Annotated in this window: 60 protein-coding genes and 3 tRNA genes (2 of these 63 only partly in view); 38 read left to right on the plus strand and 25 right to left on the minus strand. The window is 70.4% G+C overall.

The window, feature by feature from the left end; all coding sequences use genetic code 11:
- From ABD785_RS26835 to ABD785_RS26845, 3 genes are all read right to left on the minus strand, one after another.
- A protein-coding gene (locus ABD785_RS26835) for an ROK family transcriptional regulator (protein ID WP_344833530.1) crosses the window boundary here: on the minus strand, positions 1-842 show its 5' portion. The gene continues 280 nt to the left of window position 1, outside the view; 842 of the gene's 1,122 nt are visible here — the first part of the coding sequence; the start codon lies at positions 840-842; the stop codon falls past the left edge of the window.
- 91 nt (positions 843-933) lie between these two features.
- Positions 934-1,482: a pyridoxamine 5'-phosphate oxidase family protein gene (locus ABD785_RS26840; protein ID WP_344833532.1), complete on the minus strand. Its 549-nt coding sequence runs from the start codon at positions 1,480-1,482 to the stop codon at positions 934-936.
- A gap of 243 nt (positions 1,483-1,725) precedes the next feature.
- Positions 1,726-2,421 carry an HAD family hydrolase gene (locus ABD785_RS26845; RefSeq protein ID WP_344833535.1) on the minus strand — a complete coding sequence of 232 codons (696 nt, stop codon included), beginning with the start codon at positions 2,419-2,421 and terminating at the stop codon, positions 1,726-1,728.
- Positions 2,422-2,506: 85 nt separating this feature from the next.
- On the opposite strand from ABD785_RS26845, the gene ABD785_RS26850 reads away from it, so the two are divergent.
- Positions 2,507-3,565, plus strand: a complete 1,059-nt coding sequence (locus ABD785_RS26850; RefSeq protein ID WP_344833537.1) for a YihY/virulence factor BrkB family protein — start codon at positions 2,507-2,509, stop codon at positions 3,563-3,565.
- Positions 3,566-3,664: 99 nt separating this feature from the next.
- Positions 3,665-4,849: an MFS transporter gene (locus ABD785_RS26855; protein ID WP_344833539.1), complete on the plus strand. Its 1,185-nt coding sequence runs from the start codon at positions 3,665-3,667 to the stop codon at positions 4,847-4,849.
- On the opposite strand, the gene ABD785_RS26860 is transcribed toward ABD785_RS26855, so the two are convergent.
- Together ABD785_RS26860 and ABD785_RS26865 are read right to left on the minus strand one after the other, a co-directional pair.
- A complete protein-coding gene (locus tag ABD785_RS26860; RefSeq protein ID WP_344833542.1) occupies positions 4,846-6,405 on the minus strand; it encodes a glycoside hydrolase family 13 protein in 1,560 nt (519 codons plus the stop codon). The two genes, ABD785_RS26855 and ABD785_RS26860, sit on opposite strands and share 4 nt — an antisense overlap.
- Before the next feature lie 28 nt (positions 6,406-6,433).
- Complete coding sequence (locus ABD785_RS26865) at positions 6,434-6,913, minus strand: MarR family winged helix-turn-helix transcriptional regulator (protein WP_344833544.1); 480 nt, start codon at positions 6,911-6,913, stop codon at positions 6,434-6,436.
- Between the two features lie 66 nt (positions 6,914-6,979).
- Between ABD785_RS26865 and ABD785_RS26870 the strand changes: the two genes are divergently transcribed.
- Positions 6,980-8,203, plus strand: a complete 1,224-nt coding sequence (locus ABD785_RS26870) for an MFS transporter (RefSeq protein ID WP_344833546.1) — start codon at positions 6,980-6,982, stop codon at positions 8,201-8,203.
- A 33-nt stretch (positions 8,204-8,236) separates the two neighbouring features.
- Here the strand turns inward: ABD785_RS26870 and ABD785_RS26875 are convergent, their stop codons facing one another.
- Positions 8,237-8,440 (minus strand): cold-shock protein, encoded by a 204-nt coding sequence (locus ABD785_RS26875; RefSeq protein WP_344833548.1) that lies wholly within the window; start codon positions 8,438-8,440, stop codon positions 8,237-8,239.
- Between the two features lie 269 nt (positions 8,441-8,709).
- Positions 8,710-9,807, minus strand: coding sequence for a hypothetical protein (locus tag ABD785_RS26880; protein WP_344833550.1), 1,098 nt, complete (start codon positions 9,805-9,807; stop codon positions 8,710-8,712).
- A 174-nt stretch (positions 9,808-9,981) separates the two neighbouring features.
- Here ABD785_RS26880 and ABD785_RS26885 point away from each other — a divergent pair, with 174 nt between their 5' ends.
- The 5 genes from ABD785_RS26885 to ABD785_RS26905 all read left to right on the plus strand — a co-directional run bounded on the left by ABD785_RS26885 (position 9,982) and on the right by ABD785_RS26905 (position 13,302).
- A complete protein-coding gene (locus ABD785_RS26885) occupies positions 9,982-10,980 on the plus strand; it encodes a Gfo/Idh/MocA family protein (RefSeq protein ID WP_344833551.1) in 999 nt (332 codons plus the stop codon).
- Positions 10,981-11,217: 237 nt separating this feature from the next.
- A complete protein-coding gene (locus ABD785_RS26890) occupies positions 11,218-11,586 on the plus strand; it encodes a hypothetical protein (RefSeq protein WP_344833553.1) in 369 nt (122 codons plus the stop codon).
- Positions 11,587-11,608: 22 nt separating this feature from the next.
- Positions 11,609-11,974 (plus strand): roadblock/LC7 domain-containing protein, encoded by a 366-nt coding sequence (locus ABD785_RS26895; RefSeq protein WP_344833556.1) that lies wholly within the window; start codon positions 11,609-11,611, stop codon positions 11,972-11,974.
- Between the two features lie 11 nt (positions 11,975-11,985).
- On the plus strand, positions 11,986-12,768 hold the full coding sequence (locus ABD785_RS26900) for a hypothetical protein (RefSeq protein ID WP_344833558.1): 783 nt from the start codon (positions 11,986-11,988) through the stop codon (positions 12,766-12,768).
- Between the two features lie 165 nt (positions 12,769-12,933).
- Positions 12,934-13,302 carry a nuclear transport factor 2 family protein gene (locus ABD785_RS26905; protein WP_344833560.1) on the plus strand — a complete coding sequence of 123 codons (369 nt, stop codon included), beginning with the start codon at positions 12,934-12,936 and terminating at the stop codon, positions 13,300-13,302.
- 12 nt (positions 13,303-13,314) lie between these two features.
- Here ABD785_RS26905 and ABD785_RS26910 read toward each other — a convergent pair whose 3' ends face one another.
- The gene (locus ABD785_RS26910) at positions 13,315-13,827 is read right to left on the minus strand and encodes a hypothetical protein (RefSeq protein WP_344833563.1); all 513 of its coding nucleotides are present in this window, start codon (positions 13,825-13,827) and stop codon (positions 13,315-13,317) included.
- Between the two features lie 178 nt (positions 13,828-14,005).
- On the opposite strand from ABD785_RS26910, the gene ABD785_RS26915 reads away from it, so the two are divergent.
- Together ABD785_RS26915 and ABD785_RS26920 are read left to right on the plus strand one after the other, a co-directional pair.
- Positions 14,006-14,659: a hypothetical protein gene (locus ABD785_RS26915; RefSeq protein ID WP_344833566.1), complete on the plus strand. Its 654-nt coding sequence runs from the start codon at positions 14,006-14,008 to the stop codon at positions 14,657-14,659.
- Entirely contained in the window at positions 14,656-15,909 is a 1,254-nt protein-coding gene (locus ABD785_RS26920) for a DUF6357 family protein (protein ID WP_344833568.1), read from the plus strand. Before ABD785_RS26915 ends, ABD785_RS26920 begins: the two co-directional genes overlap by 4 nt.
- A gap of 256 nt (positions 15,910-16,165) precedes the next feature.
- Here ABD785_RS26920 and ABD785_RS26925 read toward each other — a convergent pair whose 3' ends face one another.
- A complete protein-coding gene (locus ABD785_RS26925; protein ID WP_344833570.1) occupies positions 16,166-16,579 on the minus strand; it encodes a P-loop nucleotide/nucleoside kinase family protein in 414 nt (137 codons plus the stop codon).
- 134 nt (positions 16,580-16,713) lie between these two features.
- Entirely contained in the window at positions 16,714-17,568 is an 855-nt protein-coding gene (locus tag ABD785_RS26930) for an AAA family ATPase (RefSeq protein WP_344833573.1), read from the minus strand.
- 196 nt (positions 17,569-17,764) lie between these two features.
- Here ABD785_RS26930 and ABD785_RS26935 point away from each other — a divergent pair, with 196 nt between their 5' ends.
- The 11 genes from ABD785_RS26935 (at position 17,765) to ABD785_RS26985 (ending at position 26,159) form a co-directional block, all read left to right on the plus strand.
- Positions 17,765-17,908, plus strand: a complete 144-nt coding sequence (locus ABD785_RS26935) for a hypothetical protein (RefSeq protein ID WP_344833575.1) — start codon at positions 17,765-17,767, stop codon at positions 17,906-17,908.
- The gene (locus ABD785_RS26940) at positions 17,908-18,222 is read left to right on the plus strand and encodes a WhiB family transcriptional regulator (RefSeq protein WP_344833577.1); all 315 of its coding nucleotides are present in this window, start codon (positions 17,908-17,910) and stop codon (positions 18,220-18,222) included. Before ABD785_RS26935 ends, ABD785_RS26940 begins: the two co-directional genes overlap by 1 nt.
- On the plus strand, positions 18,222-18,374 hold the full coding sequence (locus ABD785_RS26945; RefSeq protein ID WP_344833578.1) for a hypothetical protein: 153 nt from the start codon (positions 18,222-18,224) through the stop codon (positions 18,372-18,374). Before ABD785_RS26940 ends, ABD785_RS26945 begins: the two co-directional genes overlap by 1 nt.
- A 72-nt stretch (positions 18,375-18,446) precedes the next feature.
- Positions 18,447-19,568, plus strand: coding sequence for a hypothetical protein (locus tag ABD785_RS26950; RefSeq protein WP_344833581.1), 1,122 nt, complete (start codon positions 18,447-18,449; stop codon positions 19,566-19,568).
- An 80-nt stretch (positions 19,569-19,648) separates the two neighbouring features.
- The gene (locus tag ABD785_RS26955; RefSeq protein WP_344833583.1) at positions 19,649-21,625 is read left to right on the plus strand and encodes an FtsK/SpoIIIE domain-containing protein; all 1,977 of its coding nucleotides are present in this window, start codon (positions 19,649-19,651) and stop codon (positions 21,623-21,625) included.
- 189 nt (positions 21,626-21,814) lie between these two features.
- Positions 21,815-22,225 carry an RRQRL motif-containing zinc-binding protein gene (locus ABD785_RS26960; RefSeq protein WP_344833585.1) on the plus strand — a complete coding sequence of 137 codons (411 nt, stop codon included), beginning with the start codon at positions 21,815-21,817 and terminating at the stop codon, positions 22,223-22,225.
- 36 nt (positions 22,226-22,261) lie between these two features.
- Positions 22,262-22,537 carry a hypothetical protein gene (locus ABD785_RS26965; RefSeq protein ID WP_344833588.1) on the plus strand — a complete coding sequence of 92 codons (276 nt, stop codon included), beginning with the start codon at positions 22,262-22,264 and terminating at the stop codon, positions 22,535-22,537.
- A complete protein-coding gene (locus ABD785_RS26970) occupies positions 22,534-23,463 on the plus strand; it encodes a bifunctional DNA primase/polymerase (protein ID WP_344833591.1) in 930 nt (309 codons plus the stop codon). The genes ABD785_RS26965 and ABD785_RS26970 overlap by 4 nt, the downstream gene beginning before the upstream one ends.
- Positions 23,460-24,626 carry a DUF3631 domain-containing protein gene (locus ABD785_RS26975; protein WP_344833594.1) on the plus strand — a complete coding sequence of 389 codons (1,167 nt, stop codon included), beginning with the start codon at positions 23,460-23,462 and terminating at the stop codon, positions 24,624-24,626. Before ABD785_RS26970 ends, ABD785_RS26975 begins: the two co-directional genes overlap by 4 nt.
- A 106-nt stretch (positions 24,627-24,732) precedes the next feature.
- Positions 24,733-24,966, plus strand: coding sequence for a helix-turn-helix domain-containing protein (locus ABD785_RS26980; protein ID WP_344833597.1), 234 nt, complete (start codon positions 24,733-24,735; stop codon positions 24,964-24,966).
- A complete protein-coding gene (locus ABD785_RS26985) occupies positions 24,966-26,159 on the plus strand; it encodes a tyrosine-type recombinase/integrase (protein WP_344833599.1) in 1,194 nt (397 codons plus the stop codon). Before ABD785_RS26980 ends, ABD785_RS26985 begins: the two co-directional genes overlap by 1 nt.
- A 76-nt stretch (positions 26,160-26,235) precedes the next feature.
- Here ABD785_RS26985 and ABD785_RS26990 read toward each other — a convergent pair.
- Positions 26,236-26,312, minus strand: a tRNA-Phe gene (locus ABD785_RS26990).
- An 11-nt stretch (positions 26,313-26,323) separates the two neighbouring features.
- A tRNA-Asp gene (locus ABD785_RS26995) sits at positions 26,324-26,397 on the minus strand.
- Positions 26,398-26,557: 160 nt separating this feature from the next.
- On the opposite strand from ABD785_RS26995, the gene ABD785_RS27000 reads away from it, so the two are divergent.
- Positions 26,558-27,304 (plus strand): class I SAM-dependent methyltransferase, encoded by a 747-nt coding sequence (locus ABD785_RS27000; RefSeq protein ID WP_344833600.1) that lies wholly within the window; start codon positions 26,558-26,560, stop codon positions 27,302-27,304.
- Positions 27,305-27,320: 16 nt separating this feature from the next.
- Here ABD785_RS27000 and ABD785_RS27005 read toward each other — a convergent pair whose 3' ends face one another.
- On the minus strand, positions 27,321-27,818 hold the full coding sequence (locus ABD785_RS27005) for a DinB family protein (RefSeq protein ID WP_344833601.1): 498 nt from the start codon (positions 27,816-27,818) through the stop codon (positions 27,321-27,323).
- Positions 27,819-27,902: 84 nt separating this feature from the next.
- Between ABD785_RS27005 and ABD785_RS27010 the strand changes: the two genes are divergently transcribed.
- Positions 27,903-27,976 (plus strand) — tRNA-Asp (locus ABD785_RS27010).
- A 26-nt stretch (positions 27,977-28,002) separates the two neighbouring features.
- Complete coding sequence (locus tag ABD785_RS27015; protein WP_344833602.1) at positions 28,003-28,668, plus strand: hypothetical protein; 666 nt, start codon at positions 28,003-28,005, stop codon at positions 28,666-28,668.
- A gap of 29 nt (positions 28,669-28,697) precedes the next feature.
- Here the strand turns inward: ABD785_RS27015 and ABD785_RS27020 are convergent, their stop codons facing one another.
- Complete coding sequence (locus ABD785_RS27020; RefSeq protein WP_344833605.1) at positions 28,698-29,201, minus strand: O-acetyl-ADP-ribose deacetylase; 504 nt, start codon at positions 29,199-29,201, stop codon at positions 28,698-28,700.
- A gap of 135 nt (positions 29,202-29,336) precedes the next feature.
- Between ABD785_RS27020 and ABD785_RS27025 the strand changes: the two genes are divergently transcribed.
- The 4 genes from ABD785_RS27025 (at position 29,337) to ABD785_RS27040 (ending at position 33,004) form a co-directional block, all read left to right on the plus strand.
- Positions 29,337-30,323, plus strand: a complete 987-nt coding sequence (locus ABD785_RS27025; protein WP_344833607.1) for a hypothetical protein — start codon at positions 29,337-29,339, stop codon at positions 30,321-30,323.
- Between the two features lie 71 nt (positions 30,324-30,394).
- Complete coding sequence (locus ABD785_RS27030) at positions 30,395-32,251, plus strand: N-6 DNA methylase (protein ID WP_344833609.1); 1,857 nt, start codon at positions 30,395-30,397, stop codon at positions 32,249-32,251.
- A 148-nt stretch (positions 32,252-32,399) separates the two neighbouring features.
- Positions 32,400-32,747: a cadmium resistance transporter gene (locus ABD785_RS27035; protein ID WP_344833611.1), complete on the plus strand. Its 348-nt coding sequence runs from the start codon at positions 32,400-32,402 to the stop codon at positions 32,745-32,747.
- The gene (locus ABD785_RS27040) at positions 32,744-33,004 is read left to right on the plus strand and encodes a cadmium resistance transporter (protein WP_344833613.1); all 261 of its coding nucleotides are present in this window, start codon (positions 32,744-32,746) and stop codon (positions 33,002-33,004) included. Before ABD785_RS27035 ends, ABD785_RS27040 begins: the two co-directional genes overlap by 4 nt.
- Positions 33,005-33,276: 272 nt before the next feature.
- Here the strand turns inward: ABD785_RS27040 and ABD785_RS27045 are convergent, their stop codons facing one another.
- Entirely contained in the window at positions 33,277-34,764 is a 1,488-nt protein-coding gene (locus ABD785_RS27045) for a ribonuclease HI (protein WP_344833616.1), read from the minus strand.
- A gap of 308 nt (positions 34,765-35,072) precedes the next feature.
- Here ABD785_RS27045 and ABD785_RS27050 point away from each other — a divergent pair, with 308 nt between their 5' ends.
- Complete coding sequence (locus tag ABD785_RS27050; RefSeq protein ID WP_344833619.1) at positions 35,073-35,954, plus strand: hypothetical protein; 882 nt, start codon at positions 35,073-35,075, stop codon at positions 35,952-35,954.
- A gap of 691 nt (positions 35,955-36,645) precedes the next feature.
- The gene (locus ABD785_RS27055; RefSeq protein WP_344833621.1) at positions 36,646-37,086 is read left to right on the plus strand and encodes a hypothetical protein; all 441 of its coding nucleotides are present in this window, start codon (positions 36,646-36,648) and stop codon (positions 37,084-37,086) included.
- A 426-nt stretch (positions 37,087-37,512) separates the two neighbouring features.
- Here ABD785_RS27055 and ABD785_RS27060 read toward each other — a convergent pair whose 3' ends face one another.
- From ABD785_RS27060 to ABD785_RS27070, 3 genes are all read right to left on the minus strand, one after another.
- Complete coding sequence (locus tag ABD785_RS27060) at positions 37,513-37,713, minus strand: hypothetical protein (protein WP_344833624.1); 201 nt, start codon at positions 37,711-37,713, stop codon at positions 37,513-37,515.
- 160 nt (positions 37,714-37,873) lie between these two features.
- Positions 37,874-38,425, minus strand: a complete 552-nt coding sequence (lepB, locus tag ABD785_RS27065) for a signal peptidase I (RefSeq protein ID WP_344833626.1) — start codon at positions 38,423-38,425, stop codon at positions 37,874-37,876.
- A gap of 44 nt (positions 38,426-38,469) precedes the next feature.
- Positions 38,470-39,567 (minus strand): DUF2786 domain-containing protein, encoded by a 1,098-nt coding sequence (locus ABD785_RS27070; protein WP_344833629.1) that lies wholly within the window; start codon positions 39,565-39,567, stop codon positions 38,470-38,472.
- Between the two features lie 89 nt (positions 39,568-39,656).
- On the opposite strand from ABD785_RS27070, the gene ABD785_RS27075 reads away from it, so the two are divergent.
- Entirely contained in the window at positions 39,657-40,229 is a 573-nt protein-coding gene (locus ABD785_RS27075; protein WP_344833630.1) for a hypothetical protein, read from the plus strand.
- A 54-nt stretch (positions 40,230-40,283) separates the two neighbouring features.
- On the opposite strand, the gene ABD785_RS27080 is transcribed toward ABD785_RS27075, so the two are convergent.
- The 4 genes from ABD785_RS27080 to ABD785_RS27095 form a co-directional block, all read right to left on the minus strand.
- A complete protein-coding gene (locus tag ABD785_RS27080) occupies positions 40,284-40,598 on the minus strand; it encodes a hypothetical protein (protein ID WP_344833632.1) in 315 nt (104 codons plus the stop codon).
- A gap of 10 nt (positions 40,599-40,608) precedes the next feature.
- A complete protein-coding gene (locus ABD785_RS27085; RefSeq protein ID WP_344833634.1) occupies positions 40,609-41,697 on the minus strand; it encodes a L,D-transpeptidase in 1,089 nt (362 codons plus the stop codon).
- A 121-nt stretch (positions 41,698-41,818) separates the two neighbouring features.
- Entirely contained in the window at positions 41,819-42,496 is a 678-nt protein-coding gene (locus tag ABD785_RS27090; protein ID WP_344833636.1) for a DUF2786 domain-containing protein, read from the minus strand.
- A gap of 64 nt (positions 42,497-42,560) precedes the next feature.
- Complete coding sequence (locus ABD785_RS27095) at positions 42,561-43,340, minus strand: SDR family NAD(P)-dependent oxidoreductase (RefSeq protein ID WP_344833638.1); 780 nt, start codon at positions 43,338-43,340, stop codon at positions 42,561-42,563.
- Between the two features lie 120 nt (positions 43,341-43,460).
- Here ABD785_RS27095 and ABD785_RS27100 point away from each other — a divergent pair, with 120 nt between their 5' ends.
- The 7 genes from ABD785_RS27100 (at position 43,461) to ABD785_RS41390 (ending at position 52,756) form a co-directional block, all read left to right on the plus strand.
- Positions 43,461-44,066: a TetR/AcrR family transcriptional regulator gene (locus tag ABD785_RS27100; protein ID WP_344833640.1), complete on the plus strand. Its 606-nt coding sequence runs from the start codon at positions 43,461-43,463 to the stop codon at positions 44,064-44,066.
- Positions 44,067-44,139: 73 nt separating this feature from the next.
- Positions 44,140-45,657 (plus strand): TIGR02677 family protein, encoded by a 1,518-nt coding sequence (locus ABD785_RS27105; RefSeq protein ID WP_344833643.1) that lies wholly within the window; start codon positions 44,140-44,142, stop codon positions 45,655-45,657.
- Positions 45,657-46,943 (plus strand): DUF2398 family protein, encoded by a 1,287-nt coding sequence (locus ABD785_RS27110; protein ID WP_344833646.1) that lies wholly within the window; start codon positions 45,657-45,659, stop codon positions 46,941-46,943. The genes ABD785_RS27105 and ABD785_RS27110 overlap by 1 nt, the downstream gene beginning before the upstream one ends.
- Positions 46,940-51,355, plus strand: a complete 4,416-nt coding sequence (locus ABD785_RS27115) for a TIGR02680 family protein (RefSeq protein ID WP_344833649.1) — start codon at positions 46,940-46,942, stop codon at positions 51,353-51,355. The genes ABD785_RS27110 and ABD785_RS27115 overlap by 4 nt, the downstream gene beginning before the upstream one ends.
- Before the next feature lie 205 nt (positions 51,356-51,560).
- Positions 51,561-52,220, plus strand: coding sequence for a class I SAM-dependent methyltransferase (locus tag ABD785_RS27120; protein WP_344833651.1), 660 nt, complete (start codon positions 51,561-51,563; stop codon positions 52,218-52,220).
- Positions 52,221-52,413: 193 nt separating this feature from the next.
- Positions 52,414-52,635 carry a pentapeptide repeat-containing protein gene (locus ABD785_RS41385; RefSeq protein WP_425547824.1) on the plus strand — a complete coding sequence of 74 codons (222 nt, stop codon included), beginning with the start codon at positions 52,414-52,416 and terminating at the stop codon, positions 52,633-52,635.
- A 43-nt stretch (positions 52,636-52,678) separates the two neighbouring features.
- Positions 52,679-52,756 (plus strand): pentapeptide repeat-containing protein, encoded by a 78-nt coding sequence (locus ABD785_RS41390; RefSeq protein WP_425547825.1) that lies wholly within the window; start codon positions 52,679-52,681, stop codon positions 52,754-52,756.
- Positions 52,757-53,036: 280 nt separating this feature from the next.
- Here the strand turns inward: ABD785_RS41390 and ABD785_RS27125 are convergent, their stop codons facing one another.
- The 3 genes from ABD785_RS27125 to ABD785_RS27135 all read right to left on the minus strand — a co-directional run.
- Entirely contained in the window at positions 53,037-53,741 is a 705-nt protein-coding gene (locus ABD785_RS27125; protein WP_344833653.1) for a helix-turn-helix domain-containing protein, read from the minus strand.
- Between the two features lie 335 nt (positions 53,742-54,076).
- Complete coding sequence (locus tag ABD785_RS27130; RefSeq protein WP_344833655.1) at positions 54,077-54,364, minus strand: hypothetical protein; 288 nt, start codon at positions 54,362-54,364, stop codon at positions 54,077-54,079.
- Positions 54,361-54,662 carry the 3' portion of a hypothetical protein gene (locus ABD785_RS27135; RefSeq protein WP_344833658.1) on the minus strand. 64 nt of this gene lie beyond the right edge of the window, so 302 of the gene's 366 nt are visible here — the last part of the coding sequence; its start codon lies beyond the right edge, outside the window; the stop codon is at positions 54,361-54,363. The genes ABD785_RS27130 and ABD785_RS27135 overlap by 4 nt, the downstream gene beginning before the upstream one ends.

Raw genomic sequence — 54,662 nt, forward strand, 5'->3', positions numbered from 1 at the left:
TCCAGGACGAGCCCGACGACCTCGCGGGTGTCGGCGACGCCCAGCCGCGCGGCGAGGGCCGCCCCGCCCGCGACGGACTCCAGGCAGCCGATCTTTCCGCAGGCGCAGGGGAGCCCTTGCGCCGCGGCCACCGGAATGTGGCCGACGTCTCCCGCGGCGGCCCGCGCCCCCCGGTGCAGCCGGCGGCCGGTGATGATCCCGCTGCCGATGCCCGTGCCGAGCTTCACCAGGATCAGATGCTCGACCTGCGGATCCGTCGAGTGCTCCCCGACGGCCATGATGTTGACGTCGTTGTCGACCAGGACGGGCACGTTCAGCCGCTCACCGAGCAGGCCGGGCACGTCGAACCCCTCCCAGCCGGGCATCTTGGCCTCGGGTCCCGGCCGTCCGGATCCGTGGTCGACCTGGCCGGGCAGCCCGAGGCCGAGACCGCACACCTCGTCCAGGCGGCGTCCGGCCGGTCCGAGCAGGTTCGGGAACTCGCCCGACAGCCAGCCCAGCACCTTCTCCGGGCCGTCCCCGATCCGCAGGTCGTCGGTGCGCTCGGCGAGGATCCGGCCGTCCAGGTCGGTGACGGCCAGCCGCGCGTGGGTGGCCCCCAGGTCGGCCGCCAGCACCACCCGCGCCGCCGGGTTGAACACGAACGCCGTGGCCGGACGCCCCCCGGACGAGACGGCGCCGTCCGCGGGCATGATCCAGCCGGCCCCGGCCAGCGCGTCCAGCCGAAGCGAGATCGTCGACCGGGCCAGGCCCGTGACGGTGGCCAGCTCGGCCCGTGTCAGCGCCCCCTCCTCGCGCAGCAGCGCCAGCAGCGCGCCCGCTCCCGGAGTCTCCGTGGCCATCCCCACCTCCCACCCGCGTCCAAGGCCCCCCATCATGACGAAACCCCCGCCGGGACGCATCCCGGAGGGGCTTTCAGGCCGATCCGCGGGATCAGGGTTCGAGGGCGGGGAGGCCGTCGATGCTCACGCGGTTCTTCTGGGCGCGGTACTTCGCGAGTTCCTCGGGACTCTTGCGGGCGCCCCAGTCCTTGAGCAGGTCGCGGGTGCCGACGACCTCCATGAACGGGACGGCGTAGCCGCACGAGTCGGAGATCCGCTCGATCGAGGCGACGATGATGGAGCGGACGCTGGGATTGCCCGGGGGGAACAGGCCCGCGAGGCCGTCCCACTCGGGGTCTCCGGGCAGCACGGTGCGGCCGGTCCCGTACAGGCGGAGGATCTTCGGGGTCCGCTCGAACGAGCAGAACATGAAGGTGATCCGCCCGTTGTCCTGGAGGTGGGCGATCGTCTCCGCGCCGGACCCGTTCATGTCCAGGTAGGCCACCGTGTGCTCGTCGATGATCGCGAACGTCTCGGCGTACCCCTTCGGCGAGAGGTTGACATGGCCGCCCTCGCCCGGCGCCGTGGCCACGAAGTACATCGGCTGCTGACCGATGAACCGCTGCAGGGCGTCGTCGAGACGCTCATAAGTCTTCCCCATGCCCCAAAGCATAGCCAAACGGCGGAAAACCCCCATGAACAACGAAACCCCCACCGGAGTGGACCCCGGTGGGGGCTTTCGTTCGTAGGGCCGATGCGCGGGTCGCCTCTCGGCGGTATGCGCAACGTGGCTCCAGCCGGACGGTATTCCACGAAGGCGGAAGGTGAGGCCCGGGGACACCGGACACACCGGCCTACGGTGGGTGTAACGGGCGGGGGGCGGGATCCATTCCCGGGCGGCGGATCAGTTTCGGGACAGGGCGGCCAGGACGGCGGGGGTGTCGCTGAGATCGGGGAGGACGACGTCGGCCCCGGCCGCGTGGAGGGCGGCGGGGGAGTCGGTGCCGGTGGCGACGGCCACCGCCCAGGCGCCCGCGCCCTTCGCGGTGGTGACGTCGCGGAGGGTGTCGCCGACGATCACCGTGTCGTGGCCGCCGTAGGGGTGGCCCAGATGGGTCTCGGCGCGGAGGAAGGCGTGCCGGGGCAGGTCGTGACGCTCGAAGGCGTCCCCGCCGTAGGCGCCGATCCGGAAGTCGACATGCCCGGCCAGGCCGAAGGCGTTCATCTTCAGGACCGCCAGCGGATACAGGTTGCCGGTCAGGACGGTCTGGCTGACCCCGGGCAGCTCGCCGACGGCCGTCAGGGCCTCGGCCGCGCCGGGGAGGACCCGGCCCCCGGCGGCCAGCTCGTCCGCCCTCGCCTCCAGCTCCTCGACGATCAGCTCGAGGAAGCGGTCGAGCATCCCGTCGCCGGTGGAGACGCCGTGGACCTCCAGGACCTCGGACGCGGCGGCGAGCTCGGTGCGTCCGTCGAAGCGCCAGTCGTGCTCGAGGCGGCGTCCCGTGGCGCGCAGGAACGCGGCGTCGTAGGCGGCCCTGGCCGTGGTCCCCCCGTCGATCAGCGTGTGGTCGATGTCCCAAAGCACCAGAAGCCGTCTCATGGCCTCATCATCCCAGCAGGTGATTGCGCCGTTTTTCCGGGCACTCGGAGGTCGTTCGAGGACCCGACCCCCTGAGGATCCGCTCATGTCCGTGGAACCCCGCCCCGACCCCGAGCCCAAGGCCGACGGCGACCACCGGGCGGAGCAGCCCTCTCCCAAGGCGACGAAGCGCCTGCGCCGCAAGAGACTGGAGCGCGACCAGGACAGGCTGGCCCACCGCCTGCGCAGCGACGGTCCCGACCATCCCCTCCGGATGCCGTTCCGCGCCTGGATGGGCGCGGTCAAGCGGACCGTCCTCGAATTCCAGGAGGACGGCCTGGGCGACTGGGCGGCAGCCCTCACCTACTACTCGGTGCTGTCGATCTTCCCTGCGCTGCTGGTGGTGACCTCGATGGTCGGGCTCGCCGGCGGCGAGGTCTCGCAGAAGCTGATCGACAATCTCGCCGCCCCGGCGCCCGGCGCGGTGCGCGAGGTCCTCACCCAGGCCCTGTTCGAGCTGGAGAACAGCAAGCGGAGCGCCGGGCTGGTCGCGCTGATCGCGATCCTGGGCGGGCTGTGGTCGGCGTCGAAGTACGTGGCCGCGTTCATGCGGGCCTCCAACGCCGTCTACGACATCCACGAGGGGCGTCCGCTGTGGAAGACGTTCCCGATCCGGGTGGCGATCACGCTGGCGACGCTGGTGCTGATGGCCGTCAGCGCCGTCGCCGTGGTGGTCTCCGGGCCGCTCGCGCACCGGATCGGCGATCTTCTGGGGCTCGGCGACCTCTCGGTGATGGTGTGGAACGTCCTGAAATGGCCGGTCCTGCTGATCGTGATCAACGTGCTGTTCGCGCTGCTCTACTGGGCGGCGCCGAACGCCCGGCAGGGCATCCGCTGGATCACGCCGGGCGGGCTGCTGGCCCTGCTGGTGTGGCTGCTGGCGTCTCTCGGTTTCGCCGTCTACGTGTCGGGCTTCGCCGCCTACAACAAGACCTACGGCAGCCTCGCCGCATTGATCATCTTCCTGGTCTGGCTGTGGATCGCGAACGCCGCCCTCCTGCTGGGCGCGGAGTTCAACGCCGAGCTGGAGCGCGCCCGCGCCATCGAGTCGGGCAACCCGCCCGGCAAGGAGCCCTACGTGCGTCTTCGCGATCTCCCCGACTAGCCGGTCGCGTGAGCCAATAATAGGCGTTTGCAACTAAACTCCATTGCAAGTATTGTCGCCGGAGGTAATCGGCTGTAGCAATGTGATGGGGGAACGGCCATGCCGTTGGCGCTTCTGGCCCTGGCGATCGGGGCCTTCGGGATCGGGACCACGGAATTCGTGATCATGGGACTGCTCCCGGACGTCGGGGAGACCTTCGGGGTCTCCGTCCCGACGGCGGGCCTGCTCGTCACCGGATACGCGCTGGGCGTCGTGATCGGCGCACCGATCATGACCCTGCTCGGCACGAGGATCTCCCGCAAGCGGATGCTCATGCTGCTCATGGGCCTGTTCGTGATCGGCAACGGCGTCTCGGCGATCGCCCCCGCCTACGGGGTCATGCTCACCGGACGGATCATCGCCTCGTTCGCGCACGGCGCCTTCTTCGGGATCGGGTCCGTGGTCGCGGCCGGGCTGGTCGCCCCGCACAAGAAGGCAGGGGCCATCGCGATGATGTTCACCGGGCTGACCGTCGCCAACATCGTGGGAGTGCCGCTCGGGACGCTCGTCGGGCAGAACCTCGGCTGGCGGGCGACCTTCGGGATCGTCGCCGCGCTCGGGCTCGTGGCCGTCGCCGGGATCGCCCGGCTGGTGCCCGAGCAGCCCCGGCAGGAGGGGGTGCGGGTCCGGCACGAGCTGGCGGCGTTCCGGAACGTCCAGGTGCTGCTGGCGCTGGGCATGACCGTCCTGGGGTTCGGCGGGGTCTTCGCCGCGATCACCTACATCGCGCCGATGATGACGGACGTCACGGGGTTCGCGGCGTCGTCGGTGCCCTGGCTGCTGGTCCTGCTCGGGCTGGGCATGTTCGCCGGGAACCTGGTCGGAGGCCGCTTCGCCGACAGGGCGCTGATGCCCATGCTGTTCTCCTCACTCGGCTCGCTCGCGGTCGTGCTCGCCCTGTTCACGGCCACCGCCCACAGCAAGCCCGCCGCGGTCGTCACCGTGTTCCTCATCGGCGCGCTCGGCTTCGCCGGCGTCCCCTCGCTGCAGAAGCGGGTCCTCGACCAGGCGCAGGAGGCGCCGACCCTCGCCTCGGCCATGAACATCGGCGCCTTCAACCTCGGCAACGCCCTCGCGGCCTGGCTGGGCGGTCTCACCCTCACCGCGGGCCTGTCCTACACCGCCCCGAACTGGGTCGGCGCCGTCATGGCCGCCGCCGCCCTGGCCCTGGCCCTGCTCTCGGCCGCCCTCGAGCGCCGCTCCGCACCCGTCCCGCTGCCCGGAAGCGTCGCCCAGCCCGTTTAGGCGCCGGTGCGGAACCAGGTCGTCGAGCCGCCCGCCACCGCTCCGGGCAGCGGGTCGGCCGAGGTCAGGAGGACGTCGGTCCAGGGGACGGGGCAGGGGGCGTCGCCGAAGACCGTCACGTTGACCAGGTCGCCGCGGGAGAAGACGAGGACGTCGTCGCGGCCCGCGGACAGCCAGGTGAGGGGGCCGTCGATGGAGCGGCGCAGGGCGAGGGCCTTGCGGTGCAGCTCCAGGGTGGGATTGTCGCCGGTGTAGGAGGCGAAACCGGCCGGCTGCGGAAGCCAGGAGCGGCCCGTGGGGGAGAAGCCGAAGGCCGTCGCCGGGTCCGGGGTCCAGGGCAGGGGGACGCGGCAACCGTCGCGGCCGTAGTCGGCGGGGCCGGAACGCCGGAAGGTCGGGTCCTGGCGGACCTCGTCGGGCAGCTCGATGACCTCGGGCAGGCCCAGCTCCTCGCCCTGGTAGAGGTAGACCGAGCCGGGCAGGGCCAGCAGCAGCATCATGGCGGCGCGGGCGCGGCGCGTGCCGAGAGCGAGATCGACGGGACCCCGCGGACGGGAGTCGGGGCCGCCGTCCCGGCGCAGCAGCCCGTACCGGCTGACGGTCCGGTGGACGTCGTGGTTGGCGAGCGTCCAGGTGATCGTCGCTCCGGTCGCGGCGATCTGCTCCAGACCCCTCTCGATGGACGTCCTGAACCGGTCCGGGTCCCACGGGGTGAGCAGGAGATCGAAGTAGAACGCCTGCGGGAGCTCGTCCTCGCGCAGGTAGAGGGCGAGGTCCCCGACGGTCGGCACCCAGATCTCGCCGACGAGCGTCAGATCGCGGTCGTAGGAGTCGGCGAGGCTCCGCCAGCGGCGCAGCACGTCGTGGACCTCGGGCTGGTTCTGGCCGTGCGGGTTGTAGTCGGGATAGTGGTCCCAGTCGGGCAGATCGGCGTTCTTGAACAGCATGTGGGCGACGTCGATCCGCATCCCGTGGACGCCGCGGTCGAACCAGAACCGCAGGACGTCGTCGAAGAAGGCGGCGACCTCCTCGTTCCGCCAGTCGAAGTCGGGCTGGGCCGGGTCGAAGGAGTGCAGGTACCACTGGCCGTCGGGGACCCGGGTCCAGGCGGGGCCGCCGAAGGCCGAAAGCCAGTTGTTCGGCGGGCCCTCGGTGCCGTCGGGCGCGATCCGGCCGTCGCGGAAGATGAAGCGCTCCCGGTGCTCACCGCGCAGCGCCGCCTGGAACCACGGATGCTCGGCGGAGCAGTGGTTGGGGACGAGGTCCATCAGGAGCTTCATGCCCCGGCCCTCGACGTCCGCCAGCAGCCGGTCGAAGGCGGGCAGCCCGCCGTAGGCGGCGTCGATGCCGGTGTAGTCGGCCACGTCGTAGCCGTGGTCGGCGCCGGGCGACGGATAGCAGGGGTTGAGCCACAACCCGTCGACGCCGAGGTCCTGGAGATGGTCGAGCCTGCCGCGCAGGCCCTCCAGGTCGCCGACGCCGTCGCCGTCGGAGTCGAGGAACGAACGGAGGTACACCTGATAGATCACGGCGTCACGCCACCACGCATCGGTCATGGTGCCCGTCTTCCCGTCCGGCGGCCGGTCACTCCTCGACGGCCAGCAACATCCGTTTCAGCAGGGCGTTCAGCGCGTCCCGCTCCTCGACGCCGAGCGCGCCGACCATCCCGTCCTCGACCTCGCCGCGGATGCGCTGCGCCCCGGTCCACAGCTCGCGGCCGAGATCGCTGATCTCGACGTCCACCCGCCGCCGGTCGCGTTCGCCGCGGGTCCGCCGGAGCAGCCCGGCCTTCTCGAGCGTGTCGAGCCTGCCGGTGATCCCCGCGGGGGAGATCTTCAGCTCCCCGGCGAGCTGGGACGGTGTCGCCCGGCCGCCGTGGGCGACCAGCCAGTGCAGGGTCTCGAACTCGAACTGCTGCAGCCCGACCTCGACGAGCGCCCGGTCCTTGGCCTGGTGAAGCTGCCTGACCAGGAACTGCATCCGGGTGACGATCCCCTCGGTCCGCTCGTCGAAGGGCGCGTAGCCCTTCCAGCGGGCCAGGTGCCGGTCCACGGAGTCGTCCATGGGGTCATTATGCCGCCGGCGAATAATTTGTTGACGAATGATTCGCTAGCGAAGTACTTTCGGCGGATGCTCCGTCTCATCGCGGGCCGTTCCCTCGCGGCCCTGGCCACGGCCCTGATTCCGACGACCCTCACGCTGGCGATCCTCGGCGGTACCGGGTCGGCCGGAGATCTGGGGCTCGTGCTGGCCTGTGAACTGATCCCGCTGGTGCTGCTGCTGCCCGTCAGCGGGGTGGTCGCCGACCGGTTCAGGCCCGAGCGCGTCGCCCGCGCCGCCGACCTGGTCAGGGCGCTGGCCCAGGCCGCCATCGCGGTCCTGCTGCTCACCGGGAACGGGCGGATCCCGCCGCTCGCCGGCTGCGCCCTCGTGACGGGCGTCGGGGTGGCGTTCGGGGTGCCGGCGGTGCCGCGGCTCGTCCGGGCGGCGGTCGCGGCCGAGGACCGGCTGCGGGTGAACACCCGGCTGAGCGGGGCCAGGAGCCTCGCCGAGCTGGCCGCCCCGGCGCTGGCGGGCGGGCTGATCCTGGCGGCGGGGCCCGGCTGGTCCTCGGCGCTGACCTCCGTGCTGTTCCTGGCCTCGGCGCTGACCCTCGGAGGCGTCCGGACGCCGGGGACCGCGGGGGGCGTCCGGGCCTCGTTCCCGGCCGAGATCGGGGACGGCTGGCGTGAGGCGCGCCGCCACCCGTGGTTCCTGGCGAGCGTGCTCAGCCATTCCTGCTGGCATCTCGCGGCGGGCTTCCTGCTGACCCTGGGCCCGCTGATCGCTCTCCGGGAACTGGGCGGTGAGGGGGCGTGGGTGCTCGTCGCGCAGGTCGGGGCGGCCGGAATGCTCGCAGGGATCTTCGCCGCGTCCCGGCTGACGATCCGGCGGCCCCTGCCCGTCGTGACGCTCGCGGGCGCGACCTACGTGCTGCCGCTGATCGCGTTCGCGGCGACCGCGCCCACCTGGGTCTGCGCGGCGGCCTACGGCACGGCGATGACGGGTCTCGGCCTGCTGCTCCCGCTCTGGGACACCGAGATGCAGCGTCGCATCCCCGAACGCTCCCTCGGCCGGGTCTCCTCGCTGGACGCGCTGATCTCCTTCGTCTCCCGGCCGGTCGGGCTGGCCGCGGCGGCTCCGCTGGCCGCGCTCACCGCGACCGCGGTCCCGCTCCTGGCGGCGGCCGCCCTGATCGCGGTCTCGCACGCGCTGGTCCTGGTGACGCTCCGGCGGGGCCCGGACCAGCGGGACGCGCCCGCGGCGGACGGCCGGATCGCGGGGACGCGAAAAGCCCCGGCCATCCGAGGATGACCGGGGCTTCAGCCGCGTGAGCGGCGGAGTTCCTTAGGCGGGAACGATGTTCGCGGCCTGCGGGCCCTTCTGGCCCTGGGTGATGTCGAACGACACCTTCTGGCCCTCCTGGAGCTCGCGGAAGCCCTGGGCGGCGATGTTCGAGTAGTGGGCGAAGACGTCGGCGCCGCCGCCGTCCTGCTCGATGAAGCCGAAGCCCTTTTCCGCGTTGAACCACTTCACGGTACCGGTAGCCATAAGAATCTCCCTCTGAGGCGAAACCTGAAAACCCGCAGAATTGCGGATCTTTCGCGCTGCGAAATGAGGGCCCTGAAAACAGAAAAGCGCCTGTAGAAATCAGCAGGCGCACAAGAAAGTTTTGGGAACCACAACTGCAACTCCACCCACTGTAGCACGGTCCTCACGTGCTCCTCGCGGGCCAAGGGTAAAGTTCTCTCGACTAGGCAGATTTCGCCGCATTTTCACTGGTTTCGCCGGGAAAATACGGGTTGTATTCATGAGATCGATCACTCGCTGGACATCACGACCGGGTCTGTTTTGGGCAGCGCGACCCACTCATAGCCCTCTCCGACGACCCACTTGACCAGGGTTCCCGGCACCCGGGCGACCTTGTTCGGCTTGTATCCGGCGGGGAAGTTCGACGGCACCTCGGCGGGGACGGGCGTCCAGGCTGATCCGTCGAAGGCCCATCGCTCGGCCCAGCCCCGGTAGGCCAGGGGACGGCCGGTGTCGTCGGTGGTGAAGCGGATGTCGTCCTGCGGGCTGCGCGACGGGGTGGCCGTCACGGAGGTGCCGTCCCAGTGCGTCCAGTCGAGTCCGCCCCAGCCGGTGCTCGTGACGGGCTTCAGATGGGCGAACCAGACGTCGTCCCCGCCGAGCGGGGAGATCCCGGCGAAGGCGTGGCCGGGCTCGGTCGCGATCGTCGCCGCGTCGGACCAGACGGTGCCCGTCCAGCGGGTGAGGGCCTGGACCGAGCCGGAGACCGTCCGGACCGCCCAGAGGCCGCCAGGGCCGATCCCGAAGGACCGGGAGGTGAAGGAACCGCCCGGATCGGGCGGAGAGACCCTGTTCCAGGCGGCGCCGTCGAACCGGCAGAGCGCCGCGGTCCCGATCGCCCAGACCGCGGTGGCGTCCCGCTCGTAGGTGCCGGACGCGCAGTCCGGCGGCACGTCGGGGAGGGTCTGGAAGGCCCGGCCGTCCCACCGGACGACGGTCGCCCCCCTGCTCTGGGAGCGTCCGGCCAGGTAGACGTCGCCGGGGCCGAAGGCGAAGACCCTGCCGACCTCGCCGGTGCCGCTCGCCCACGGGCCGGGTCCGTACCTGGTCCAGGTGGTGCCGTTCCAGCGCTGGATCGCCGGCTTGCGCTCCAGGAGGCAGTTCTTCACCGGAACGGGGACGCCCCCGGTCGTGGAGATCGTCCAGGTGCAGACCTCGCCCTGGAATCCCACGGCCCAGACATCGTTCGTCGCGGTCGCGGCCACGTCGAGGAATCCACCGCGCGGCCAGGACCAGGCCGGAGTCGCCATCTTCCAGACCCCGTCGGCGTGCGCGGGGGCACCCGTCGCCGCCACCATCACGATCGCCGCCACCGCGAGACGTCTCATTTTCGCTCCTCTTCTCGGAAAAAGAGCATCCGATACCGTCCGGATCCTTTCTTGTGCCAGTGGTGACAAACGGCGGGAACGGTCAGTGGCGGGCGCTTTACAGCCCTTGGTTTACGTCAATTGCCGAAAACGGGTACGGTTCGGGTGATCAACGACTGAGCAGGGGGAAATCACGTGATCCGGTGGGGGATTCTGGGAGCGGGCGGCATCGCCGGTTCCGTGTGCGACGACATCGCGCTGAGTGAGGGCAGCACGGTCACGGCCGTCGCCGCCCGCGACGCCGGCCGGGCGTCCGCGTTCGCCGAGCGGTACGGCGCCGCCCGCGGTTACGGCGCCTACGCCGACCTGGTGGCCGACGACGAGGTGGACGTCGTCTATGTCGCCACGACCCATCCGCACCACCGCGAGCACGCGCTCCTGGCGATCGAGGCGGGCAAGGCCGTCCTGATCGAGAAGCCGGTCTGCCTGAACGCCGCCGACGCCCGCGAGGTCCTCGACGCGGCCAGGGCGGCGGGCGTCTTCGCGATGGAGGCCATGTGGATGCGGCTGAACCCGCTCGTCCGCAAGGCCGCCGAGCTGGTCGCGGAGGGTGCGATCGGCGAGCTGCGCGGAGTCCGCGCCGAGTTCGGCCTCGGCCTGCCCTACGACCCGTCGCACCGCCTCTACGACCTCGGCAACGGCGGCGGCGCCCTGCTCGACCTGGGCATCTACCCGGCGACCCTCGCCTACCTGCTCCTGGGCCGCCCCGACTCCGTGCACACCTCGGGCGAACTCGCCCCGACCGGCGCCGACGACACCGCCGCCATGGAATGGATCTACGACGGCGTCCCCCGCGCCCACCTGTGGTCCTCGGTCTCCACCGCCGCCCCCAACCAGGCGGCGATCCTCGGCACGACCGCCTCGATCACCCTCGAGAACGTCTGCCGCCCGTCCGCGATGACCCTCCACTCCACCGACGGAACCCGCACCGACTTCCCCGACCCCCTGGCCGGCCGGGGCCACGGCTACGGCCCCGAGATCGCCGAAGTGGAACGGTGCCTCACCGAGAGCCTCCTCGAAAGCCCCCTGGTCCCCCACGCCGAAACCCTCGAAATCCTCGAACTCCTGGACGCCGCGAGAGCGTCCCTGGGCGTCGTCTACCCCTCCGAAAACGGTGGAACCAAGGCGTCATAGCCCAGGCGCACCCGACGGGAGAAATAAACAGAATTTCATTCGTTGTGGAATTATATGTCATCACTCCTGGTCTGGGGCTCGAATCCGTTTTGAGAATCTCTAGATAACAACAGTGCAAAGTTGTTTTTGTGGAATTGTTTGAATGTCATGCTCGGGGGAGTTTGGCCTGAAAGGTCGGACTTGGGGTGGGGGCAGTGGACGGCTCTCGCCTCGGCTCATCACAACCGAGGGACACGTATGACCATCGAGACCACGCTCAAGGAGACGATGACGATCGAGGGCGCGCTGGGGGCGGCGCTCGTCGACTACGACAGCGGAATGTCGCTGGGCACCGTCGGGGGAGGCCGCGAGCTGGACCTGGACGTCGCCGCCGCGACCAACACCGAGGTCGTGCGCGCCAAGGTCCGGGCCCTGGAGGCCCTGAAGATCGACGACAAGATCGAAGACATCCTCATCTCGCTGAGCAGGCAGTACCACATCATCCGGCTGATCAACGCGGCCGACGGAAGCCGGCTCTTCCTCTACCTCGCGCTGGACCGGGAGCGTTCGAACCTGGCGCTCGCCCGCCACACGCTCCGCAGAATCGAGAGCGAGCTGAGCGTCTGAGGAACGGGCCGGGCGAGCGTTCATGAACAAGGAAGAAGTACTGGCCGAGCTGACGGCTCTGCGCAAGGAGGTCCCGGGCATCGCCGAGGCCGCCACGGCGTCGATCGACGGCATGCTCATCGCGGCGGACACCGACGAGGTCCGTCCCGAGGTGCTGGCGGCGCTCGCGTCCGCGGCGCTCGGGCTCGGGAAGAGCGCGGCCCACGAGGTCGGCATGGGGGAGCTCCGCGAAGTGATCACTCGCTGTCAGAGCGGGCACATCGTCATCTATCCGGTGGGGCGGAAGGCCCTGCTGGTCCTGCTGGGGGACGAGGGCCTCGACGTGGGCCGGCTCCATGTCCGATCGCGTCCGGCCGTCCAGCGTCTGGCCGACATTCTCGGGTTGTGAACCGGTGACCGATGTCTGAACCCACTGAAGACCAGCCGCACGGCGTCTTCCTGGGAAGCCTCCTGCGTCGCGGACGCGACGGCTTCACGGGCACGCTGCGCGCCGACGGCGCCGTCTCCGGCACCGTCACCCTCGCCGAGGGCCGCGTCATCGCGGCCTCCACGGCCGTGGCCCCCGGCCCCGAATCCCTCCTTCTGCGCTCCGGCCGTCTCGCAGAGGCCGACTGGACCGCCGCCTACACCGACGCCGCTCCCGAGGGCCGCCTCGCCGAGGAGCTCCTCAAGAGGGGCCTCCTCGGCGAGGTGTCCCTCCAGGTCCTGACCCTGAAGGCCCTGACGGACGCCGTCTTCGCGATGGCGATCTGCGGCGTCCAGACCTGCGTGGCCACCCCACCGTCCCCCGACGAGCTCCCGCCCCTCCTCCCGGCGGCCCCGGGCCTGACGACCCGGGCCCTGGCCGACGAGACGACCCGCCGCCTGGCGTCCGCGTCCCGCTGGGCGGCGAAGGGCCTGACCGTCGACACCTACCTCTTCCGCACCACCGACTCCCCGGCCCCCGCGACGATCAACGGCCGTCGCACCCCCCGGGACCTGGCCTTCCTCTGGGGCCAGGGCCTCTACGCCACCCTCTACACCCTCGCCGACCTCCTCGCCTCCACCCACATCACCACCTCCGACTCCCCCCGTCTGACCCCGCCCCCCACCCCGATCCCCCTCACCCCCGAGACCCTTCCCCAACGCCAGAAGGGCACCAGCCCCGTCAACACCTTCCTCCCGTTCCGCCCCCCTTCCTGACGCCCCGTCCCGGCCGCAGAACCCGGAAGACCCCGCATCCACGCCCATGGATGCGGGGTCTTCCGCGTCTCTCCCGAATTCTCGTGACGCCCGATGTAGAGATCGCTCCGCCCGCTCCGACCTCCGCCCGTAACAGCCGAGCCCGGACACCCGCAGGGAGCCCTCATGTCACGGAACACCGAAACCGTCACCGCCTACCTGGACGGATTCCGCAGGAACGATCACGGCCGGATCCTGTCCTGCCTGACCGACGACATCGAGTTCACCGTCTACGGTGCCTTCCACCTCGCCGGCAAGGACGCCTACGACAAGGCCATCGACGGCCCGCCCGAACTCCTCGACCCGCCCCACCTGGAGGTCGTCCGCATGGTCGAACAGGACGACGTGATCATGGCCGAGCTCACCGCCACCATCGAACGGGCCGAGGGCGGTCACCTCCGCCTCTCCATGGCCGAGCTCTTCCTCATGCGCGACGGCAAGATCGCCGAGCGCCGGGCCTGGGTCATCGAACTGAAGGAGAACGACTTCCGCTGACCCGCCCCGGCGCTAGATCACCCGCTGGAGGTTCCACCGCTTCTCGGGGTCGGGGCCGCAGGCGGTGAATCTCACCTCGGGGCCTTGCGGGCCGCTGTAGCGCCCCAGGCAGCGGCGGGTGAAGGTGCTCCAGATGTACCAGCCGTCCGTGGTGAGGGAGAGGGACCACTTCTGTTCGGGTGCGGAGGCCGAACAGGTCGCGAACCTGGGATGGAGGCCTTCGAAGACGTCCTGCAGACAGCGTCCGCTGGCCAGGTTCGCGAGTTTGACGACGTTGCAGGGGTCGGCGTCGCACTGCGGCTGCCACAGATGGGACGGCGTGTCCTGGCAGGGCTGGAGCTGAGCGTATTTGCCCTGGCCTCCGTAGGGGTCGACCATGCAGGAGCCGCTGCTGAGGTTGTAGATGAACAATCCGTCCGCGGCGCGGGCGGGGGAGGCCGCTGCCAGCCCGCACAGGGTGAGGACGATCGTCATCAGCATCGTGCACAGGCCGCGCTGCGGCCGCCCGCGTCTCTTCTCGGTCATCGATCCGCACGTTCCTTTCCGATCACGTTCGGCGGGGAACACCAGGAGGCTAGCCACGGCATCGGCACCCCAATAAGGGACGGCGGTCCCTCCGCCCCGGGACACATGTCCCGCCCGAGGCGTCGGTTCGGCGGGCTTTAGGCTGGTCGAGGTACCGCAGGTGAAACGAAGGACGCATATGGCCCGCCCCTATGACCCAGGACCGAAACGGTTCGTCTTCATCGCCGGTGACGGCGACGACCAGAAGATCTCCGTGGGCGACGCCCAGGAGGCATATGTGGCGTTCTCCGCCTTCTTCCGGGAGCGGGACTCCGGCACCTTCACCATCGAAGACACAGCGGCGGACCAGCGGCTGGTGCTCATGCCCGGTCAAGGGGTGATCGCCCGGATCGAAGGGGCGGACCGGCACCGGTCGGCATACCTCAGGGTCGACCGGCCCAACCGCTACATGCCTGCCGCGATGCTGTTCTTCGAGAACGGATACACCGGCCTCGACCACTTCGGCCAGTGGTTCCCGGACGTCGCCGACCTCGACGCGTCACCGGAGGCCCGCGGTGCCCTCCGCGCCGCGACGATCACGACCGAAGCCGCGGCCATCGAGGAGGTCGCCCGCATCTGGAGCGCTTCGGGCACCGTGGACCCGAGCGACCGGTTCTACGTCTTCTTCGACTCGCACGGGGCCGACGACGACCGGGCCGAACGGGCCGAACTGCTCAAACTGGTCGAGTTCCTCGGCCTCGAACGGCTCGACGCTCCCGCCGGCGCGGCCGACGGCGAGGTCCGGGTGCGCACCGACGGGCGCCTCGAGACCGAGATCGAACGGTGGTCATGAGAGACATCGTCTTCACGCGCGGAAGCGGCTGGATCCCGAACGTGATCCGCGAGGACGGCGAGCTGAAACTGATGCTCGGCGCCGGGGCCGACGCCAACCACGAGCCTCGCACCTTCACGTTCCCGGTCGGGGAGGCCCATCTCGCGGTGCTCCGGGAGGACCTCGCCAGGCACCTGCTGCTGTGGAGCGCGGTCCTCCCGCTGTGCGACGCCGCCGGAACCCGGGGCCGCCTCGACGAGGCCGCCGCCGTCGCACTCCTGGATCCGATCCTCCTGTCCCCGCCCGCGGACGTCGACGCGCTCTTCCGGCACATCCCGTGGGACGGGGCCCGGCTCATCGCCCACGGCGCCGACATCCGCCTGCTCGAACGCGGCCGTCTCCACGCGGCGATGCGGACGGCGACGGAGACGTCCGATGCGAAGAGAGCCCAGGAGTACCGCGCGAACCGCGCCCGCGCCGAGCGCGGAACGGTGCTCTCCCCCCTCGACACCGCGATCCTCACATACACGGGCCAGTACCTGCACGGCGCGACGGTTCCGAAGCGGATCACCGACGCCGTCGACCCCGCACTCCTGCCGCAGGTCCTCCGCGTGATCTCCACCGCCGAACAGGCGTGCGCCGGGATGCGGATCGCCCGCGACCCACGACGGGGCAAGCGCGCCACCGACAAGCGCGACTGGAACCGGATGGCGACGACGGCCGAGAAGGCCGTGCGCCGAGCACACCCCGACCTCGCCGACGACGCGGTCCGCACCGTGAGCTTCCTGATCTGTTCGGAGGCCGCGGACCGCTCCAGAAACGCCCCCTTCGACGACGAGCGGCCCCCCGCCGCCTCCGGCGACAGCGCGACGAAGACGACGCTGTCCTTCACCGACGACAAGGACGTCGAGAAGAAGTGGCACCTCGGCGGCCCCCGCACCGCCACCGCGGAATTCTGGGAGTTCGTCAGTGACCGCTCCGCCTCCGGCAACGAGGTCTTCACCATCGAGGACGAGCAGCTGGGCGAGGGCATCCAGCTCCACTTCTACGCCGATTCCGCCGCCCGCATCACCACGCTGCACAAGGGCGAGCCCGGCGGACCGGACACCGAATACCAAGTCGAATACTGCCTGGTCGACAGCCTCAGCGACTACCGGAACCTCGTGAGCGCCTTCGTCCACGGCGGCTGCGCCTCCCTCGACCCCCACGGCCCCTGGATCTCGGACAACACCGAGTTCGAACGAGCCCGCCGCCAACGCCACACCAAGTAGCCCCGGATTCCCGAAGCGCCGCTGAGGCGCGTGGTCGGGCAGTTCGTCAGGCAGAAAGCAGAAGACCCCTCGCCCTGAAGATCAGGCTGGGGTCTTCTTGCTGCTGAAGGATGGTGGCCAGGGGCGGGGTCGAACCGCCGACCTACCGCTTTTCAGTCATATGACACAGCACACATGACCTGTGACGCACCCTGTTTGACCAGCGCGGGAACGGCTCTGATCGTCCCCCTGTGTCCCTGGGCGTCTCTGGCGGTTGTCACCCACTTGGACACCCACGGGCGACGGATGCCAGCGCCCCCGAGATGGCCTTAGCCGCCTGCTCAGGGGCGACTTCTGCCGTGTTGATCGTCAGGTCCGCGTCCGGCAGGGGCTCAGTCTCATCCCAGGCGCGTAGTCGCGCGTCGAGGTCCGTCGAGCCACGGCCGACGACGCGGGCCGCCGCGACGTCGCGCGGGCACCAGAGCGAGACGACGAGCCACGCGGCCCCGGGGACGGCCTCGACGACCGCGCGGACGGCCTCGACCTGGCCGAGATGGACGACGGGGAAGCCGTCGTCGAGGGACTCCCGCAGGGCGGGCCGATCGACGACGTAGACCGCGCCATATCGGCCATTCTCCCAGACGATTCCGCCCGACGCGCGGAGCTGCTCAATCTCCTGCTCTGTCGCCATTCGGTATCCGGCGGTCCGACCGGGGCCGCACTTGAGTCGCTCGAATGTGTGAAAGCGTTCGTCGAGGCGCTGCAATTCGCGCGCGACTGTGTCCTTTCCGGCGGCTGGGGGGCCATAGAGAATGACGCCCCGCATCAGTTCCCGCCGCCCGAGAGGATGGATTTGAGGACCTCCCGCGCCTGCGCTTGCAGGGGCTCGCTCGACGCGCTGTTGTCTACGACGAAGTGAGCGCCAGCCGGACGGAACTGCACGTCAACGCCAGCAAGGTATTCCTGCCAGTGCGCCAGCTTGTGAGCGTCACGGGCGGCCCCACGGTGCCGGATGTAGGTATTCATGGTGTCTGGATCGCAGTAGACCCATACGAGAGAAGTAGTCGCGTTCTTAGCGGAAAAAAGCGCCTGGATTCGCGCCACCCAAGCGGCATCTTTCAACTCACGTAGGTACGGCGCGGTGAGAATGACGCTGTTGCCGCAAGAGACGTTCTCCTCTGCGGCGGCAAGCAGCGCCTCATATTCGCGGGGACGAATCTTCGTCAGGTAGGCGTCCGATTCCCGGTCATTCGGGGAAAGTCCCAGGACCTCAAGCGCGGCCTCGACGACCGGGCGCGTCAGGGTGTCCTTGTCGAGCATGGGCCAGCCGGTTTCCCGCGCGAGGATGCGCCCCAGCTCCGTCTTGCCGCTCCCCGCGTACCCGCCGACGATGACGACGTGCGGGGCCTGCGTCCGCAGGTCGGCCCGCAGGTTCTGGTCAGGCGCGTTGACGACCCGCTTGGACCGCGACTCGCTGATCACAAGCCCTTCCTCGATCAAGACCCGCATGGCCTCATTGATCGTGTGGACGCTGGTGTCCCAGCGTTCGGCAAGCGCCCGGGTGGACGGCAGAGCCTCCCCGTGGCGCAAGCCCCCGGCCTCAATGTCGTTGCGCAGGTTCCGCGCGACCTGCTGATACCGGCTCTCCGGCTGGCTGAGTCGCTCGTGTGACTCCGACACAGACCGTCCCCTTTCACGCACCTAACAACTGACCCTTGCTTCCACAGCCTACCTAACAGTTGATTTCCGGGCATCCGGGCAGCTCAGGGCCATGTTCGAAAAGAATCTTGGAAGGATCAGTTGTTAGGCTCTTGCTAGGACAACATTTCAACTGTTAGCTTCCTGGCAACGGCACCGAGCCAACGGAGGTAAGCAAGTGATCCCGACCCAGCCGAAGAAGTGGCCGCAGGCCATCGTGGGCATCTGCGTGTTCCTGTTCCTCATCAAGAACCCCGTGGCCGCCGCGCACGGCGTCCAGACCCTGGGCACCGCGCTCTCGACGTTCGTGGACGCGTTCTGATGTCGGCCCGGGCGCTCAGCGTCGAGCTGTCGGGCCTCCCGCTCGTGGACCTGCTCTCGCAGGTCGCTGACGGCGAGTGCCGGTACGACCCGGACCTGCACACCGGTCCGGACGCCTTCACCGCCGAGACGCTCGCTGAGCGACAGGCCCGCATCGATGCCGCCCGCGACATCTGCGAGACCTGCCCCGTGCGGGACGCGTGCCTGGAGTACGCGCTCCGCGTGACCCCCACTCACGGCGTGTGGGCGGGTCACACCCCGAAGGAGATCGCGGGCCTGCGCAGCGCGGCCCGCTCGACCCGAAAGGCCGCCTGATGTTGATCGGTCTGCTGTTCATCGCCGCTGGTCTCGCCCTGATCTACCCCGAACTCCGCCTGATCGGTCGGCGGATCGTGGCCCGCCTGTCCCGCGTTCACGTCCGGGGCGTCGCCCGCTTCGGCACTTACACCACCAGGACGACGCGCTGACGCTGCGTCCGGACGGCCGGTCCTACCGGCCGTCTCACGGAACGCCAGCCCAACCCGAAAGGAGAGCACCCGATGAAGGCGACCAACCCGAACGCCCCGACGCTCCCGGCGTCCGAGCTGGCCGACGAGCTTGCGCAGCAGCGCGACCGTGAGGCCGTCCGCCGCGCTGACGAGCTGGCGCGGACGACGGCCACGGCCGAGCACAACCGCGCGCTCGCCGACCTGTCGGAGAAGACTCGCCGCGCTGACCTCGACCGGGCCGAGCGGGAGGCGTCCGCGAACGCGTCCGCCACGCTGGCGCGGGTCTACCGGGAGTCCAAGGACTCCGGGGAACGCATCCGGATCGCGGCCCACATGGCGCGGTCGGGTGAGGCCCGGGCGCTGCGGCTGGAGCGCCTGCGGGCGCGGAACCTCAAGGTTCTCGTGCCCGTGCTGCTGGGCTTCGCCGCCTGGTCCACGACCGGCGTGCAGGCGGGCGGTGCCCGGCTGATGAACGTCACCAGCGCCGCGCCGACGTGGTGGGCGCTGTGGGTGCTTGAGCCCGTCCTGATCGGCGCGGTTGTGTGGGTCATCCTGGTCCGCGCTGGGCTGGCCGCCTGCGGGGGCCGCCTCGACGACCACGCCGCCCGCATCGCCTACGGCTGTCTGACGACCTCGATCCTGCTCAACCTGGCCGCCGCCGCTGTCGCCCCCGCCGCCTGGACGGTCGGAAGCGTGGCCACGCTGCTGGGGTCCATGCTCGCGCACTCAATTGGTCCGGTCGGGGCCGCCGCTACCGCGCACCTGATCGGCATCATCGACGAGAGCATCAGCGACGCCGACCCGTGGACCGACGCCCACGGCGGCAAGGTCCCGCTGCTCACTGAGCTGGGCCTCGACCTCGACCCTGCCCCGGTCGTCGAGCCCGAACCCGCCCCGAGTTTCCTGCCTGACCTGCGCGAACAGCAGATCTCGGCAGCAGCCGTCACCCGCCCCAACAAGGGCGTCAAGGTCCCCCCGTCCGCCCGCCGCAAGCCCTCGACGACGTCTCCGCGCGCCACGTCCGATGACGTCCTGCGGGAGCGGCTGGCCGCTCTCGTCTCTTCCGGCGACCTCCCCGAGAACGCTCCCGTCCGTCGAGTGCAGGCCGCTCTCAACATCAGCTTCGACCGCGCCAAGCGCGTCATGGCCCTGCCCCTGGCAGAGGCCGCCTGACCGTCCCTCAGACCGGGCGGCGGCCCACGTCCGCCAAGAAGTCAGCCGCCGCCCGCCTCTCCCGAAGGAGCAAGGACAGCATGACCGCCGAACCGAACTTCTCCAACGACCCCGACCGGGACCTGCCCGACCACACCCGGCCCGACGCCCAGATCGTCCCCTTCCCCAAGGCCCCCGGACACGCCCCCGACGACGAGCAGGACGACACGCCCCCCATTGAGGGCCGGATTGTCGAGGGCGTCCCGAACGTGCCCGGCCGGAAGCCGAGCGGCCCGCAGATGTTCGCCGACTGGCGCGCGTCCGCCGAGCAGCTCGTCAACGGCGTTGTCGAGCTGGCCAAGCGCCCCGACCTGGTCATCAACGCCGTCCTCAAGCACGAGCTCTATTACGGCACGCTGGGCACTGGGCGCGGCATCCGTGCCGCGTGGTCCTGGGCGACCGCCGCCGAACTCAACGCCCAGTTGGGGAGCAACCCCAAGATGGTGCTGGAGCTCCGCAAGTCCCGTCAGCGGATGGGCGCGGCCGGTCTGGGCCTGTCCGTGCTGGCCACCGCCGTCATCTGGGCCGCGTTCGGCCCGTTCCTGTTCACCCTCGCCGCACTGCTGGGGCTGGGCGCGGTGGGCGCGGCGGAGCGCAAGCTCCGTTCGGCCGGCAAAGGCGACGGGGGGCGCGGGGCGCTGGGCACCCACCCGGGGAGCAAGGCCGTCCGGTTCGCGCTGGCCGCCGCCAAGCTGGGCAAGCTCGACCAGATCCGCGTCATCGGGGCCGTCACCCGTGACGCCAACGCGTGGATCGCGACCGTGGAACTGCCGCCCGGTACGACCTACAAGACCGCGACCAAGAAGCGCGGAGAGATCGCGTCCGCCATCGGCGTGGCCGAAGTACAGGTCGCCCTCGACCCGGTCAACGGCCACAACGGGCGCGTCAAGCTGTGGGTGGCGGATGAGGACCCGATGCAGGGAGACCGGGTGGAGAATCCGCTCGTCTCGCAGGCGGCCGGTACGAGCTTCTGGACCGACAAGGTCTTCGCGGGCCGCGACGCTCGGGGCCGCGCGGTCGCGTTCTCGCTCGTGGAACGCTCGTACCTGATCGGTGGGGAGCCGGGCGGCGGCAAGTCCGTGGCCAGCAACAACATCCTGTGCTTCGCCGCCCTCGACCCCTACATCGACCTGTACCTGGGGGACGGCAAGTACGGCTTCGACCAGATGCTGTTTGAGCCGCTCACCAAGGGCGTCATCGGGGACCGGCAGGGACACGACCCCGTCATGGAGATGCTGGAGACCGTCCGGGAGGAGATGAACCGCAGGTACAAGTTGCTGCGCAAGCTGGGCACGCCGAAGATCACGCGAGAGATCGCAGTCAAGTACGGGATCAACCCCATCCTGCTGCACCTCGACGAGATCCAGACGTGGTCCGCGTCCGGCGACACCAAGGCCGACAAGGCGTTCGTGCTCTCCGTCGCCGACATCGTCGGCCGTGGGAGGGCCGCCGCCATCGTCACGGGGGCCGTGACTCAGCGTCCCGCCGCCGAGGTCGTCCCGACCCGTCTGCGCGACATCCTCAGCATCCGCTGGGCGCTGCGCTGCACCACCCCGGACGCCTCAGACACGATCCTGGGCGCTGGCCGTGCCTCCCAGGGCTACAGCGCCGCGACGTTCAACGCCGACCAGCGCGGGGCCGGTTACCTGCTCTCGGAAGGCGCGCTCCCGATCCAGACCCGGTCCGCGTTCCTCAACGAGACGGAGCTGTCCGGGCTGGCCTCCCGCGCCTACGACCTGCGTCAGGCGGCGGGCACCCTGCCCGTGTCGGCCGAACGCCCGGGCGTCAAGCTCCTGCTGGCCGTCGTCGAGGCGCTGGGCGGTCACCCCAAGGGCGGCCACACCGCCGACATCCTCGACGCCCTCACCCAGATGGACGGCTACGACGGCTGGGACGCGGGCAAGCTCGCCGCCGCCCTCAAGCCGCTCGGGGTCTTCCCCCGACAGGTGGACATCGACGGCCGCAACCGCAACGGCTACCGCCGCGACGACCTCACGCAGGCCCTCGACAGGGCCTGAAACCGGCCCTAAGACCCGCCTAACCGGCCTCTGGCAGGGGTCTAGATCTAGGCGCATCGCCCCTAGGAACTAGGCCCCGCCCCTAGCCGATCACACCCCATCTGGCCAGCACAGACACCGTCCTAGACGCCCTAGAGACCCTCCGCCAGAACCCCCAAAACCGCCACCCGTACGGAGGTGCGTCCCGCCATGCCCACGACCAAGACCAAGCGACCCCGGATCACCCGCGCCGACCGGTTCATGGACCCGACCGGCACCCGCTACGGCCTCCCCACGTGGCCGTGGCGGATGGCCCCCGCCCACCTGCTCACCCGCCGCCAGCTCACCGCGAACGGCCTGCGCCCGGGCGGCCAGCCCATCGCCGGACAGATCCTCTGGGGCTCCCGCAAGCCCCCGTACGTCCGCGTCGCCTACCTCTACGACGTCCGCTTCGCCCTGCCGAAGCGCACCGCGACCCCGCACCAGTTGGCCGCCCTCGACAAGGCCAACCGCGCCCGCCGCACCTGCCCCCGCTGCCAGCTCGACGCCGGTTACACCCTCCCTACCCGCTACGGCTGCTGCCTCGACTGCCTCACCGACTGGGAGCTGCGGGCCGCCTAGCCCGCCTCACCCGAATCTGAGAAGGAGGAACCACCGATGACCACCGGCGACTGTGCCCGCTGCGGCACCCTCGACGACCTCAACGGCCTGGACCTGTGCGACGACTGCGCCTGCTCCCAGTGCGGCGACGACCACGACGACGAGCCCTGCCCGGCCGAATACGACGGCGACTGCGACGCCTGCGGCGGCCCCTGCACCTGGGGCGTGCCCGCCGACGAGCCGTATGAGGCCGACCACGACGACTACGACCCGCGCGGCTACCCCGTGCGGCAGGACGAGCCCGACCCCTACGACGTCGAGGCCGACCAGTGAGCGGCGGGACGTTGCCGTTCGCGCTGGCCGCCGCCCGTCGAGGGTGGCACGTGTTCCCGCTGCGGCCCGGGCACAAGACGCCACTGGCGGGCTTCACCGACTGGGAGCAGCACGCGACCGCCGACCCCGACCGGATCGCCGCGTTCTGGGGACGCAGGCCGTTCAACGTCGCGGTCGCGTGCGGGCCGTCCCGGCTCGTGGTCATCGACCTCGACACGCCCAAGCCCGGTAAGACCCCGCCGCCCGAGTGGGACCTGCCCGGGATCAACGAGGGGGCCGACGCGTTCGCCCTGCTGTGCGAGCGGGCGGGCCAGCCCTTCCCCACCAACACGTTCGCCGTGCGGACCCGCCGCGATGGACTGCACCTGTACTACGACGTCCCGCCCGGGCTGGACCTCCGGAACACCAACGGCCGTCACGGCTGGCTCATCGACACCCGAGCGGGCGGCGGGTACGTCGTCGGCCCCGGCTCCCACGTCGCTCTCCCGGACGGCACCGGCACCTACGACGTCGTCAACGACGCCCCGCCCGCGCCCCTGCCCGGCTGGCTGCTGGAGATCCTCACCGCGCCCATCCCGACGCCCACACCCCAATTGGGTGCCCGCTTGTCCGGCGACGTCGCCGACCTCGACGGCTACCTGCAAGCGGCACTCAACGGGGAGGCGCGGCGGGTGGTCGAGGCGCAGATCGGGGGCCGCAACCACGCGCTCAACAAGGCCGCCTACAACCTGGGGCGTCTCGTGGGCGCTGGAGCCCTTCCCGAGCCTGTTGTAAGGGAAACCCTGACAGAGGCCGTCAGCATCCATCTCAGCCCCGGCAGGGACGGTTTCACCGAGACCGAAGCGCTCGCCACCATCAACGCCGCGCTCACCGCAGGGGCGCGGCGGCCCCGCACCATCACCCGACGCCAGGAGGTAGCCGCGTGAACCCCGAAAGCCCGCCGACCGGTGCGGAGCTGCTGGACGCTCTGCATGACGCGCTCAACAAGTACGTGATCCTGCCCAGCGTCGAGGCCGGACACGCCGTCACGCTGTGGATCGCCGCGACCCACGCTCAGCCCGCCTGGCCGCACGCCCCCCGGCTGGTCATCCGGGGGCCGGAGAAGCGGTGCGGCAAGTCCCGGCTGCTGGACGTCGTCGAAGCGACGTGTCACGACCCGTTCATCACGGTCAACAGCAGCCCGGCCGCCGTCTACCGGTCCATCACCGAGGACCCGCCGACCATGCTCGTGGACGAGGCCGACACCATCTTCGGTCCCAAAGCGGACGGGAACGAGGACCTGCGCGGGTTGCTCAACGCGGGCCACCAGCGCAACCGGCCCGCGAAGCGGTACAACGCCGAGACGCGTAGCGTCGAGTCCATCCCCACCTTCGCCATGGCCGCACTCGCCGGAATCGGCGCGATGCCCGACACCATCGAAGACCGCGCCGTCGTGGTCAAGATGCGCCGCCGCAACCGAGCTGAGCCCGTCGCCCCGTTCCGCCACCGCCGCGACCGGCCCGCCCTGCGCACCGTCGCTCAGCAGCTCAACGACTGGTTGCGCGCCGACCTCGACACCCTGGAGCGGGCCGAGCCGGACATGCCCGTCGAGGACCGGGCCGCCGACACCTGGGAACCGCTCGTGGCGGTGGCCGACCACGCGGGCGGGCACTGGCCCGACCGCGCCCGGGCCGCCGTCCTCGCCCTCACGGGAGAGACCGACGAAGAGCAGATGTCCCCGCGCCTGCGACTGCTCACCGACTGCCGCAAGGTCTTCGGTGACGACACCGGCCTGCCCACGTCCTTGCTGCTGGAACGGCTCAAGGCCGACCCCGAAGCGCCCTGGGCAACGTACGGGCCGAACGGCCTCACCGCGATGAAGCTGGGCGCGCTGCTGCGCGAATACGACATCCGCTCGACCACCGCCCGATTCAGCAACGGCCAGCTCCTCAAGGGGTACCTGCGGGCCGACTTCACCGACGCCTGGAGCCGCTACTGCGGCGACCCCAACCCGCCCGCCGACACCGGCCCCGACGCCGAAATCGTCATCCTCGCCAGGGGTACCCGTAACAGCCGTAACAGCCTCGAAAGCCCTGCTCAGAGCATGTGAGGCTTCATCCGCTGTTACGGCTAAGGCGTAACAGCAAAACGAGCCGTAACAGGCTGACCAGCGAAAACGACCCTGTTACGCCTGTTACGGCTACCCCCCTCAGCACGTGCCCGAACAGCACTCGGGAGGCACCGTCATGCCCGCCGTCCTCACCCTCTCCAAGGCCCTCTACACCGTCCCCGAAGCGATGGCCGTCCTGTCGCTGAGCCGCTCCCAGCTCTACCGGGAGATCGCGGCGGGACGCCTCACGATCTGCAAGTCCGGCCGTGCCACCCGCGTCAGCGCGGGAGCGATCGCGGCCTTCGTCACCATCCTCGAAACCACGGAGGTAGCAGCCTGATGACCAAGCGACGCAGCAGGGGAGACGGCGGCCTGCACTGGGACGAGCAGCGTCAGCGCTGGATCGCGTCCGTGACGGTCGGGTACCACCCGGACGGCCGGCGCATCGTCCGCAAGGCCAGCGACCCCACCAAGTCCGGGGCTCTCCGCAAGCTCAAGGAGAAGGTCCGCGACCTCGACGACGGGCTTGCCGTGGGCGACGGCAGCCACACTGTGGCCGACGCCGTCAAGTACTGGCTGGAGTACGGGCTCAGCGGACGCTCACCCAAGACGGTCAAGGACTACCGGGGGTACGCCGAGAACCACGTGATCCCCGGACTCGGCAGCAGGAAGTTGCGCGACCTCACCGTCGAGGACGTCGAGCGCTGGCTCAACGCCCGGACGGGTGAGCTCAGCACGCGGTCCCTGCGGATCCTCCACTCGATCCTCAACCGGTCGGTGAAGAAGGCCCAGGCCATGGACCGCGTGAAGCGCAACGTCGTCGAGCTGGCCGAGATCCCCGAGGGGCGCGCGGGCCGCCCGTCCAAGTCGCTCACCCTCGCGCAGGCTGAGGCCGTCCTCAGCGCGGCCCCGGGCTACGCCCTTGAGGCGTACGTGGTCCTGTCGATCCTCACCGGTGCCCGTACCGAGGAACTCCGTGCGCTGACGTGGGCGCTCACGGACCTCGACGGCCAGCCCGCCGCGTTCGGGATGCCGATCATTCCGCCGTCCATCATGGTGTGGCGCTCGGACCGGACCGGGGGCGACACCAAGACCCCGAAGTCCCGCCGCACGCTGGCGATGCCGCTCCGCTGCGTCGAGGCGCTCCGCGCGCACAAGGTGCGTCAGGACGCCGCGCGGGAGAAGGCGGGCGACCGGTGGCAGGGCAACAGCCTGGTGTTCTGCACCCGTACGGGCCGCCCGCTCAGCGCGGACAACGTCAAGCGGGACATCCGCCCCATCCTCAAGAAGGCGGGCCTCAAGCCGGAGGACTGGACGCCCCGCGAGTTCCGGCACACGTTCGTCTCGCTGCTCTCCGACTCGGGGGTGCCGCTGGAGAGCATCTCCCGCTTGGTCGGCCACCAGGGGACGGCGGTGACGGAGCTGGTCTACCGGCACCAGATCCGGCCCGTCATCCAGGACGGCGCGACGGCCATGGACGAGATCTTCCCGGCGATGCCCGGAGAGGACGAAGAGACGCCCGGAGCGGCCTAGTCACCCAGTTAGGCACCCACACGAGAAAGACCCCGCATCCGAGATCACGGATCGGGGTCTTTTCGCTGGTGAACAGTGGTGGCCAGGGGCGGGGTCGAACCGCCGACCTACCGCTTTTCAGGCGGTCGCTCGTACCGACTGAGCTACCTGGCCGGGTTGTTGCGCGGTCCTGACGGGACTTGAACCCGCGACCTCCACCTTGACAGGGTGGCGAGCACTCCAACTGCTCCACAGGACCTTGGTGCTGCGCCCGGGGCTTGTGCACTTCTGCTCCGGGGCAACGTGGAAGAGCTTAGGTGATGTGGGGGGAGACTGCCAACTCGATAACCCGGGGCTACGATCTGCTGGCTGTGACTACTCCGGGTGATGAGGGTGCGGTTCGTGGCACTTCGGGCTGGATGGCGGGGTTCCGGGCCGAGGAGCATCGGAGGGAAGATCGGTATCTGGAAGATCCGTTCGCTCAGGTTCTCGTGCCGGCGGGGGAGCGGCCGGCCGTGGGGGACGAGGCGCCCAACGCGATGGTGATCATCCGGGGGCGGCTGGTGGACGAGACGGTGCTCTCGGCCGTCGAAGAGGGGGTTCGGCAGATCGTGTCGCTGGGGGCGGGGAGCGATACGCGGGCCTATCGGCTGCGGCTTCCCGGGGATCTGCACTACATCGAGGTGGATCTGCCGGGGCAGCTGGCGGAGAAGGCGGGGCTGCTGGAGGACTTCCGGGCGTCGTGCCGGGTGTCGCGGCTGGAGGTCGATCTTCGGGGCGAGTGGGGGCTGGAGGGGTTCGATCCGGCCGTCCCCAGCCTGTGGACGGTGGAAGGGGTCTTCTACTACCTGCGGGAGGAGCAGATCGGCGATGTGCTGCGGAAGATCACGGAGCGGTCGGTGCCGGGGTCCTGGCTGGCCTTCGACGTTCCGCATCCCGGCTATCTCGCCGCCGCCGAGAACCAGGGGTTCCTGCGGTTCATGGCGGAGCGCGGGTCGGGCTTCACCGGTGCGATGGCCGATCCCGCCGCCTGCCTGGCGCGGTACGGGTGGGAGGCCGAAGCCCATCTGCAGGGGGACCTGAACGGGGTGGGGTGGGTGCCGCCCCTCCCCGGACGGCTGGCTCGGAGGCAGGAGATCTGGTTCGTCCGGGCGAGGAAGGCCTGAATCACCGCATGAGGCGCTATTCGCCTCGGGTGCCGTCCAGGAGTTCGCGGAGGATGTCGAGGTGGCCGGCGTGACGGGCGGTCTCCTCGATCATGTGGATCATGATCCAGCGGAGCGAGACCGGGGAGCCGTGGCGGTCCAGGGACGCGATCGTGTCGAGGGGGAGGTCGGCGACGGCCCGGCGGGAGGCCGTCGTCTGGGCCTCGTAGGCGGCCAGGACGGTCGCCAGGAGGAGGCCGTCCGCGCGGAAGTCGGCGTCGGGGTCCTCGTCGGTCCAGGGGGCCAGGTCGGGACGGCCGAGGAGGACGTGCTCGAACCAGTAGTGCTCGACCCAGCGCAGATGGCTCACCAGCCCGGCGACCGACATGTCGGGAGAATCCGGGAGCAGGCGGCGGTGGGCGTCGGGCTCGGACAGGCCCTCGCACTTGGCCGCGACGGTCTCCCGGAACAGGTCCAGGAAGGCCGGGAGGGTGGTCCGTTCGTCGGCGGTGAAGGGCGTCGTCGTCCGAGTCATGATCAGGGAATTTACCGGGTGGCTGCACCAGTCCCCGGAACCCCGTATTCTGTTCGTCGTCGCCCTCCGCGAGGAACGGCGTGAGGTCCTGTGGAGCAGTTGGAGTGCTCGCCACCCTGTCAAGGTGGAGGTCGCGGGTTCAAGTCCCGTCAGGACCGCCCTTTTTGGTCTAGATTCTCGCGTTATGGACTCCTGGGTTCGTGACGCCCTCTGCTCCTCCGAGCAACCCGTCCCCGGTAAGCGGTGGAAGCTGTCCGTCGGCGGGATCATCGGACGGCATCCGAAGACGCCCGGCACCGTCCGCAAGCTGCTCGGCCTCCTGGACGACTTCGGCGCGGTGGAGATCGGCCCCGACGAGATCGGCTTCGACGGGACGACGGTCGCCTGGGACCGCGTCATCGAGATCCGGCGCCACAGCACCGCCGATCTGCTCCCCGACGTCGTGATGGATCGTGAGGTCGACCGGATCCGCGACTTCCTTCCGCCCGTCCCGGGCCGCAAATGGGTCGTCACCAGGGCGACGGAGACACTGCTCACCCTGGTCATGGCCGCCCGCGGCGCAGGCGGCGGAGACTCGGTGATCCCCTGCGAGATCGTCTACCGCAACCGTCTCGGCCGGACCGCCGAACTCCCCGCCGGGCTCTTCGCCGCGACGATCCTCACCCTCATGCCCGCCGCGTCCGAGACGCTGATGAGCACCGCCCACCAGCGCGGCATCCCGATCATCATGGTCGCCTCGACCTCACCGAAGGCCGACCGCGCCGAACGCCTCCGCAAGGCGAGCGCCCGCCTGGCCGATCGCGTCAAGGCCCTCCACGCGGGCGACCGGCCGGCCGGCCCGCCCTCCTGATGACCGGGACGCCCGGAAGACACGGCGTGTCAGAGCCGGGCGGTGAAAGCCCGGCGGACGTCCTCGGTGAAGAGGACGAAACGGGCCTCGCTCACCCGGGTGCCGGTGGACCGGACGGTCTCGAGGGCGATGCGGGCGGCGTCGTCGAGGGGCCAGCCGTAGACGCCGGCCGACACCGCGGGAAAGGCGACGGTCCGGGCGCCCAGCTCGTCCGCGACCCGGAGGGATTCGCGGTAACAGGAGGCGAGCACGGCCGAACGATCATCGGTGGGCGACCAGACCGGGCCGACGGTATGGATCACCCAGCGGGCGTCCAGGCGGCCCGCCGTGGTGGCGACGGCCTGGCCGGCGGGGAGGCCGCCGCCGTAGTGCGAGGCGCGCAGGGCCCGGCAGGCCTCGAGGATCTCGGGTCCGCCGCGCCGGTGAACGGCCCCGTCGACGCCGCCACCGCCGAGCAGCGACGAGTTGGCCGCGTTGACGATCGCGTCGACGGTCTGCTCGGTGATGTCGCCGAGTTCGAGCTTGATCTGCACGGCTCCTCCAGGGGATCGGACTCGCAGCGTACTGAGGCCCGCTGGAGCGGTCCGTCGGCAATCGGGTCCGGTCTGTGACCTCTGGCCGGATCCTGCCTGGTCGGGATGTCGGGCCCGGCCGGTAAGTTGATCGTCATGCTGCTTCAGGCGTGTGGGAACGCGGTGCGTGCCGCGCGGGAAGGCGGAGACTTCAAAGCCCACCTCCAGGCGGCGCTGGAGGCCGCCCCCACGGCGGCGCAGGATGATCTGACCCGGGCCGCGCACCGTGTCGTGGACGTCGCCGCCGAGCTTCCGCCCCAGCTCGGCTGCTGGTTCGCGAACCTCGCGGGCGCCCTCGCCGAAAGCGGTGCCGACGTCGACGGCATCCCCGTCATCGAACGTCTCAGCGGGGTCTCCTCGGGCGCGCTGACCTTCGCCGAGGCCTGGGGGCCGCACGTCCCCGCCGCCGAGGACGGCCCCACACCGGACATCTACCGCGAAACTCAGGCGATCCTGGGCGACCGGACCCGCATCGCCATGCAGTGCTGGTACGCCCTCCCGCAGTTCGCGAGCGCCGCCTGCACCCTGCTGTCCCTGTCGCCGGCCACCCGCGCCGCCGTCGACGACACCGACGAGCTCGTCGACCGCGCCGCCGCCCACTGCCCTCAGCTGGACTACGTCCGCGACCTGCGGCGCGTCCTGGACGGTGAGCAGCTCCTGATCCTCGACCGCACCACCCGGCAGGGCTGGGGCGTCGAGATCCACGGCGTCGGCGACAACTTCCAGCTCCACACGCTGCTCGCCGCCGTGCTCGTCCCCGATCATCTCCCCGGACGCCCGGTCGACCCACGCCACGTCGACGCCTTCACGACCGGTGAGTCCAGCCCGATGACGCCGATCGTCACGGGCTGGTGGAACCTCGTCGACGTCAACGGGGAGTGGATCTGGAACGAGGGCGTCCCCGCCGACATCCCGCTGTTCGGCGACTCCCGGGTCCTCGTCCTCGACCCCCCTTCCTACGAGCGGTCCTGGTCGCCGGGGCGCCGCTTCCCCCTCATGCCCGCCACGCTCACCCTCACCGCCACCTACGATCCCGCCGATCTGACGGCCTGGTGGCCGACGCTCAAACCGCCCGCCCGCTGATGTGATCCGGGTTCACAGCCCGTCGCGGACGCGGTGAGTGATGCCCGGCCGCACGCGGGTACGGGCCGCCCGTGAAAAAGAACTCCGCCGCGACGGTCACCGCCGCGGACATCGCCAGGCTCACGGGATTCGGCAGGGCGGCGGTCAGCAACTGGCGGCGGCGCTACGACGACTTCCCCCAGCCCGTCGGAGGGACGGCCAGCAGCCCCCATTTCGCACTGTCAGAGGTCGAGGAATGGCTGGTCAGGCAGGGGAAGGGCGTCCAGGTCGCGGCGGAGGAGCGGTTCTGGCAGCAGGTCAGGTCGGCCGTCGACGATCTCGGCCTGGCGCAGGCCGTCGGGGACTTCGGGATGCTGCTGGCGGTGGGCGGCGAGAGCCCTTTCGCCGCTGAGCTGCGGGAACTCGCCGCTGAGAACGGAGCGTCGCGGACCTATGAGTTCCTGCTCGACCGGTTCGTGGAGGCGCACGCGCGGCGGGTCGCGATCACTCCGGACGAGACGGCGCGGCTGATGGCCGCACTGTGCGGGGTGCGGGGGGCGAGCGTCCTCGACCCGGCCTGCGGGACCGGGACCCTGCTGCTCGCGGCCGCCGAGCAGGGCGCCGAGCGGGTCTACGGACAGGACCGCGATCCCGCGTTCGCCCGGATGTGCGGGGCGCGGATGGCGCTGCGCAGCGGCGAGCGGGCGCCGGTCCAGGCCGAGACGGCCGAAGGCGACTCCCTGCGCGCGGACGGCCTGGACGGTGTGCTCGTGGACGTCGTCCTGTGCGATCCGCCGTTCGCCGAGCGCGGCTGGGGTTACGAGGAACTGACCGGCGATCCCCGGTGGACCTACGGGCTGCCGCCGCGCGGTGAGCCCGAACTCGCGTGGGTGCAGCACGCCCTGTCGCATGTGAAGCCGGGTGGGCGGGCGGCGGTGCTGATGCCCGCGGCCGTGGCGGATCGCAGGTCGGGGCGGCGGATCCGCTCGCAGCTGTTGCGGACGGGTACCCTGCGCGCCGTCTTCGAGCTGCCCGCGGGGAAGGCGTCGGGGTCGCCCGCGGCCCCGCAGTTGTGGCTGCTGCGACGGCCCGCGGAGGGCGACGCGCTGCCCTCCCATGTCCTGCTCGGGGACTTCGGGCGAGTGGAGGAGTTCGAGGAGCGGGTGCTGGAGCTGTGGAAGGAGTTCGGGGAGCGTCCGGAGGTCGGCGGCGAGTACGGGCGCGGGATGGCGATCATCGATCTGCTGGATGACGTCGTGGATCTGACGCCGTCCCGTCATGTGGTGCAGTCGGTCGCCCGGGGGATGGATTTCACCACCGTGCGGGAGAGTCTTCAGTCGCTTCTCGCGGAGCTGGGGGCGGCCGTCGCGGCGCTCGGGTCGCTCGCCGAGGAGCGGCAGGGCTTTCCGATGACGACGGTCGCGGAGCTGATCCAGAGCGGGGCGGTCACGGTCAGGCAGGCGCCGATGAGGATGGAGATCGACGGAGGGCCGGTTCCCGTTCTGACGGCTCAGGACGTGACGCTCGGCGGTGAGGCGTCCGGGCGGACCTCGGAGGGCGACGGGCTCGTCCGTCTCCAGCGTGGGGATGTGGTGGTGCCGGTGCTCGCACGCCGGCTCGAGGCCTATGTGATCACCGAACCCGGAGGGGCCGTCGCCGGACCTCACCTGCAGGTCTTCCGGCCTGAGCCGGCTCGGTGCGATCCCTATTTCCTGGCGTGCTTCCTGCGGGCGGCGGGGGTGGGCCGGGCCGGGACCACGAACATCTCGCGCGCCGACGGGCGTCGGGCGGCGGTTCCGCGCCTGCCGCTGGAGGCTCAGCGGCCCTATGGGGAGGCCTTCCGGAAGCTGCAGGACGCCGTCCAGATCCTGCGGCGGGCCGGGGAGCTGGGGGAGACCTTCGTCGCTCTCGGGTACGAAGGGCTGGCGGCGGGGGTTCTGCGGCCCTGAGCTGGGTTCGTTGCGGGTTACCGGTGGCCCGGCTCTCGAGGTGCGCATCCGGACGGCACTCGCCCGGCGTTCGTGGCGCTTCGGGAACGCTGAGGACGGGCCGACCGAGGGAGGGGGGGACGATCAGGCCGCCGGTAGGTTCTCGGTCGTGGACGGCATCCTGGGAACGGTCGTGACGGCGGCGGGAATGTTCGCCGGGACGAACGTGGACGACATCATCGTCCTGACGGTGCTGTTCCTCGCCTCGCGGGCCGGTGGCGTGCCGCGGCCGTGGCGGATCTGGGGCGGACAGTACGTCGGGATCGCGGTTCTCGTGCTGGTATCGGTGGTCGCGGCGCTCGGGCTGACGATCGTGCCGGATGACCGGGTCGGGCTGCTGGGTCTCGTTCCCTTCGCGCTGGGGGTCAAGGGCCTGGTCGCGGCGGTCCGTGCTCGCGGCGGCGGGCGGGACGCCTCGTCGGCCGTGGCGACCGGGCTGCTCTCGGTGGCGGGGTGACGATCGCCAACGGTGCCGACAACATCTCCGTGTACACGCCCGTGTTCCGCACCATCGGAGGGCCCGCCACCGTGGTCACCATCGGGGTGTTCGCCGTCGGGGTCGCGCTCTGGTGCCTGGCCGCGTCGTGGCTCGGGTCCCATAAGAAGATCATCGAGTGGGTCGAACGCTCTGGGCAGTGGCTGGTTCCCGGCGTCTTCCTCGTCATCGGCAGTTCGGTCGTCATCGAGTCCGGCGTCATGGGAAAGATCTTCTGATCCGTCGGGACGGCGGGGGCCGCCGGGTGGATCAGCATGGGCGGGACTCGTCGGGGACGGCTCTGACCTCGTGATTCGCCGGTTGTCCACAGGGCTTCTGACGCTCGCCGCTGAATTTCCGTAGCGTCCAGGTGTGCGGTTCGCGGAGTTGCCGTCGGTCGTCGGCCTGATCAGGTGGCTTTCTCCGTCTCGCGAGGCGCATCTGGGCGACGCCGCTTCGGCGCCGACTCGAGACGGGCGCAGAGGGGGTTGCCGAGTCCAGGGGCTGCCGCTCACGCCGATCTCTGGTCCGTCCAGGAGGTGAGGAAGGAGTTGACGAGGTCCGCGGCGCGTGTCTCGGCGTCGTACTTGAGAGAGGCGCGTCGCCGGCCGATCGAGGCCAGGGAGTCGGCGGCCTCGTTCAGCAGATGGCCGGAGTGCCCCTTGACGTGCTGGAAGGTGAGATGAGGACGTTGCGAGAGCTGACGGGCCAGCGGAAGCAGCCCGGCAGGATCATCCTGATACCCCGCGGGCAGCGCCAACGTCTCCCCCTGCTGCCAGCGCCACAGATAACGCAGCGCCGGAATCGAGTCGACCAGGATCGTCATCGGAACGGCCGGATCAACCGACGTGAGCAGCAGCTGCACGGCCCGCAACTCGGTGACGAGGATCTTGCTCGGCCCCGTCCGGTCCTGCGGCCCCACAGCCCACGACCCCACCCCCCAGAACCCGTCCGTGGTGAGGAACCCCATCCCCCCACGCCCGTTCTTCCAGCTGGCATCCGTAGCCGCCACCAGCGGCCGAGTCCCCGACCACCGCGACAACTGCCCACCCAGCGCATCCCCCCGAGCACCCCCCGCCCGCCGAACCCGCACCCTCCGCCGAGCATGGGACGTCCCACCAGCGGCTCCAGGCTTGGCAGGCAGGTCCGGGGTTGCGGGAGCTCCAGGCTTGGCAGGCAGGTCCGGGGTTGCGGGAGCTCCAGGCTTGGCAGGCAGGTCCGGGGTTGCGGGAATTCCGGGCTTGGCCAGCAGGTCCTGCGCTGCGGGAACTCCGGCCGCGGCCCGCCGACCCGGGGCCGCGGGAACTTCAGCCGTGGCCGAACCGCCGTCCGAGTGCTGATCGCTCCTGACCTCGCCGGGCGTTGCGGTTCCGCGTCGCGGTTCCCCGGCCGTCCCACGATCCTCAGCCCTGTCCGGGCCTCTCCGATCGATGCGCTCGTCGCCGTTGACCGTGCCCGTGGCCGTGTCTTCGAGACCGCTGCCGTAGGTGGCGCCCACGGCGCCAGACACGTCGCTTGCGTGGTGGCGGTCCCGGATTCCGCCGCCCTCGACCGGGGCCGCGCCGCTGCGCTCGGTGAGGGCGGTGCGCTTGAGCTCGGCGAGGGGCAGGGGGCGGACTCGTTCGGGGAGGGTCCTCGTTCTCGCCGCCGCGGACGAAGGGGCCGGGGGCGTGGCGCGTGCGCTGTCGCCGGGGGCCGTGGGCTCGGGGCGGTGGTCCGCGGGGGTGGCCGGGACATGGGAGATGCGGAGGAGGGGATGGTCGTGGGCTGCGGGTGTGGTCAGGGTGCGTTCGGCGAGGGACAGGAGAGTCTCGGCCGCGGGCTCGGAGGTGCGGGCGGCGGTGAAGACGAGGCGGGTCACGGAGCCGACTTCGCGGCAGCCGGGACACGGGAGGGGGAGCAGGGCGTAGCGCTGCAAGCGGGCCACGCGAAGGGCCAGATGGGCGGGCAGGATGGCCAGTCCGAGGCGGAACTCGGGGGCGGTCATCGAGGGTGTCATGGGCGAGCACCTCCCTACCGGGCGTGTGACGATTCTGACGACCGATGGAGGCGTGGAGTTCCCACCCCGTTCACCGTTGTCATCAGGGGTCCGGTAAGGGCACTATTGCCCGCATGCTCACGGATGTATCGATCAGCAGGCTGACCAGGGGAAGAGCCGGGCGGAAGACGCCCGACGATATCCAGTCGCTTCTGTTCCGCCTGTGGATTGTCGCATTCGCCCTGAAAATGGTCGGATCGTCATGGGATGTCGCTTGGCATTTCAAATGGCTCCGCGATGACCTGGCTCCACCGCATCTGCTCAACGTGGTGGGCAGCGTCCTCGCCATGGCCCTGGTCGGCCTGCACTGGTACACCGGGTTCGGCGTCGACAAGACGGCCAAGCGCCTGCTCGAGGTCGGCATCGCCATCTTCATGGTCGCGATCCCGGTCGACGTCATCAACCACCGCGTGAACGGGCTCGACATCACCTCGTGGAGCCCGTCGCACGCGCTGCTCTACATCGGCACCGCGCTGATGCTCGCGGGATGCTGCCGGACGGCGGCCGGACATCCGGTCGTCCAGGGCGTCTTCTTCGCGTTCTTCCTGGAGAACTGGCACTTTCCCGCGCAGCACCAGGAGTACGGCGTCCTCGAACTCCGGTCGTGGGACGCGGGCCGTCCCTACGCGGAGCCGAGCCTGCTGGAGTTCGCCGCCAAGCAGATGGGACGCCCCGTCGACCGCGTCATGGTCGAGGAGTTCTCGCTACCCGTCTCCGACTGGGTCTACCCGCTGTGGACGCTGGCCGGCGGCATGCTGGTCCTCGTCGTGGCCCGCCGGGTCATCGGCCGCCGCTGGACGGCCACCGCGATCGTCACCGGCTACCTCGCCTACCGCGCCGCGATGTGGGTGTTCCTCGACCTCGCGCACTTCCCCGCCTCGCTCCTGCCCGTCTTCCTGCTCGCCGGCGCCGTCACCATCGACCTCTGCTTCCACTACCTGCCGAACAGCCCGATCGCCGGAGCGCTGCTCGTCACGATGGCCGGTTACGCCGCCCTGTTCGCCCAGGCCTTCTTCGCTTCGGCACCGCCCTACGCCTACGCCGCCCTGCCCGTCGCGGGCCTCCTGCTGTCCATCGGCTGGTACCTGACGTCCCGCCCGCTACGCCTCCCCCCGGCCGCCGAACGGATCGGACGCCCCCTGCGCAGATGACACGCCAGGACATTCGGGCGCGTTTCCGGCGGATCGGCGACTTTCGACGGGCGACGGGATTCGCGGAGCGGTCCCGACCAGCGCAGCCGGGCAGATCGGCCGGGCAGATCAGCCGGGCTGGTCGGTCGGGCAGGTCAGCCGGGCGGATCGGCCGAGCAGGTCAGCCGGGCGGATCGGTCGGGCAGGTCAGCCGAACAGGTCTGCCGGGCGGATCGGCGGAGGTGGGACCGGTTCGATGGCCGATCAGCAGAGGAGGAACCGGATGGCCGTGCCGCTTGGCCGGGCGCGTCGGTGGGAGGAGCCGATCAGCCGGGGCTGGCCGGACTGGAGGAGCCGATCAGCCTGGCCGGGTCCGGCGGAAGATCGGCCAGTCTGGGTGGAAATGATGTGGGGAGCGGATCGGTCGGGACGGGTGGGGGTTGGGCTGTGAGGCATGCCCGGTAGGGGTGAGTTGGTGTCGAGTCGGCTAGGGTTCGCCCGGTCGGTGGCGGATTTCGGATGTGTTCACGGGTCGGGCTGGTTCCGGTGGCGGGGCTGAGGCCGATGTGGCAAAGATTGCTCGGAGAGGTGTCGAATGATCCGCGTCCTGCTCGCTCTGGCTCTGGTTCCGCTGACGGCGGTTCCGGCGGCTGCGGCTCCTGCCAAATGCCCGGCCGGACTCTGGAAGATGTCGGGATATCAGGCGAAAGGCGTGTCGTCGGTCTATGACACCGCGCTGACCTCCAAGGGAGGAGCCGGTGCGCGGTTGAAGATCGCGGGGTCCGTCTTCACCTGGGACTTCAAGTCCGCGGCGAAGATCGTCACATCCGGTCGTACCAACGGGGTGAAGATCTCGGAGTCCGCCCTCTACCGCCGGGTGCTCCGCCACAAGGTCATGGCGAAGTCGGGCAAGTTCACCACCAAGCGTGGCAGCGCGACGGGGACCGCTCTGGTCAAGACCGTGACCACACGCCCGGAGAAGGCCAAGCGCCTGCAGAAGGTCGCTCCACTCGTCCGCAACGAGACCGCGACCATCATCCCCACCGGCAAGGTCGCCTACGCCTGCACCGCTCACGGCCTTCACTTCCGTCGCACGATCAAACTGGACGCCCATGGCGGCCGCGACATCACCGACTGGTGGTTCACCCGCTGAGAGCCGGACACCCGCCGCTCTGACCCATCCCACGAGGTCTCGATCCTGATCGACGACCTGGCGTCCGTGCGGCGCCGGGTCGTGCCGGGAGTCAAGATCCATGGGCCCCGCCGAACACGCCACTGCGTCAGGCACGTGCTGACCCCGCACCTGCCGGGCGAACGGGCCCTTCCACCCTCGGCACACCCACCTGGACACCGTCGGCCAAGTGACGGCCGCCTTTTCCTCGCCTCCCTGGGCGAAGGATGTGAGTGAAAGGTGTCGCATGCCGGGCGCTGAGGCCGGGGACCGGGCGCCGGCGTTGGACGCAGGGGGCCTGGGGGCCGGTGTCAGATGCCGTGCGGGAAGGGAGGCGTCGGATGCTGGGCCGCCGGGTGCCGTCCTGTGCTGAGGGTCGGGTGCTGGGTGCTGGGGTCCGGGGCGTGGTCAGTGGAGGATGGTGATCACGATGAGGAGGGCCGTGCCTAGGACGATCAGGTAGAGCATGGCCTGGATGAAGAGCTTGATCAGGGCTATGAGCATCACGATCAGGCGGTAGGCGATCGTGGCCAGGGTGGCGAGGGTTGCGGCCAGGGAGAGGGCGGACGCGTTGGCCGAGGTCTCGGAGATGGTGGCGAGTAGGGACATGGAGCCTCCTGTGGGGTTGGCTCCATCACACGTTGTCGCCGTCATCCACTCACTGTCACGAGACACTTTCGGGGCGTGCCGGTGAGCACATCGCGACCTCGGGGGAACGCCGAAGGCCACGCGTCGGGCGGGTGCCCGGCCGCGTGGCCTTCGGGAACGGCTATCCGAGCCAGGTCATCCTGGGGATGGGCCAGATGATGACGCGGGCCTCGCCGACGACCGAGGAGATCGGGACGAAGCTGTGGTCGCGGGAGTCCGAGGAGCCGCCGCGGTGGTCGCCCATGACCCAGAGCATGCCCTTCGGGACGGTCACCGGGCCGAAGTCCTGGCGGTTGTCCTCGTAGACGTAGGGCTCGTTGAGGGGCTTTCCGTTGACGGTGACCCGGCCCTGGGTGTCACAGCACTCGACGACGTCGCCGGGGGTGCCGATCACACGCTTGATCAGGTCCTCGCGTGGCCAGTCGCCCGTGCCGTGGAAGACGATGATGTCGCCCCTGGACGGATCGGTGAACCGGTAGGTCACCTTTTCGACCAGGACCCGGTCGCGGGAACAGTCTTCGCAGCCGTGCAGGGTCTTCTCCATCGATCCCGAGGGGATGTAGAAGGACTGCACCAGGAACGTGCGGATCAGAAGCGCCAGCACGACCGCCGTTACGGCGAGGAACGGCAACTCTTTGAAGAACGACTTCTTCTTGGGCGGGGCAGACGTCACCCTGGACAGCCTAGATCGTGCGACGGTAACAGTCGCGTAAAGGGTCAGTTCAGATCCGCCGCGTCGGCCGCCCGTCTGCCCTCCCGCCAGCCGTCCATGTCGTGAACTGCCCGACTTCTGACGGTCTTGAGCTGGGGAAACAGGTTGTCCACAGCCCGCTCCACGGCTTCGTTCCTTTCGGCGAGTATGGGGAGGAGGTCGTCGGTGACGAGTTCCTCTGTCGTCTGGCTGAGGCGTTCGCCGATCCGGTTCACGTAGGAGGTGAGGAATGCCTGGCGGAAGCGCTTCTTCGAGCCGTTCTTCGGCATCGCCCGGTCGGCCTGGAGCAGCAGCGAGGTGTAGAGCAGCTCGACGGCGTCGAGGTCGGCCGGGAAGCCGAGCACGGTCGAGAAGCCGAGCTCCGCCTGCCAGACGGCCCTGCACCGGTTGGCCTCGGCCACCACGTGCAGCAACGTCGCCTTGGCCTCTTCGTAGGGGTTGTCGACGGGCAGCCGCATGCCGGTGGGCGCGTCGTCCCTGTCCACCGACGCGATGCTGTGCCGCGCCATGATCTCCTGAGCCCTGGTGACCAGCGCCTCGGCCTCGGCCGGATACTCCGTCGACTCGGCCTTGGCCAGCATCGCTCTCACCCGTCCCAGGACAGGGCTGTCGATCCGCTCGCTTCGCTGCAGGCGGGCGATCCGCGGCAGCCGCCGTGTCGCCGCGACCGTCTCCAGCAGCACGCTGACGGCTTCGAGACGATCGATCCGCTCCTTCAGGGCCCATCCGGCGAAACCCGAGACGACCTCGCCCTTTCCGGCGGCGGGCTCCTTCCGTCCGCCGGTCCGCTTGCTCCCATTGCCCGAGCCCGAGCCCGACCCCGGTCCAGGTCCCGGGCTGGGGGCCGAGCTCGGGTTCACGTCAAGGGAGGGCAGGTGGGTGAGGACGGTGGCATGGACGGGGGTGTGGAAGCGCAGGAGGTGGTAGCGGAGGTCCTCGGGCTGCCAGCCGCGGGATCGCGCGGTCTCGAGAGAGTCGAGGAGGGCCGTCCACAGGGGAGCCTCGGCGGAGGTGTCGGCGGCCAGGAGGGCGACGGCCGTGTCCCGGGTGCGGAGATCGTCGGTGGAGAGCGCTTCGGCGATCAGGCGGTCCGGGTTCGTCACGGGACCATCGTCCCATTCCCCTTTTGTGCGCAACCAGTTTGCCCTAGTGTGCCCCGAAGGTCCGGAGGATGGTGTGAGGGAGACAACAGGTGCGCAAGGTTGCAATGCTCGGCGTCGTGGTTCTCGGAACGGCCGGAACGGTCGCGTTCAGCGCCTCCGGGGCGTCCGCGGCGTCCAAGTGCTGGGTCGGTTCGTGGAAGGTGACCAGCGCGTCGGCTGACATCTCGTCCCCCAGCCTGAAGTTCAAGTTCAAGGGTGGCAAGGACATCAAGCTGAAGCTCGACAAGAAGGGCAAGGCCACCTACAACTTCAGTGGCTCCAAGCCGTTCGTCGGCTCGGGGACCATCCCGCCGGGGATCCCGACGACCGCGTCGCTGAGCCTGTCCAAGAAGCTGACCATGTCCTACACGGTCGCGGGTTCGGCCAAGGGCAAGCTGTCCGGGAAGCCGAAGACCGCCAAGGGCAACGCGCTGCTGACCGTCAAGGCGGCCACCGGCAACCAGAAGATCGACATCGTCAAGGCCGTCAGGCAGGGCGGCGACTTCGGGGTCCTGCCCCGCAAGGCGACCTACACCTGCAAGGGCAAGACCCTGACGATCAAGCAGAAGATCAAGGAGAAGGGCCTGACCTCGGTGACGAGCTGGAAGGCCCGCCGCGCCTGACGGCCAGGCCCGTCCGAAGGCCTGATCCGCCGGGCGCTCAGATCCGTCCGGCGGTCAGTCCTCGTCCTCGAGCTCGAGGACTCCGTCCGACTCGCTGATCTCCAGGATCGCCTCGACGGGTTGCACCTCGTCGATGCGGTCGACCAGCGCGAGGACGTCGTCCGGGCTGATCAGCCAGCGCAGCGCCGATGCCCCTGAGGGGTCGGAGTTGATCTGGTCGATCTGGTCCTGCCGTTCCTGCGCGTCCAGATCCTGGGCGCGCAGGTCGGCGAGCGCCGCCGCCTGGAGCGCGTTGACCTCTCCGACCTCGACGATCAGATCGACGGTCACGCGCAGGTAGTGGTCGGCGTATGCCTCTTCATCACTCACGGTGATGATGCTATCGGGTGGGCCGGGAACCGGTCCTGCCGGTCCATACCGACCACGGGACCTGCCAGAAGCCCCAGCCGTTCCGCCAGTCCAGGATCCGCTTCGTCCCGGTGATCGTGATGATGTCGCCGCGCAGGGTGCGCCTGTAGAACCAGCGCGCGTCGGCGGGCGAGACGTTGACGCAGCCGTGGCTGACGTTCCTGTTGCCCTGCGCGGACACCGACCAGGGCGCCGCGTGGACGAACTCGCCGCTGTCGGAGATCCGGACCGCGCTGGAGACCCGCATGTCGTAGTAGCCGGGATCCCCGGGACGCCGCCCCGGGGAGATCATCCGTTCGGGGTCGGTCTTGGCCATGGCCAGATGGACACCGGTGGTGGTCGTCGTCCCCGGCGTTGCGCCGTTGCCGGCACTGATCCGGATCCGGCGGATGATCTTCCCGTTCCTCCGGACGGTCATGACATGGCTCCGGGTGCTGATCGTGCTGGTCAGCGCGCGGTCGACGGTGAAGGAGCGGGTCCGGTCGGCCACGCCGTAGGTGCCGGGGGCCGAACGGGTCCAGGCCAGGCGGGCCCGGAGCGTCACCCGCTGCAGGGGGCGCCAGTGATCGCGGGTCCGGAAGACGACCCGGTTCGGCGCGACCCAGCGCCAGGCGCCCACCTGCTCGGTGTCGACCCAGAGGGCCCGGGTGACGGCCGCGCGCTCACGGACCCTGCGGTTGAACGTCACGATGATCGGCATTCCGACGCCGACCCTCTCACCGGCCTTGGGCGTGATTTCGGTGATCTTGAGAATCTTCACCACCTTGAGCGTGCTGAAACGGGAGACGGCGACCGTCTCGCCTGCTCCGGTGGCCCGGGCCGTGACCGTGTAGGTGCGGCCCTCGTGGAGGGCGGCCGAACGCCATACCGTCCGGTCGGCCGAGTAGACCCCGTCCACACCGGCCTCGACCTTGTCCAGCCGTCCACGGCCGACCCGCACCACGATCGGCGTGTCCGGCCGGATCTGGGTGGCCCCGGCCTCGGGCGTGATCGAGACCACCGGCTTCGCGGGCACCCCCCACACGGGCCCCGCACTCGCACCGACCAGCCCGACACTCACACTCACAAGGAAACGACGCACGCTGCAACCCTGGTGAACCGCCGTCGCGAGCGTCGGCCAACTCGCCCACTCATGCCCAGCTCTTCACCCGCCCCTGACCGGCCACGCGCACGGCCGGAGATCAGGGGTTGGCGGTGAGGGCCGTGTGGTCGAGAGCGGCCTGGTCGGCGGCCGCCCGGCCTTGGAGCCAGCCTTCGTGGTTGGTGGGCGAACCTCCTCGGTAGCGTCTGAGCTGGGGGAAGAGTTCGGCGACGGACTGGTCGACGGCGGCGTTCCGGCTCGCCAGAACGGGACGGAGATCAGCCGTCGAGTCGGCCACGGCCTGCTCGGTCGCCTGGCGGAGGCGTTCGCCGATGCGCTGGGCGTAGGCGGACAGGAACGAGTGGCGGAAGGAGCGGGTGCGTGAGCGGCCGTAGTGGTCCTGACGGGAGCCGGCCCGCAGCATGGCCGCGGTCGCCTGGACGAGCAGCGACGTGAACAGCAGCTCGACGGCGAGCAGGTCGCCGGGGAAGCCGAGCACGGTCGCGCGGCCACGCTCCCGGTGCCACACCGAACGGCAGCGGTTGGCGTCCGCGACGACGTGCAGCAGCATCGCCTTGGGACCGGCATAGGGCTGCTCCACGACGACCGCCCTGTCGCCCGGACGCCCGACACCGACCGAGACGAGCGCCTCGTCGAGGTTGTACCGGGCGATGAGCTCCTGGGCGCGGGCGGTCAGCGCCTCGGCCTCCTCGGGGAACTCGGTCGACTCGGCCTTGTGCAGCAGCGCCCGCACCTTGTCCAGCATCCGCTGTTCCACGCATCACCTCCCGACCCAACCCTCGCACGTCCCACCGACACTTTCGGCGCCGGGGCGCGAGCCGTCAGGTGGTGACCCGGCCGCCGGCGATGTCGAGGGTGGTGCCGGTGATCCAGGAGGCGGCGTCGGAGGCCAGGAAGACGGTGGCCGAGGCGACGTCGGCGGGCTCGCCCATGCGGGGGAGGGGGTGGAGCGCGGCCACCTTCTCCTGGACGTCCGGGGGCATCTGGGCGGAGGTCCGGCCCGTCCGGACGGCGCCGGGCGACACGCAGTTGACGCGGACCCCGTCGCGGCCGACCTCGGAGGCGACGTGCCTGGTCAGCATGATGACGCCCGCCTTCGCCGCCGAGTAGGCGACCGGTGCGCCCCAGCCCGCGCCGGGCGGATTGGACGGAACCCGGCCGGCCGTCGACGCCATGGTGACGATCGAGCCAGAGCCTCGTTCCTGCATGCCAGGAAGGAATGTCTTGAGGGTGAGGAAGGTCGATGTCAGGTTGCCGTCGACGACGGAGTGCCATTCCTGCTCGGTCATGGCAGCGGTCGGACCCGGGCGCGCGATGCCGCCGCCGGCGAACGCCACCACGACGTCCACGGGGCCGAAGCGCTCCTCGACGGCGTCCCGCACCGCCTGGAGGTCGCCGAGCACCGTCACATCGGCCACCGCGGTCATGGCCTCGCCGCCGGACGCCTCCAGGGCGGCGAGCTCATGGTCGAGGGCCGCCCGGTCGCGTCCGACGAGGCAGACGCGGGCCCCGAGGGTGTGGAAGGCGCGGCCGGTCTCGGCGCCGATGCCCCGCGATCCGCCGGTGACGACGACGGTCCTGCCTGCCAGTTCGGGATACATGATGCTTCCTCTCGCCTCTGAGTGGGTACTCACTCATAATGAGCGCCTGCTCATTCCTGTGTCAAGCGCTTGGGTGAGCGCCCACTCAGTCAGTAGGGTTCGATCAGGAACGGAGGCGAGATGCGGGAACGGATCCTGGCCGCGGCCATAGAAGTGATCAAGGAGCGCGGCGTGGTGGGCGCGACCACCAAGGAGATCGCGCGCCGGGCAGGAGTCTCGGAGGGCAGTCTCTACAACCATTTCGCCAACAAGACGGCCCTGTTCGGCGCGGCCCTCGCAGAGGTCGCGGGAGGCATCCGGAACGCGATGATGAGGCTGCTCGGTTCGATCGGCGAGAACACCGTCGAGGACAATCTCGCCGTCCTCGCCGCGGCCGCGGTCCGCTTCTACGGCGAACTCCTCCCCATGACCGGCCCCGCCCTCGGCGACCCGAAGATCCTCGCCTGGCTGCGTTCGGGCGGCCCCGCGGAGGCGGGATCGGAAGCCGTGAGCCTTGGCGGCCCCGTCGCAGGTCACAGCGCTCTCATCGGCTATCTCGAGGCGGAGCGGGAGCTCGGGCGCTTCGCGAAGGACTCCGCCTACTTCGCGGCCGCGCTGCTCGGCGCCTGCCAGCAGCACGCCTTCCTGGCCAAGCTCGCCGACCCGGCCGCGATCACCGGGCACGCCCGCCTGCCGGCCGAGCCGGAGGACTTCGCCCGAGGCCTCGCCAGGACCCTTCTTTCCTGACGTTCGGCACCCCTGACCTGGGGGTTGTGGACAACTATCGTGACCAGTGCTCCGGATGGTGCACGCTTGACCCGTGGAAGTCATCGCAGGCCAGGATCTTGAGGCGCTCGCCGTCGGCGAGCGGTTCAGGCTGTTCAACTTCACCCGTCGTGACGACCACCTCGCCTACCTCTGGGTGCTCCGCGCGATGGACCGCCTTCGCTCCGTCCACCAGGTGCGGGTCCACGCCGGGCAGGTGGCGTCCGCGCTGACGGAGCTCTCCCTCGGCCACGGATTCCTGGCCGGGGGCGGCGCCCCCTGGGACAGGCTCGACGAGAAGAGCCTGCGCGACCGCCTCGACGCCCTCGCCGAGGACGGTGTCATCCACCGTCTCGAAGACGCCTCCCGCGCGGGCAGCCTCGCCCGCTACCGCAACCGCCAGTCCGTTTACCAGTTCAGTGAGCTGGGATTCCGTGCCTACACGGCGGTCGAGCAGATCCTCGCCGCCCGGATCCGCGACGCCAACCTGTCCAAGCTCGTCTTCTCCGAGATCCTCGAGGATCTGAAGGCGCTCGCCGAGGCGAACCGGTTCGGCGACGGCGAGCAGGTCTACCGCAGACTGAGCCGCCTCGACGCCGCGATGGAGGACATGACCCGCAGGTCGGCTCAGTTCCACGTGACGCTCGGCGACATCGTCCGCACCACCGACGCCTCGCCCGAGACCTTCCTGACCTACAAGAACGCCCTGCTCACGCATATGACCGACTTCATGGCCGAACTCGACAGGTACCTGCCGAGGCTCGACCGGGCGGTCCGTGAGGTCGAGGAGACGGGCCAGTACACGTTCCTGTCGCGCGCCGCCGATCACGACGAGCGTCCCTTCCTGAACGCGTCGGAGAAGATGGAGGACTGGCAGCGCCGCTGGTCGGCGCTGCGCGAGTGGTTCTCCGCGCGGGAGTCGCGCGCCGTGGACCTGCGGGAGGCCACCCGGGCGGGCGTCTCGGGCGTCATCGCGCTGCTGCGGCAGATCTCCGAGGCGCAGCGGGGCGGGGTCAACCGGGCCACGCAGCTCAGGCATCTCGCCGAATGGGTCTTCAACGCCCCCGACGAGCAGGCCGCGCACGCGCTGATGTCGGCGGCGTTCAACCTGCGCTCCGCCCGGCACCTCGGCGGCGCGCACGATGACGACGAGCAGATCTCGCCGCAGGCCACCTGGTGGGAGGCGCCCGGCATCGAGGTGTCGATCAGCCTGTTCCGGACGGGAAAGGCGCCGGTCGCCGGGCTGCCGCAGCCGGTCAAGCAGAACCGGGGCATCCGCGGAGAACTGCGCAGGACCCAGGTCGAGCAGCGCGCCGTCGACAAGGAGGCGGCCGCCAGCCTCGCCTCGGACGGCGCGCACGGACGAGTCCTGGACGAGGCCGAGACCAAGGTGCTGCTGCGGCTCCTGACCAGGGCGATGGAGGCGAGGACCGTCGTCGCCGGAGTGCTTCAGGGCGGGTCGGGACGGGACGACACCGTGGTGATGCGGCTCGTTCCGTCAGAGGCGGGCGCTACGGTCCGTACTCAGCACGGTGCGCTGCACCTGCCGGGATTTCGATTGGAGATCGGCTGATGGAGGCGACAGAGCTCGGCGCCTACCAGAACGCCGTCCGGCAGGTCCTGACGCGCGATCTGATCACGGCGTCCAGGCCCCGGCCCGGCGTGCTCGAACAGGTGCTGCCGCACGCCGACCAGCTCGTCCGGGACTTCCGGGAGCTGTTCGGATACCAGCTGATCGCGACGACCCATCTGGTCAGGCTCGTTCGGCGGCTCGACGGGTTCGACGCCACCCAGGGGCAGCTGTTCAGCCGCAACCGCAGGCCCTTCGACCGGCGCCGCCTCGCTTATCTGTGCCTCGTGCTGGGGTCGTTCCAGCGGTCCCGGGTGGAGATCAGCCTGGCCGATCTCGTGCGCAGCGTCGTGCCCGCGGCGAACTCGGTGGCCGGGCTCGGCTTCGAGCCGACGGTCGCGGCCCACAAGGCGGCACTGGTCGACGCGGTCGACTGGCTCGTCGATCACGGGGCGCTCCGCCTTTCGGACGGATCGCTCGAATCCTGGGCGCGTGACGACTCCACCGGTGACGCGCTCTACGACATCGACCACGAGATCTGCGCGGCGCTGTTCAAGCCGGCCCGGCCGGTCCAGCATCTGACGAGCGCGTCCGGGCTGCTCCACCATGGGATGCCGGATCCGCGCCGGGAGGCCAGGCGGATGCTGGTCGAGCGGCCGGTCGTCTACTACGCCGAGGTCCGGCCCGAGCTCGCGGAGCTCCTTCCACAGGTCGCCGACGAGCTGTCCCGGTTCACCGGGCTGCCCGTCGAGCGGCGGGCGGAGGGGATCATGCTCGCCGACCCGTCCGGGCGCTTCACCGACCGTCCCTTCCCCGGCCAGGGCGGCGCGGTCAACCGGGCCGCGGGGCTTCTGCTCGCCAAGATCGCGGATCTGGTGGAGGAGGGCGAGCTGGGGCGCCTGGGCGTCGCGGCGTCCGACGATCTGCTCGCCCGGATCGACTCCGCGCTGCCCGCCGACGGGATCGTCACGGGCCTGGCCTGGACACCCGCCGAGACCGATCCCGCGGCCGAGCCGGAGCCGCACGAGTACTGGTTCGTGGAGCGGACCAGGCTCGGCAGGATCGTCGACGAGCTGTACACGGACCTGGGCGCGGCCTCGTTCACCAGCACCTGGCAGGCCGATCCCGAAGGCCTGCTCGAGGCCGCCGTCACCTTCCTCAACGATCTGCGGCTGCTCCGCAGGGTCGCCGGCGGCGTCCTCGTGCTGCCCGCGGCCTTCCGCTACCGCAACATCACCCTCGCGCTGCCCGACAAGGCTCAGCTGACCCTGGAGGAATCCCCCGCATGAGCGAGCACGACGAGATCGCGGTCTCGGTGCCGTCCCAGGACCGGCGCCCACAGGACGGCGCGCACCGGTTCAAGCCCACCCGTGCGGGTGTGATCAATCTGTGGGACTACGTCGACGAGGAGTTCGCCTTCGCCGACGGACGCCTCGTGCTGCGAGGACACAACGGTTCGGGCAAGACCAAGGCGCTCGAGGTGCTGTTCCCGTTCATCCTCGACGGTGTGGCCGACGCGCGGCGGCTCGACCCGTTCTCCGGCGACAACCGGACCATGAAGTCGAACCTCCTCTACCGCGGTCAGGAGTCCGAGCACGGGTACGTCTGGATGGAGTTCGCGCGTCCGGTGGAGACCGTCACGCTGGTCATCGGGCTGCGGGCGCACAAGCACCGCGACGGAGTCGTGACGTCCTTCTTCGTCACCGGGATGAGGCTCGGCGTCGATTTCGGGCTGCTCAACGTCGACGGGCGGCCGCTGACCGAGCGGCAGCTCAGGGAGTCGCTGGAGCCCGGGTCGCACGCCAAGACCGCCACCGACTACCGGGAGCTCGTCGACCACAGGCTGTTCGGTCTCGGGAGGGAGCGCTACGACCAGCTCCTCGATCTCCTCCTGGCGCTGCGGCGTCCGCTGCTCGCCAAGGATCTCGACCCCGCGAAGGTGTCGGCGACGCTGACCGCGGGCCTCAGCCCGGTCGACGAGGGCCTGGTGGAGCAGGCCGCGCGGGACTTCGAGAACCTCGCGGCGGTCCAGCATCTGCACGACGACCTGACGACGGCGCACACGGCAGTGCGCGCCTTCCTGCACCACTACACGAACTATCTGCGGGTCCATGCCCGTTTCCAGCTGGATCGGATCGCTGCTCGCCGGGACCAGGCCGTCGACCACGGCGCGCAGATGCTCGCCGCCACCACCGAGGCGGATCGGGCCCGCACCGGGAAGTCGGCCGCGGAGTCCGCTCGGGCCGGCGCGGACGAGTCCCTCTCGCGGCTGCGGTCCCGGCTGTCCACGCTGAAGAACGCCGACGCCTACAAGGCGCAGGGCGATCTCGACCGGCTCCGCCACCAGGTGGCCGACGACGAGTCCCAGCTCGCCAAGGACTCCGACCGGCTCAGCCGCTCCCTCCAGCACGCCACCGAGCTCCGTACCGAGACGGAGTCCGCGAAGGCACGTCTTGACATGCGCCGGGCCGCCATCACGCGCCACGAATCCAGCCTGGCCGAGGCCGCGCATTCCGCCTCGATCTCTCCGGAATCCGTTCGTTCCCCTGCGGCACCGGCCTCCAAGGATCCCGCTCTTGCCGCGGGGGACGAAGGGGTCGCGCCGGGCGACGGCGAAGGCGTCGCGGAATCGGCTCCGGTGGGGAGCGGCTCCGGTGGGGCCGGGCCTCGGGGTTCGGATCCGGCGGGCGCCAGTGGTGCTCGCCCCGCCGAAGATGCGGCTAGGAGCGCCGCGGCGCGGCTGGCGTCCGTGAGGGCCCGGGCGACCGCGCGGCGGGACGACATCGCCGTGGTCAGGGCCGCGGTGGACGTGGTCGAGGCGCGGCGGGCCGATCGGATGCGGGTGGAGAAGGCCCAGGCCAAGGTCGCCGAGGAACTCCGCGCGCGCGAGGAGGAGTGCGCGGCGGCGGAGGCCGCGGTCGAGGCCGCCAGGGCCGTCGCCAAGAGCGAGCTCGAGGCGTGGACCGGCCGGTGGGAACAGGCGTCGGCAGGGCCGCTCTTCGAGATCCTCGACCTGATCGGACGGCCGGGTGCGCCGACGCTCGGAGAGGCCTTCGCCGACCTGTCCGAAGCACGAAGGACCGGTCTCATCGAGAAGTCCGCCGAGGTCAAGCACCGCGCCGACGAAGTGGCCGTCGAGCTGGCGGACCTCGGCCGCGAACGCGCGAAGATCGCCGCTGAGCGCGATGACGCCCCGCAGCACTCGCCGCTGCGGCCGGCGCCGCGTGAGGACCGTCCCGGTGCGCCGTTCTGGCGGCTCGTCCGGTTCGCCGACGGTCTTCCCGACCCCGACGCGGCCTCACTGGAAGGAGCCCTGCACGCTGCCGGGATCCTCACCGCGTGGCTGCATCCCACCGTCGCCGAGACGCGCGCGGCCCATGCGGATCTGACGCCCGACGCCTTCCTGCTTCCGCTGGGCGGCGGACCGTCGGACGGTGCGGGACGTCCGGGGCGGACTCTGGCCGATGTGCTGGTGCCCGAGGAGCAGGACGCCGTCGACGCCGAGGTGATCCTCGGGGCGCTGCGCGGGATTCCGCTGGTCGACGGGCTGGAGGCCGGGGCGTGGGGGGTCAGCCTGAGGGGGCAGTACTCCTATGGAGTGCATGTCGGGGCGTTCCCGAAGGAGCGGCCCGAGTACATCGGGACGACGTTCCGGGCGCGCCGGCGGCGCGAGCGGATCGCCGAATGCGACGAGGCGGTGGCTCGGCTCGAGGCCGAGCGGGCCGAGCTCGCGGCGGAAGGCGAGCGGCTGCGCGGGCTCCTCGAAGATCTCGGGACGGCGCGGCGGGAACTGCCCGACGTGCTGCCCGTGCAGCAGGCACTGAGCACGGTCGACCGGGTGGCGGCGCTGCTCGGCCGGGTGCGCGGAGAAGCCGTCGACGCGGCGAAGACCGTCGATGGCGCGGTGGCCGAGCTGGAGGCGGCCGTCCGGCGGCTGCGCCAGACCGCGGCCGAACGCGAGATGCCCTCGGACCCCGGGGAGATCGCGGCCGTCGCCCGGGCCGTTGACGACTTCGTCGCCGCCGGAGAGCAGCTGGCGAGGGAGCACGAGAGCCTCCTCGACGCGGAAGGGGACCTCGAGTCGAGGCTCGGCACCGTCCGGCGGCTCGACGAGCAGAACGCCGAGGACGCCGAGAACCTGGCGGAGCGGCGCGAGCAGGTCGAGGCCGCTCGCGAGCAGCTGACCGCCAGGACCGAGGCGCTCGGGGCGTCGCTGCAGGAGATTCTGCGCCAGATCTCCGAGGCCGAGGGGGAGATCAAGGCCGCGGAACGTCTTCGGCACGGTCACGACGCTCGCGTCCGAGCCGAGCACGATGCCCTCGTCAAAGCCGAGGCCGCGATCGAACACGGCGGGCGCGCTCTCGCCGAGGCGATGGACGTTCTGCTGGAGCAGATCGTGGCATTCGAGCCCTTCGCGCGTCCGGATCTGCGTCCCATCCTCGGAGTACCGATCACGACGCTCTGGCCGGAGCGGTGGGACACCTCCGCCGAGATCGGAGCGGCGGCCGTCAAGGAGATCACCGAAGGGCGGGATCCCGCAGAGGCGATCGAGGCCGCGCTGCCCGAGGCCGCAGAGGAGATCATCGCGGCCTTCGCCGTCGCCACGAGCGGCGGCCGCGCTCCCTCGGACACCCAGCGCAAGAACACGCGCGACGCCATGTCGGAGGCGTTGAAGGAGTTCAGCGACGCGCTGGACGACTGCGAGGAGGACTACCGGCTGGATCTCGACGCCGCCGACATCGTGACCGTGCAGATCCTCGACGTCGAGGGGCGCGGCTCGGTCTCCTCGTTCGCCGAACGGATCGCCGGGCGGCTCGGGGAGCAGTCCGTCCTGCTGGAGGAGCGCGAACGCACCGTCCTCGAGGACGAGCTCCTCAGCAGTCTGGCCCAGCAGATCTTCGACCGGGTCCAGGCGGCCAAGGGACTCGTCAAGGGCATGGACTCCGACACCCGTTCGCGCCCGATGTCGACGGGCAGCACCGTCGGGATCCGCTGGGTCCGCTCGGACAAGCTCGACGACAGCCAGCGCGCCGTCGCCTCCCTGCTCGGCCGCGACTCCCGGCACCTCGGCCCGACCGGGCTGGCCGAACTCCGCGGCCACCTCCGCCAGCTGATCAGGGCCCGGCGCACCCAGCAGACCCGCGCCACCTATCTCGAGGTGCTGCGCTCGGTGGTCGACTACCGTACGTGGTTCGAGTTCCAGCTCCTCTTGACCGAACCGCACGCCACCGAGCCGGTCCGGCTGACCCGTGGCAAGCACAGCCAGATGTCCGGCGGCGAGAAGTCGGCGGCCATCCACCTGCCGCTCTTCGCCGCGGCCAACGCCCTCTACTCCTCGGCCAAGGACACCTGCCCCCGCATGATCGCCCTCGACGAGGCCTTCGCCGGCATCGACGACCGCTACAAGCCGGAACTGCTCGGCCTCACGGTCAAGTTCGACCTGGACATGTTCATGACCGGCCACGACCTGTGGGCCAGCTACCCCACCGTCCCCATGGCCGCCCACTACGACATGCACAGCGACAAGGCCTCCCACACCGTCTCCGCCATGCTCGTCCTCTGGGACGGCACCCAGCTCCTCGACGCCGACGCCACCTACTCCGGCAACGAAGACCTCACCACCACCCTCCTGGGCTTCCGCCCCCACCGCCGCAGCCCCACCGCCGACGGCCTCCTGGCCCCTCTCCTCTCCACGCCCTGAGGCCTGCCCGAAGCCACCTGTCCTCCTCCACGCCGCCCAGGCACGCGCCCACCGAGTCTCACCGGCCGCCGAGACCGACCTGACTCCCTCCTCCGCCCGGGGGCGCACCTCGCCCGCCTCTCGCCAGGAGGCCGGTTCTCGGATGGTGCGGGGCGGTGAGCGGTTTGTTCAAGACGGGGCGGGAGCTGGGGGCGAGGGTGGGGGCATGAGCGAAAAGGGTTTTACGCCTGCGTTGGGGCGGTTCGGAGCCAGCCGTCTGTACGACCCGGTGCTTGCGTTGACGCGCGAGCGGACGTGGCGGGGGCTGCTCGTCGACCATGCGGCGGTGGGGGAAGGAGAAGTCGTCGTTGACGTGGGGTGCGGGAGCGGGTCGCTGGCGATGATGTTGCGGGAGAGGGCGCCGCAGGCGCGGATCGTCGGGGTCGATCCGGATGAGGGGATGCTGGCGCAGGCACGGCGTAAGGGTGCCGTGGGGGTCGAGTGGCGGGTCGGAATGGGGGACTCGCTGGTGGAGGAGCTCGGGGACCGGGCCGCGGACGTCGTGGTCTCGAGCCTGGTGCTGCATCAGTGTCCGATGGAGATGAAGCAGGCGATCCTGGCTTCGATGCTCGGGGTCCTGCGGCCTGGGGGCAGGCTGGTGATCGGCGATTACGGGTGGCAGCGGACCCGCCTGATGCGGACGGCCTTTCGGGTGGTGCAGATCGCCGACGGGAAACGTGACACCCAGCCGAACGCGGATGGCGTACTGCCCGAGCTGATGGTGGAGGCCGGCTTCCAGGACGTGCGGGAGGCCGAGGTCGTGCCGACCATCAGCGGATCGATCTCGGTCTACCTCGCCCGGCGCGAGGAGACCGGGCATGAGTGATTCAGAGCGCGTCCATCCGGCATAGGCGAGGTCTGGACGCGGCCGACGGGGGCGTGCCTGACGGGAGCGCGCCTGAGACGGTGACGCTTGAGATGAGCGCGCCTGATGTGAGCACGGCTGACGGGAAGCGTGCCTGATGTGAGCGCGCCTGATGTGAGCACGGCTGACGGGAGCGCGCCTGATGTGAGCGCGCCTGACGGGAGCACGGCTGACGCGAGCGCGCCTGACGGGAGCGCGCCTGAGACGAGCACGGCTGACGGGAGCGCGCCTGAGACGAGCACGGCTGACGGGAGCGCGCCTGACGCGAGCGCGCCTGACGCGAGCGCGCCTGACGCGAGCGCGCCTGACGCGAGCGCGCCTGACGCGAGCGCGCCTGAGACGAGCACGGCTGACGGGAGCGTGCCTGAGACGGTGATGACCTGCAGGGGGAAGCTCAGTGACGCTTGAGATGAGGGCGGCTGACGGGAGCGCGCTTGACGGGAGCGCGCCTGAGACGAGCACGGCTGACGGGAGCGCGGCTGAGACGGTGGCTCTGAGACGAGCGTGCCTGACGCGGGACGCTGGGCTCTTGTGAGCGTGGTGCCACCGGGTGGTGTGAATGCTGCGCGCTGGCAGCGACGCGCAATGTCAGGGCGCTCTGCGAATGCGGTCCGGTGCGGGTGGGGTCTGCATCGCGCGGCGCTGTGCGCGTAGTGCGAGTGACGTGGGTGGGAGCGGTCGTGCGGTGCGTGGTGGGGTGACGAGGTGCGGGTGGTGCGCGGCGGGGAGGCCGGCTTCGCTGGTGTCGGTGGCTCGGGCGCTGCGGAGTTCTTGTCGTTACCGGTGGTTGTTGGGGGTGGGGGGTGGGTTGAGGATTTTGAGGGCGGTTGAGGGGGTTAGGCCCATCATTTGGCGCATTTGGCGGGTGAAGTGGGGTTGGTCGGCGAAGCCGGCTGATTGGGCTGCTTGGGAGAGGGAGTGGCCTTGGCGGAGGGATTCGGCGGCTTGGCGGAGTTGGGTCCAGAGGCGCCAGCGAGGGAGGGGCATTCCGAGTTGGCGGTGGGCCAGGGCGCGGAGGCGTTGGGGGGAGAGGCCGACCTGGGCTGCCAGGGCCGGCATGGGGGTTCTGGTGGTGGACAGCAGGGTCATGGCCGCCAGGAGGCGGGGGTCCAGTGAGGTCGGGGGGTGGGGTGCTGCTTTTTGGATGTCTTGTTCTTGGAGGGTGCGGAGGTCGTCCGCGGGGGTGATGCCGGGGGCGCGGTTTCCACGTAGGTGGTCGGCGAAAGCGTGCTGGGGCTCGATGAAGTAGGTCAGGAGGGTGGGGGAAGGGAGGAGGCGGTGGTTGGTCATCGGAGGGACCAGCAGGGTCGTGCCGTGGTGGAGGGCGCCGGTGTCGTCCAGGATCGCCACCTCGCCCTGTGTCGCTATCGCGATCTGGAAGGCGGCGTGGCGGTGCATTGAACCGTCGGTCACGGGGCCCCGGTAGATCGCGTAGCCGTTGCCGATGGTGAAGCCTGGTTCTGTGCCGTTCTTGGCGATCACGCTTCATCGTGTCAAAGGCGGATGTCCCCGGGCCAGCCCGGTCGGCGATGGATCATCTCCGGGGTCAGCTTGACGGGCGGCTAGATGGCGGGCGGTCGCGCGGAGGGGGCGGTCGGGTGGTTGGGCGGTCGGGTGGTTGGACAGTCGGGGGGTTGGGCGGGTAGTGGGATGGGTGTCGACGTGAAGATGGCCGTCAGCGGGACGGCTGCCGCGACCGCCGGGAGGACGAGCGTGGAGGCACCGTCTGTCCCGGCGGCCGAACCGGCCGAGCTTGAAGGAGAAGTCGTGAGGGGCAGGATCGCCGCCCAGGAGGCGGGGATCGATACCGCGATCAGCTACGGGTCGGAGGACAGGGGGCGCACACTGCGGCGGTGGTGCGCGGTCAGTAGCGCGACCACGACCACGACCACGACCACGACCACGACCACGACCACGATCGCGGTCACGATCGCGATCGTGAAGGTCAGGCTGACGCCGACGAGGCTGAGCTGGATCGAGGAGCCAGGCTCCCGCCCGGCGGGCCCGGTGGTGCTCTCGTGCAGCTGGTGGGAGCGGCCGAAGTCGCCGCGGGCGATCCGGCCGAGAAAGTCGCGTACTGCTGTGGGTTGAGGGGCGGGGGTCATGGGGTGAGGGCGCCCAGTTTGTCCAGGCGTTGGAGGACGGCGTTGCGGCCTCGGCCGAAATGGGTGCTGAGGGTGGGGGTGTCGGCGCCGTTGCGGCGGAGGGTGAGGAGCTCGGTGTCGGCGGCCTTGGTCCAGGGGCGGAAGGCGTTGGGGCTGGTCTCGCGGATTCGGGTGAGGTCGCGGCGGGTGGGGAAGGTGATCTCGGACAGGGAGGACAGGGGGGTTTCGGCGATCTGTTCGTTCTTTCTGAAGGCGCGGAGGGTGGGGCCGTCGACGGTCAGGCGGTCGGCGGTGAGGG

The organism is Actinocorallia longicatena (assembly GCF_039534125.1).
GTDB lineage: Bacteria > Actinomycetota > Actinomycetes > Streptosporangiales > Streptosporangiaceae > Actinocorallia > Actinocorallia longicatena.

Bases quoted from the DNA above. Each gene is read 5' to 3' on its own strand.
- ABD785_RS26860 (WP_344833542.1), bottom strand. From the start codon at position 6,405: ATGACCGATGCGTGGTGGCGTGACGCCGTGATCTATCAGGTGTACCTC.
- ABD785_RS26880 (WP_344833550.1), bottom strand. From the start codon at position 9,807: ATGAGACGTCTCGCGGTGGCGGCGATCGTGATGGTGGCGGCGACGGGT.
- ABD785_RS26845 (WP_344833535.1), bottom strand. From the start codon at position 2,421: ATGAGACGGCTTCTGGTGCTTTGGGACATCGACCACACGCTGATCGAC.
- ABD785_RS26895 (WP_344833556.1), top strand. From the start codon at position 11,609: ATGAACAAGGAAGAAGTACTGGCCGAGCTGACGGCTCTGCGCAAGGAG.
- ABD785_RS27015 (WP_344833602.1), top strand. From the start codon at position 28,003: ATGGACTCCTGGGTTCGTGACGCCCTCTGCTCCTCCGAGCAACCCGTC.
- ABD785_RS27100 (WP_344833640.1), top strand. From the start codon at position 43,461: ATGCGGGAACGGATCCTGGCCGCGGCCATAGAAGTGATCAAGGAGCGC.
- ABD785_RS27000 (WP_344833600.1), top strand. From the start codon at position 26,558: ATGGCGGGGTTCCGGGCCGAGGAGCATCGGAGGGAAGATCGGTATCTG.
- ABD785_RS26945 (WP_344833578.1), top strand. From the start codon at position 18,222: ATGTTGATCGGTCTGCTGTTCATCGCCGCTGGTCTCGCCCTGATCTAC.
- ABD785_RS26840 (WP_344833532.1), bottom strand. From the start codon at position 1,482: ATGGGGAAGACTTATGAGCGTCTCGACGACGCCCTGCAGCGGTTCATC.
- ABD785_RS26875 (WP_344833548.1), bottom strand. From the start codon at position 8,440: ATGGCTACCGGTACCGTGAAGTGGTTCAACGCGGAAAAGGGCTTCGGC.
- ABD785_RS26855 (WP_344833539.1), top strand. From the start codon at position 3,665: ATGCCGTTGGCGCTTCTGGCCCTGGCGATCGGGGCCTTCGGGATCGGG.
- ABD785_RS26915 (WP_344833566.1), top strand. From the start codon at position 14,006: ATGGCCCGCCCCTATGACCCAGGACCGAAACGGTTCGTCTTCATCGCC.
- ABD785_RS26900 (WP_344833558.1), top strand. From the start codon at position 11,986: ATGTCTGAACCCACTGAAGACCAGCCGCACGGCGTCTTCCTGGGAAGC.
- ABD785_RS26910 (WP_344833563.1), bottom strand. From the start codon at position 13,827: ATGACCGAGAAGAGACGCGGGCGGCCGCAGCGCGGCCTGTGCACGATG.
- ABD785_RS26965 (WP_344833588.1), top strand. From the start codon at position 22,262: ATGACCACCGGCGACTGTGCCCGCTGCGGCACCCTCGACGACCTCAAC.
- ABD785_RS26985 (WP_344833599.1), top strand. From the start codon at position 24,966: ATGACCAAGCGACGCAGCAGGGGAGACGGCGGCCTGCACTGGGACGAG.
- ABD785_RS26920 (WP_344833568.1), top strand. From the start codon at position 14,656: ATGAGAGACATCGTCTTCACGCGCGGAAGCGGCTGGATCCCGAACGTG.
- ABD785_RS27025 (WP_344833607.1), top strand. From the start codon at position 29,337: ATGCTGCTTCAGGCGTGTGGGAACGCGGTGCGTGCCGCGCGGGAAGGC.
- ABD785_RS26890 (WP_344833553.1), top strand. From the start codon at position 11,218: ATGACCATCGAGACCACGCTCAAGGAGACGATGACGATCGAGGGCGCG.
- ABD785_RS26850 (WP_344833537.1), top strand. From the start codon at position 2,507: ATGTCCGTGGAACCCCGCCCCGACCCCGAGCCCAAGGCCGACGGCGAC.
- ABD785_RS26905 (WP_344833560.1), top strand. From the start codon at position 12,934: ATGTCACGGAACACCGAAACCGTCACCGCCTACCTGGACGGATTCCGC.
- ABD785_RS27110 (WP_344833646.1), top strand. From the start codon at position 45,657: ATGGAGGCGACAGAGCTCGGCGCCTACCAGAACGCCGTCCGGCAGGTC.
- ABD785_RS27095 (WP_344833638.1), bottom strand. From the start codon at position 43,340: ATGTATCCCGAACTGGCAGGCAGGACCGTCGTCGTCACCGGCGGATCG.
- ABD785_RS27115 (WP_344833649.1), top strand. From the start codon at position 46,940: ATGAGCGAGCACGACGAGATCGCGGTCTCGGTGCCGTCCCAGGACCGG.
- ABD785_RS26925 (WP_344833570.1), bottom strand. From the start codon at position 16,579: ATGGCGACAGAGCAGGAGATTGAGCAGCTCCGCGCGTCGGGCGGAATC.
- ABD785_RS26960 (WP_344833585.1), top strand. From the start codon at position 21,815: ATGCCCACGACCAAGACCAAGCGACCCCGGATCACCCGCGCCGACCGG.
- ABD785_RS27045 (WP_344833616.1), bottom strand. From the start codon at position 34,764: ATGACACCCTCGATGACCGCCCCCGAGTTCCGCCTCGGACTGGCCATC.
- ABD785_RS27120 (WP_344833651.1), top strand. From the start codon at position 51,561: ATGAGCGAAAAGGGTTTTACGCCTGCGTTGGGGCGGTTCGGAGCCAGC.
- ABD785_RS27130 (WP_344833655.1), bottom strand. From the start codon at position 54,364: ATGACCCCCGCCCCTCAACCCACAGCAGTACGCGACTTTCTCGGCCGG.
- ABD785_RS27060 (WP_344833624.1), bottom strand. From the start codon at position 37,713: ATGTCCCTACTCGCCACCATCTCCGAGACCTCGGCCAACGCGTCCGCC.
- ABD785_RS26950 (WP_344833581.1), top strand. From the start codon at position 18,447: ATGAAGGCGACCAACCCGAACGCCCCGACGCTCCCGGCGTCCGAGCTG.
- ABD785_RS27005 (WP_344833601.1), bottom strand. From the start codon at position 27,818: ATGACTCGGACGACGACGCCCTTCACCGCCGACGAACGGACCACCCTC.
- ABD785_RS26870 (WP_344833546.1), top strand. From the start codon at position 6,980: ATGCTCCGTCTCATCGCGGGCCGTTCCCTCGCGGCCCTGGCCACGGCC.
- ABD785_RS26955 (WP_344833583.1), top strand. From the start codon at position 19,649: ATGACCGCCGAACCGAACTTCTCCAACGACCCCGACCGGGACCTGCCC.
- ABD785_RS26940 (WP_344833577.1), top strand. From the start codon at position 17,908: ATGTCGGCCCGGGCGCTCAGCGTCGAGCTGTCGGGCCTCCCGCTCGTG.
- ABD785_RS26865 (WP_344833544.1), bottom strand. From the start codon at position 6,913: ATGGACGACTCCGTGGACCGGCACCTGGCCCGCTGGAAGGGCTACGCG.